Below are 57,671 nucleotides of genomic sequence, written 5' to 3' on the forward strand. Positions count from 1 at the left end.
ATAAGGACCCTATCTGTTAGTTTTTCTATAACCAAATTGTATATATCGGTAATATATTCAATAGTTTTAGCAGTATAAATAAACACATGTGTGGGATCATTTCGGTAATACCAATTAGCAAAGTCTATATCTATGGTATACAAATGTGTCATTACATAGAGCCGTCCTCCTGGCTTCATTATTTTTAAAAGCATTTCAATTTCTTGCTTAGGACTGTAAAAATGTTCGAAAACTTCACAACAAAAAATGTAGTCGTAACTATAATTGACGAAACCTTCGTTTGGATTAAAATATGGGTCATGAAGAATTATCCGATACCCAAAATCAATAAGTTGTTTTGAGATTACGGGGCCTGTTCCGCAGCCATAGTCCAAACCAAGTTCCTCTGGACTTTGGTTCTCTAAAATAGCAGATGTAATTGGCGAAGTAAATTTTTGGTAACCAGGATTATCTATATCGTTATTGTGTTCTTTATAACGCTCCTTCTCTTCTACACTATTTAGGTAATACTTTTTATGCTTAACATAGGCGCCACAACAATTACAAATGAAATAAAATTCATCTATCTTATTGTGAAGTGTTGTATTACAAAGTGTGCATTCCATTTAGCAAATTTTAAAATAAACTAAACCTTGCGAGATTCAATTGATGAATTCGAAATTCAACAATTTACACAATTATTTCAACATACATGGAAGGAAATTAAACACATAGCAATCTAAAACAAACTTAAAACTTAATGTGACCGATAGTTTCAATTAGCTAATAAATATGTCCTAATACCTATTAACTTAATTCAGCCATTTTCATTCCACCGTTGGTTTTTACTCCATCAAATTCTATTAAAAAGATAACTTTGAAATTTATTTAAAAGTTAATTTTATCTAATCTAACTAGTTCCAACAAATTTTACGACACATAAATTCCATTCGAAATTACACTTCCATTTTAATTCTTATACAATTTTTTTGGTTCTCAAAAATTAATATTGTCGGTATAAAATTACTTTCCCAAACAATTTACACTTTATAAATGATGACCTTTTCATAGTTTTTCGATAGTTGATTGTAATGGATAATTATTGAACACCATTTTCAGTATGAACCAATTATTAACCAATAAATTCAATTACTATGAATAATCAAGCCAATTTTCTTTTAATACGTCACATTGCAGGCTCTAAGAAAGGACAAGTAGAAAGCTTCACTATTTCTAAAAATCTAGATGTTAAAATAGGACGAGGATTAGATAACGATGTAAGTTTTGATCCTGTTAAGGAAGATACTATTAGTCGAAATCATTGCCACATATCTCAAGACAGTGAAAATCCTGAACGCTTCTTCATTTCTGATAGTCAGAGTAAGAATGGAACATTTGTAAATGAAGTACTCATTACAAAAAAAACCGAACTATTTGCTGGAGATATTATAAAGCTTGGTAAGGATGGCCCTTCATTCGAATTGGACCTTGATCCTCGTCCAAAGCTACATATAAAAAGCACTCGAGTTCTAGACACAACCGTTGCAAAAGAAACCAAAGTACATACCGCTACTAATTTTTCAAAAACTACTTCAGAAAAGAAACAGCCGAAAAAAGATGGTGTTGGAAAAAATACTATGCAGCATATGATTCGCGAATCTGAAAAGAAAAATAAGACCGGTCTTTTAATTACATTAACTGCTATTATACTATTAGTTTCAACTGGAGGGTATTTATTATATCAAAAACAGAGCGTTAAAGAAATTGTTCATGTTAGAGAACCAAAAACCACCTTCACTCCTACCGAAATTGCTAAGGCAAATAATGAGAAAGTAGTTTATATAGAATTTGCTTGGAAACTTACAAATACTGAATCTAGTGAAGAAATGTATCACGTTTATTATCCTGTTATAAAGGATAAGCAAATTATTGGACACAAAGGTGCATATTTTCAAAATCAACAAGGACAAATCGAACCCTTGTTAGTTACAAAGGGTGACTATTTAAAAGGGTTTGGAAATACGCAAGGCATAGAACTAGACATTATTGCGAGTTCCGGTATGGGCAGTGGCTTCGTGATAGACGAACGCGGTTTCATTGCAACAAATCGACACGTAGCTACTAGCTGGCTTACAAGGTTTCAATTTCAAGAATACGCTTTCCCGGGAGTACTAATGGAGACAGATAAAAACGGACAATTCGCACCTTCTTGGGATAAACAAGTAACAAGAGAAATGGTAGGTAGCTGGGTTCCTGGAAATGATAAAAAATACACTGGGGTAAATACTTATTTGGATGTAACTTTTGCCAATAATTCACAAAGAACACCAGCTCAGATCGTCCGAATCTCCTCTACTCACGACATCGCTATGATTAAAATTGACTTACCTGAATCATTGCCTAAAGTAGAACTTTATGACAATTATAATGAAATTCAACCCGGTGATCCTACAATTGTTATGGGATATCCAGGACTTGCACCTAACCAATTAGTGCTTAAGCGCTCACAAGATTACTTTAATTCCAATCCAAATATTTCAACCGTACCTGTGCCCACTATAAGTACAGGAAATGTAGGACGAATGGTTCGTGGAAGTGAAAGAAATGAAAAAATTGATGATTATCGATCTTCCTTAGGTGACTACTACCAACTTACAATCAACTCTACAGGTGGAGGAAATAGCGGAGGACCTATGTTTGATGATAAAGGACGTGTAGTGGGTGTTTATAGCGCCGGAACAACAGATGGAAGAGGAAATGCTATTAGTTTTTCAGTTCCAATTAAATATGTAATGGAGTTAATGGGTCGTCAACAGGTTATCAAATAATATATTAAAACAACCAATCAGGTAATTACTTTCACTTTTCCACTAATTCTATTCTACTATTGTGTAAGCAATTAACTGGCAATTAACAGAAATAATTATGAGGTTTTTCTTTTCAAGTAATAAAAATAAGGTTGCTAATTCCACTGTAAAAAAGAGTAAAAATAGTGGGAGTTTTTGCAATGTTTATACTCTTTCAGAAACTGGTCCTGTTCGCGACCACAACGAAGACTCTATTGCATATTCTTTTCCAGAAAACAACCATAAAAATCTAATTGCTATAGTGGCAGATGGCATGGGCGGACATAATGCAGGTGAAATAGCTAGTAAGATTGCGTGTGATATTTTGCTCGATTATTGTTTAAAATATTGGGAGAAATATACTCCTGAAAAATTGTTGCAAAAGGCTTTTAAAAATGCACATAATGAAATAGTTGAAACTGGCAAATGGAATCCAGAACAGCATGGAATGGGTACTACTGCTACTTCAGTGATAATACAGCGTAATGTATGTTATATCGGCCATATTGGTGATAGTCGTATTTATCGTTTACGAAATGGAAACTTAACACAAATTAGCAAAGACCATACATTAGTTAACCAGATGTTTGAAGATGGCGATATTACAATGCAAGAACGAGATAACCATCCAATGAAAAATGTGCTATTGCAGGCTTTAGGAACTACAACAAATATACAACCTCAAATTACATCCAATGGCTGGAAAATATTGGAAGGTGACCGGATTTTTATGTGCTCTGATGGCGTAACAGATGTATTTAGTGATGGTGACATAAAAGACTTGCTGTCAATGAGCCAAGCAGAGTTTGTCTTGGAGTGTTTAAGTTGTACTGCCACAACCAGAAATGTATCAGATAATTTTTCAGCAGTGCTCATAGATATCTCTTCTATAAACCGAACACTTCCATCAAAAACTAAAGAACAAAATGTACTATTATGAGCATACTAGGTAGTCAATATGACGTTATTCAAAAACTTGGGGAAGGTGGAATGGGTGTTGTTTATCTCGCAAGAGATACTATGATTCAAAGATTAGTTGCCATTAAGCAGCTTCATCGCGATGGAGGTTCAGAGGAAGAAAGTTTAGGTGAAAGATTTCAAGCCGAAGCGCTCGCGCTAGCAAAACTGAATCACCCTAATATTACGCACCTCTATTCATTTATTCCAAAGGAAGATACCTATTGGATGATTATGGAATATGTTGAGGGAAAGACGCTCGAAGATTGGTTAAAAATTCATCAAAAAATCACACATCAACTCGCAGCTAGTATTGCGGTCCAAATACTTGATGGCTTAGAACACGCACATCGCAAGGGAATTATTCATCGAGATATAAAACCTGCTAATGTGATGATTAATGAAGATGGAGAGGTTAAAATTATGGATTTTGGAATTGCTAGAATGCGTAATGCACAACGAATTACAAGTCACGGTAAGTCTGTAGGAACCTTAGAGTATATGGCTCCAGAACAAATTCAAGGTCATGAGGGAGATGAGCGCATTGACGTCTATGCTGTTGGCAATATTTTGTATGAAATGTTAAGCGGTAGTACACCGTTCCAGAGTGACACCGATTATCGGTTGATGAAAGATAAGTTAGAAAAACGAGCTGAATCCATAATACAATATAATTCTACAGTCCCCGTCTCTTTTGAAAAGATTATTTTTAAAGCACTTCAATGTAATCCTAACAAGAGATACAAATCGGCGATGGAAATGAAAATTGCCATCGAAAAAAATCTTGGTTCCTCTCTTTTAGATCAATCTACACTTACCGATGTGCTACAAGCATCTCAAGTTTTTACTGAACCTCAAAAAGGAAGTGAAATAATATCCGTAAATAAAATTTTTGCTCGTGCAAAATCCATCTCAGGACAGTTTAAAGTACCAAAGGCAACCAAAGTACACAATTCATTATTATTATTAGGAGTCTCTATTTTATTTTGTGCAATTTTATTGATTTGGGGTGGTGGAACAAGTAAAGAAATAGTTCATGAAAAAACTCCTGTGGCGTCTGAAGTTACCTGGACAGAACCGGAGAACAGCCCTCAAGAAGTGGTATTAAACCAAACTTCTAGTGAATTTGAAGAATCACCAAATGAAATGTATAAGCGAATTATTAATAATACAGAAGTCATTCCTGAAGCTAAAGAAGAAATAAAAAAAGATATAAGCCAACCAACGAATAGTAAACCTTCAAATCAACCAAAAAAAAAGAGTGAACCAAAACCGTCAATTATTCCTGAAAAAACAGTGAAGAAAGAAGACAATGTTAAAAAACCAGTTGTTCCAAACACTCCCGTTAAAGTGCCTGCAGGAAAAATTATTAGTATTACCTTAAAAGAAGATTTAAGTTCGGAAGAAAAAGAGCGAGATGGAAAACAGATCCAACTAATTTGCAATGAAGATGTTGTTGCCGAAAATAGAGTAATTATTAAAAAAGGAGCCGAAGTTATCGGAAAGATTGTCGATGTTGTTGAATCGACACATAGTAGAAAAAAAGCTTTAATTGGTTTTGTAATTCAATATGTAATAGCCGTTGATGGTAGTAAAGTTAAATTAAAATCAAAACGCTATCGATTGTATGCCGATACTCAAGGAATTCCTGTAACATATAAAACTGGTGAAACATTTGAAGCTAAGTTAAGAGGTGGCAAAGTTCGATAAGCAACCTTATCCCCAAGCCAATGTAAACAATGAGATACTAAACTTGTATTTTTTACCAGTCTCTTAAACTTATTCTTCGAAAAAAGTTTATTCCAATTACTGCACTACCTCTAAAATAGAATACCCCAAACTCCCCTTCTCCAATTTAATCTGGGTTGTTATCCGCTCTTTTAAAGCACTTACGTGTGAAATCACTCCAACCGACTTATCGCCTTCACTCTGCATTCTCTCAAGTATCGTAATAGCTTGGTCTAGCGTTTCTGGGTCTAAAGTTCCAAATCCTTCGTCTATAAATAAGGATTCAATTTTTACGTTTCTAGCGGCTATATCAGACAAAGCAAAGGCCATTGCTAAACTCACCAAAAAAGTTTCTCCTCCAGATAAAGTGCGAACAGAACGACGAGCGTTCCCCATATACCTATCAAAAACCTTAAGTGTATCACTTTTATCAGCTTCTTCAGGTGTTGGGATATCTAGTAAATAACGATCACTGAAATCTGAAAGACGCTTGTTGGCAAAACCTATTAACTGCTCTAGAGTGAGATCCTGAACAAAATTTGAAAACTTGTTTCCAGTTGCATCCCCAATTAAATCGTTCATAGATTTCCAAAGAGCCAAATCTTTCTTTAAAAGATTTAATTCGTCAATTACTTTTTGCTGACGCTTTTTGTTATTTTCATCATTTTCCAAACTCTGGGTTAATTTCCCAATATTAACAGAAAGTGTATCCCAGTGATTTTTAGACTCTTCAAATAAGGAAGTTAAAGCTTCCAGTGAAAGTTTAGTATCATCTTTGGCAGTCAATTCTTTTATCCTTCTTACCAACTCACTTTCTTTTACAGAAATACTTGTATGGCGTTCTTTAAGCTCATTTTCCCGTTTTCTAATCTTGTTTGCTCGATCTTCTTGTATAATTGATTTTCGCAATGTTTCGAGACTTTCCAAGCCTTCCTTTACAAGTATTTGTTTTAAATCTGCTTCTCTCTTAGATTTCTCTGAAGTAGTATTTTTTATTTTGTCATTAGTTTCCTGAAGCTGTTTAGCAAGTGACGAAATGTTGGAAACAGCTTGTGTGAGTTGGGTTGATAAAGTATTAGATTCTTTATTGATATCCTGCCCTTTATAGCGAGAACTTCGCTCTTTATTTAAATTTAAATATTCATTTAAAGCATTTTCCCACTGATTAAAACTCGTTCCAATATCCTTTAAAACTTCAGCTGCCTGAAAAGCATTTTTCGATACTTCCAATTGCTTAATGGTGTTTGCCAATGCCATTCGATTGCCTTGAAGAGTTTCAAGAGCTTCCTTATAATTCCAATCCAAATCTTCTGCGAGATCTGAAAGCACTTTTATATTGATGGTTTCTTCCTTCTTAAGAACTTCAATATCGTTGGCAATACTTTTGATTTCCTTTAAATGATACTTGTTCTTTTCGTTTAAAGCTATTAATAGATCAGATTTGGATTTAAGTGAATCCTTTTTTTGCTTTAGAAGTTCTTCTTTGGCGTCAAAATATGGCTCCTCAGACGCGTATGGATGGTGGATGGAACCACAAAGTGGACAAGGTTCCTCTGGTTTCAATTGTTGACGGTATTCCTCTAAACTTTGATGTTTGCGCTGTTGTTCTAATTTTTTCTCTAAAATTTCAACATCCTTTTTTAAATCAATAATATCTTTTTCTTGAGATGTTATAGCATTGTTGTCTTGCTCTAGTTTTTCCTTTACTGATTTAAGTTTATCATTCTGAACTTTGATATTAGTTTGAATTTTTAATAACTGTTCCTTTCTAGTGAGGAGTTCTCCCGCTTTCTCATGATTATGCCGAGCAGTTTCTAGGGTGTTATTTAACGCTTCTATACTTCCAACTCCTGAATTAAGAATGCTTTCATTTACAGATTTTTTGAAAGCAATAAACTGTGGCTTAAACTGCTCAGGATTATCTGCGTTGGAAAGTGAAAAATCTAATTGTTTTATCTTGCGAACGTAGTTATTCAACTGACTTTTATAAAGATTGGCTTCTCCAATCTTTTTTTCTTCTTCATTTTGTAAAGCAGCAATTTTTCCTCGGAATGCTTCTAACTTACTATTAGCATTTTCTACATCAACCGCTTCAAAAGTCAATTCTGATATTTTATGCAAGTAAGTTTTCTGTAATGCCTCTACTTCTTCTTTAGATTTCTGTAGTCCTTCTATATATTCTTTAAGCCGATTTTCTTCTTTAACCACTAAATCAAACTCTCTTAAATTAACTGCGTATTTAGATAGTTTCTCGTGGTTCTCTAATTCGACCTTAAAAGGCTTAAAAATTTCAATGTCCTTTTTAAGTTCAGCTTTGTCAACTTCAAGTTGCTTTTGTTCTTTTTGTGTATCTTGAAGTTCTTGCCTAGTTTTTATTTTTTCGGCTGCAATTTGGTAAGCCTTCTCAATTTCGGGCTTAGTTTTACTCAATGATTGTAATTCATTTTTCTTCGCTGTAATAACTTCGGGACTTAATAATTCAATTCCTTCAAGGCCAGCTTTTTTAAGTTCAATCTTCTTTTCTACCGATTTATATCTAAAATACACTGCCTTCCCTATTTCACGATAGGATTTGGCTCCAGTTATATCTTCCAACAACTTGTTTCGCTCATTACGCGGTGCTCGAAGCAATTTACTAAACTCCCCTTGTGATAATACCATGGCTTTCACAAACTGCTCGTAACTTAAGCCTATAATAACATTGTTTTTTTCAGGCGTTTTAGTACCTGATTCCAGAATATGTCCCGTAGCAACCTCTACCAATTCCTGTTTTCGGGCATTTAAATTATTATTTCTATTGCGTTCTATAGACCAATGGCTGCGATAATCCTTTCCATTTACACGATATTCAACTTCGGCATAACAACTCTTCATGTTTCGAGTCATAATCCCACCATCGTCTTCCAAAATTGAATTACTCACATTTTTATCAACTCGAGCAATACGATTATAAAGAGCCAAAGTTATTACATCTAATAAGGTTGATTTTCCAGAACCTGTAGGTCCGGTAATAGCAAAAAGTCCAGCGTCTGCTAATATCCCCTCTCCAAAGTTAATTTCGTGCTCCCCTTTGAGGGAATGAATATTTTCAAATCGTATTTTTAGAATTTTCATAGTCTATAGATTCAATTCTTCTAAAATTTCACGGAAAGCATTCTTTAATTCTTCCGTGTTTTCCAAACCACTCTGTAATTCAAGTTTCTTTTCAAACATCTGCATTGGCGTTACATCAGCCACGTCTGTACCTACTTCAAAAGCATCGCTAGCACCTCTAATTTTATTTCTGAAATTAAGCCGGGACTTTACAACTTCTATATTCGAATTGAACTGAGAATTGATAAGTGCTTCAAAAGCTTGACGCCTTTCTAAGCTTTCAACCTCTTCGTTTACGATAATTTCGGCTAGTGAAGTTAAGGTGGTTTCTTCGGAGTAAATATTTAGTTTTTCTTCAACCTCCTGCAAACTGCCTTCAAAAGTTATAAGGTTTCTGTGTTTAGGAATAGGAATAATATCTACGTTTTCTATCTCATTATTTACTACAGTAATCACGTTAATCTGCTTGCGATCTTCTTTTTCAGAAAAGCTTAGCGGTACGGGTGAACCACAATAATAAATGTTTTGTTCGCGAGAAATTACTTGTGGCTTATGAATATGTCCTAATGCAACATAATCTGGAGTTTCACCAAACATATTTGCTTCAACACCTGCTTGATTCCCTATTTGAATATCGCGTTCACTTTCTGAAAGCTCACTTCCTTGTACATATAAATGGCCCATTACAATAAACAATTCACCAGAATAGTTTTGTTGGTAATAATTATTAATGTTAGTAAAATAACCTCTTAGCCCAGATTTTATCTGTTCGATTTTTGTGGCGTAGCTTTCCCCTGCAGCCGACTTTCGAATATCCCTATCTTTTAAAAACGGTATAGCAGCTACTACAACTGTTTCGTTGTTCTTTTCTACCGTTACAAACATGTCCTCTACCCTTTGTGTAGCACCGCCAACAACGGTAATATCGAATGTCTTTAATAATTCGGCTGGAGCGTTTAAAACTGCCGAAGAATCGTGATTACCTCCTGTAATAATTATTTTACAATCTAGGTTAATTAACTTTTTTAATAAATCATAGTACTGTTTAAACGCAGCTTGTGAAGGATTAGCTTGGTCGAAAACATCACCTGAAACCAATAACACATCGATATCTTCAGATTTTATATAATTTATTAACCATTCAAAAAAAAGGTCTAAATCTGCAGTTAAATCATATTTAAGTAATTGTTTTCCGATATGCCAATCGGAAGTGTGAAGAATTTTCATGTCAATTTCCTATTGTAAATTATCCAAAGATATGATTTTTAAAAAGTAGAATTTAAAGAAATCGATCTCATCTTTAAATGTTAAAAAATCATTCAAAAATAAAAACTAATCCAAGCTAAAATTGCATAAAAGATTTTCCTAAAATTACAATTAAGAACAGTTCAGTATTAACATGGCTGAATGTTTTAATCTGATAATTTATTGGCTATTTTATCGATAAAGTGCTAAATTATCATTAACATTTCTTGTTAAACTACAATTAAAAAGTTTTAATAATTGATTATCTATTATAATTTAAAGGAATACTAACTCAAAAACTATTACTTATGTTACGATGGATTATTATTTTTCTAGTTATTGCAATTATAGCTGCGATCTTTGGATTCGGTGGAATTGCTGAAGGAGCAACTGACATTGCACAAATTATTTTCTATATTTTTCTAGTACTATTGGTATTATCGCTATTATCCAGGTTATTTAAAAAATAATTCGGGAATAAAGTTTTTACTAATAATCTAAAAAAAATTAAAGCTATGAGAATTGAAGCCTACTTAGCCTTTAGAGGCAGTTGCCAAGAAGCATTTAATTTCTATAAAGATATTTTTGGTGGCGAAATTAAGAATACTGAAACCTATGAAGATAAAGAAATCGACATTCCAGGAAATTATCGTTCTAAGTGGCAGCACGCAGAACTTCGTGGGAAAAACTTTACGATCTTAGGATACGATGCAGCACCAGATACTCCACTTACCGATGGTACAAATATTCATCTTGGAGTTGATATGGATTCAGCAGAATCGGCAGAATCGGCATTCGATCAATTATCTAAAGGAGGAAGAGTACATACTTCATTCCAAGAAACTTCTTGGGGTGCTCACTATGGAAGATGTACAGATAAATATGGAATTAGTTGGATGATAAACTATAAAGATTAATCAACTAAATTTTAAATTTAAAAAACCCTAACTGTAATAAGTTAGGGTTTTTTACTTAAAGTAATACTTTAAAGCAAGTGCTATCCTTTTAACGAAGCCATATCGATTACAAAACGATATTTTACATCTGCCTTAACAACACGATCATAAGCTTCATTTATATTTTTTATATCAATCATTTCAATATCTGAAACAATATTATGTTCACCACAAAAATCGAGCATTTCTTGGGTTTCTTTAATTCCCCCAATCAATGATCCTGAAATTCGTTTCCTTCCTCTAATAAGCGCTCCTCCATGGAATGGTTCTAAGGGCTCAATTGCACCAACCAAAACCATAGTAGCATCATTTTTTAATAAGGAAATATATGGATCCATTTTATGTCCAACAGGAATAGTGTTCAGTATAAAGTCAAATGATTGTTTTTGCGCTTTCATTGCTTCAGTATCTTTACTAATTAACACCTCGTGAGCCCCAAGTTTTTTTGCGTCTTCAATTTTAGATGGCGAAGTAGTTATCATCACCACATGAGCACCTAATGCATTGGCAAACTTAACTCCCATATGACCTAGGCCACCCAAACCAATTACTCCTACCTTATCTCCTTTTTTAACATTCCAGTGCTTTAAAGGCGACCAAGTAGTGATTCCAGCACATAAAAGTGGCGCAGCAGCCGCAGGATCTATATTTTCAGGAATATTTAAAACAAATTCTTTGTCCACAACAATCTCATTAGAATATCCCCCAAAAGTTCTTTGACCTTCAATATGTTTATCCTTACTGTTGTATGTGTATGTAGCCCCTTTTTCGCAGAATTGTTCCAAATCATTTTTACATTGATTGCATTCTTGGCAAGAATCTACCATACATCCTACACCAACCAAATCTCCAACTTTAAATTTCTTTACGCCTATCCCAATGGCAGCAACGCGGCCTATTATTTCGTGACCTGGAACTACTGGATATTTTGACCCACCCCATTCATTTCTAGCTGTATGTATGTCACTATGGCAAACCCCACAGTAAATAATATCTATCTTAACATCGTTATCACCTACGGGCCTACGCTGTATTTCAAGAGGTTCTAATGGTTTATTTTCTTCCTTTACACCGAAAGCTTTTGTTATTAATGTCATTATATGTTTAAATTTTAAATGAAGAATAATACGCCAACCGATAGTTAGCAGTAGCAGGTGTAAAAGTACCTACAGAAACTTGAGTTTTGGGTTAAGGGGGTGTTAATAGTATTATCAAAGATGACATTAGGAACAGGAAACCTAAGAACTATTCACACCCATCTACTTCCGTATTTTCAATGTTATAAACAGCGTCAATAATTTTAATTTCGGCAGCTTCTTCAATTTTTTTTAGAATTGTGCTGTTTTTAACCTGTTTACAGTAATCGCTAGCGGTAAGTTCATTGCTAACAATCCCTTCATCATCATTCATAAGAGAATTTATTATTACATCTGGTGTTAGAATATCTTGTTTCGCTTTGTTCATTACGCCCCACCAACTCTAATAAAAATTCTTCAGCTTCTAAATGAGCAACTAATTCGTTTGTTTTTGCTTTTGATTACGACACGTAAATATTATAAAAATAAATACTAATACAGAAATTCAAAATGCAACACTCATAATAATTTAACTTTTGGATTATCTGATTAAAAGAAGAAGCTAAAGAATAGATAAATGTAATTTTTTTGAATAATATTTAAACATGAAGGGATATCGCTATAAAAATAGAGTATTTCATTAACAGAAACCACCAATATTATGAAAATTGGAATTCTACATATAGAAAACACATGGCAAAACGTAGGAGATTTTCACATTTCAATTCAATACACATGTTAGAATTAAAGATTATAGCATTCAGGTGTTTATAAAAAATAATTAAAACATTAAAAAAGATAAGTTCTTAGGATACAAAAACTGAGAAATAAGAAGTTATATTATCAAGAAAAAATGCTGCTAACTAAAGTATTGATTCACCATTTAAATCTGTGGTTAACACATCACTCATATAATCAAAGAATGGACGAAGTAATAAATAGTGATTAAGAAGTTTAACCTTAAAGTCTTTTGCGAAAACTTCTTCATCAGTAAATTTATGTGTAACGAAAAAGCTTTTAAGTCTGATTAAATCTATATTTTCATCATCTTTATTAAAACCTTTTGGAGCAGTTTTAACAGCATTTTCTTGATTGAAACCACCAAATATCTTTTTAAATTCTTTTCTGGATAAGATGTCACGAATTTCCTGAGAATCTAATTCAAATTCCTTTCTAATTCTAAGTAAATCTTCTTTTTCGGGAGAAAAGAATCCTCCAGCCATATAACTATTGCCTGGTTCTAACCTTAAATAATAGCCACCTCTTCTATGAGCTCCTGCTCTACTAAAGCTAACACTGCGATGAACATTATAAGGGGTTTTGTTATTACTAAAACGTACGTCGCGATTTATTCTAAACACTTTTACTTTTGAAATCTCGTCGGTTACATTCAAGTCGTTCTCTACTGCAGAATAAAATTCTTTTAATAGCTTTTCATTTGCTAAATATTCCTTTTTATTTTCCTGCATCCATTCGCGGTTGTTGTTTTCTTTTAGCTTCAAAAGAAAATGAAATGCAGATTTTGGGATAGTTGGATTCATAAGTAGAAAATGTTTAAAATATAAAGGTACTCGTCTAAAATAGAAAATCCACCCCTAGGGGTGGATTATTCATAAATATATAACTAAAATAACACTTAATATTTCTCACCCATAGCTTCGGCTACGGCAGCAGAAAGTCTTTTATAAGTTCCATTCTCCAAACGCTCGCGAATTGAAGAGAAAGCTTCTAAAGTTTCATTAATATCTTCCATTGTATGTGAAGCCGTAGGAATCATTCTTAAAAGAATTAGTCCTTTTGGAATTACAGGATACACAACAATAGAACAGAAAATTCCGTAGTTTTCGCGTAAGTCTTTTACTAAAGCCATCGCTTCTGGAATACTTCCTTTTAGATATACTGGAGTTACACAACTTTGCGTTGTTCCAAGATCAAATCCTCTTTCACGAAGACCACCTTGTAATGCATTAACATTCTCCCATAGTTTTTGTTTTAGCTCTGGCATAGAACGCAGCATATCCAAACGTTTTAAAGCTCCTTCTACAAGAACCATTTGCAATGATTTTGCAAACATCTGCGAACGAAGGTTATACTTTAAGTATTTGATTATTTCTTGATCACCTGCAATAAAAGCACCGGTACTAGCCATAGATTTTGCAAAAGTTGCAAAGTAAACGTCGATACCATCCTGAACTCCTTGCTCCTCACCTGCTCCAGCTCCGGTTTTACCTAAAGTTCCAAAACCATGAGCATCATCTACGAAAAAGCGGAAGTTATATTTTTCTTTAAGTGCAATAATTTCTTTTAATTTACCTTGCTCACCACGCATACCGAATACACCTTCAGAAATAAGAAGAATTCCTCCTCCAGTTTTTTCAGCAACCTTTGTAGCACGCTGTAAATTCTTCTCGATACTTACCATATCGTTGTGCTTGTAGGTAAAACGCTGTCCTAAATGAAGACGAACTCCGTCAATAATACAAGCGTGAGCATCTACGTCGTAAACGATTACGTCGTCCTTAGACACTAATGCGTCAATGGTAGAAACCATTCCTTGGTAACCGAAGTTTAATAGATACGCAGCTTCTTTATTTACAAACTCAGCAAGTTCTTTTTGTAGTTGTTCGTGAAGATCGGTATGACCACTCATCATCCTTGCTCCCATTGGGTAGGCAGAACCCCATTTAGCAGCTGCTTCAGCATCTACTTTTCTCACTTCCGGATGGTTGGCAAGACCTAAGTAATCATTAATACTCCAAGTAATTACATCTTTGCCTTTAAATTTCATTCTATTAGAGATTGGACCTTCTAATTTTGGGAATACGAAATAGCCTTCTGCTTGATCAGCCCATTTTCCCAACGGACCTTTATCTTTATAGATTTTATCGAATAGATCTCTCATCAAAATTTCTGTTAAAATGCGGCACAAAATTAATTAAATTATAATAAGATTCTAAGATTTAGACCGGAGATTTTCAGGATTGAGAATAAAGGATATAAAAAATCCCAAATACATATCGCATTTGGGACTTTTAAAGGTTTATTTATAGAAATTAGGGGAGATTAATTATTATTTCACGTATTCTATTTGTTCTATTAACTCAGATTCTGTATCGAAGAATCCTTGCTGATTCATCCAGTCGTCATTATAAATTTTACTCATATATCTTGAACCATGATCAGGGAAGATAACTACAATATTACTTTCTTCATTAAATTCACCTTCTTCGTCTAATTGCTTTAAGCCTTGCATTGCTGCGCCACTTGTATATCCAACAAATAAGCCTTCAGTGTTAGCTAGTTCACGCGCTGTATGTGCACTGCTTTCATCGGTTACTTTCTCGAATTTATCAATTTTATCAAAATCTGTAGCTGTAGGAATTAAATTTTTACCTAATCCTTCAATACGATATGGATAAATTTCGTTCGAATCAAATTCTCTAGTTTCGTGGTATTTCTGTAAAACTGAGCCATAAGCATCAATACCTATAACTTTAATTTCTGGGTTTTGTTCTTTTAAAAACTTTGCTGTTCCAGAAATTGTTCCACCGGTACCACTACAAGCAACCAAATGAGTGATTTTTCCTGCAGTCTGCTCCCAGATTTCTGGGCCAGTAGTTTTGTAATGTGCCTCAATATTTAACTCATTAAAATATTGATTGATATACACAGAACCTTCAGTTTCGTTATGTAATCTTTTGGCAACTTCGTAATATGATCGCGGGTCGTCTGCACTTACATTTGCTGGGCAAACATATACCATAGCACCCATTGTTTTAAGCATATCAATTTTATCGGCAGATGACTTTGAACTCACAGCCAAGATACACTTGTATCCCTTAATGATGCTCACCATTGCCAAGCTAAACCCTGTGTTACCACTAGTAGTTTCAATAATAGTGTCACCTGGTTTAAGTATACCTTGCCTTTCTGCTTCCTCTATTATATGTAGTGCTATTCTATCTTTGCTAGAATGTCCTGGATTGAACGCTTCAACTTTCGCGAAATAGTTACCCTTCATATTATGGGTAATTTTTTTAAGCTTTATTAATGGTGTGTTACCTATTAAATCTAACACATTATCGTAAGCTTTTATTTCTTCTTTCATAAAAAGGATGTTCGTTATAAAACAACTCAGCTCTAAAAAACCAAGTTTTAAAAACTCTGCAAAGTTAAGGAAATAATTTTACTACTCCTTAATTCCTTCTAAATCTAGTAAAAACGCATAGTCCATAGCCACTTCTTTTAAGGCTTCAAACCTTCCCGAAGCCCCACCATGACCGGCATCCATATTAGTTTGCATCAATAAGATATTGTTGTCTGTTTTCATATCCCTAAGCTTAGCAACCCACTTTGCTGGTTCGTAATACTGAACCTGGCTATCGTGTAATCCAGTTGTAACAAGCATATTTGGATAATTTTTAGCTTCAACATTATCGTAAGGAGAATAACTTTTTATGTAATTGTAATACTCCTCAATATTAGGATTCCCCCATTCATCATACTCCCCTGTCGTCAGAGGAATTGAGTCGTCTAGCATCGTGGTTACAACATCAACAAAAGGTACCGAGGCTATAACCCCATTGTATAAATCTGGGGCCATATTAACGATAGCTCCCATCAATAATCCTCCTGCAGAACCTCCTGAAGCATATAAATGTTCTTTTGAAGTATATCCTTCTTCAATTAGATACTTAGATGCATCAATAAAATCTGTAAATGTATTTTTCTTCTTTAGCAACTTTCCATCTTCATACCATTGTCTTCCCATGTATTCGCCACCTCGAACATGAGCGATTACATATATAAAACCTCTATCTAAAAGACTTAAGCGCACTGTTGAAAAGTACGGGTCTATGGTTGCCCCATAAGAGCCATAGCCATAAATAAGTAATGGGTTTTTACCATCTTTTTTTATACCTTTTCTGTAAATAACAGACATCGGTATTTTGGCTCCATCTGCAGCAGTTGCCCATAGTCGTTCAGTATGATAATTATCCTTATCAAACTTCCCTCCTAAAACTTCAGTTTCTTTTAAAACAGTTTTTTCTTTAGTTTCCATATTGAAATCTATTATGGAAGCTGGAGTGTTTAAAGAATTGTATCCGTAACGTAGAATCTTGGTATCGAATTCGGGGTTTTGAGTCGTAAAGGCAGTGTAAGTTTCACTGCTAAATGGAAGGTAATAATCTACTTCATCTTTCCATTTTTTAATTCTAATTTTTGTCAATCCATCACTACGCTCACTTATTACCAAGAAATCTTTAAAAATATCGATATCCTCAAGTAACACATCATCACGGTGGGAAATCATATCTACCCAGTTCTCTTTGGTAGTTTTGTTTTCCGAAGTCATCATCAATTTAAAGTTAAGCGCTTTATCTTTATTTGTAAGCACATACCAATTATTTCCATAATGGGAAATATTGTACTCTAAGCCTCTTTCTCTAGGTTGAAAAACTTTAAATTCTCCTAGAGGCTTATCTGCTTCTAAAATTCTGTACTCTGAAGTTAATGTGCTATAAGAACCAATTACAATGTACTTTCTAGATTTAGTTTTATATACGTAGGTTCCAAAAGTTTCATCTTCTTCGGTGTAAACAAGTTCATCTTTAATAGGATCATCGCCTAAAGTATGGCGGTAGATTCTATCGGCACGAAGTGTGTTTTCGTCTTTTCTAGTATAAAAAAGTGTTTTATTATCACTTCCCCAAGTAGCACCTCCAGTTGTAAGAGGAATACGCTCGGTAAGAATTTCACCAGTTTCAAGGTTTTTTATAAAGATGTCGTATTTTCTTCTACTTAAGGTATCCACTCCAAAAGACACAAGTTTGTTGTCTTCTGAAACATTTATTCCTGAAAGGTTGTAATATGAATAGCCCTTTGCCATTTCATTTACATCAAAAAGAATTTCTTCCTCGGCATCCAACGAACCTTTTTTACGGGTGTAAATTGGATAATCCTTACCTGTTTCGTATCTGGTTATATAGTAATATCCATTCAATTTATATGGAACAGACTCGTCGTCTTCCTTTATACGCGCTTTCATTTCTTCAAAAAGATCTTCTTTGAACTTTTTGGTATGTGCCGTCATTGCATCGTAATACTCGTTTTCTTTATTAAGATAGTCAATAACTTTTTCGTCTTCTGGATTGTTTAACCAATAGTAGTTATCTATGCGAGTATCGCCGTGAGCTGTTAATTCTTTGGCCATTTTTTCGGCTTTCGGGGCAGTGATTTCCATATTTTTTTCTGAAGTTTCTTGGTTTTTACAAGCAACAGCAAAAGTAAGACAAGCGAATGAAACGATAATAGAATTTTTCATAATTGAAGGTTGTTAAATAAACTTACAATGTAGTAAATTTGCGGGAAACTAAAATACACTAATTATGTTTGGAGATTTAATGGGAATGATGGGTAAATTAAAAGAAACCCAAGCTAAAGTTGAAGAAACTAAAAAGAGATTAGACACTGTACTAATTGATGAAAAAAGCAATGACGGTCTTCTAAAAATCACGCTTACTGCTAATAGGGAAATAAAATCTATTGAAGTAGATGACAGTTTATTAGAAGACAAAGAGCAATTAGAAGATTATCTAATACTAACACTAAATAAGGCGATTGAGAAAGCAACAAACGTTCACGAATCAGAAATAGCTGCAGTTGCTAAGGATGGAATGCCAAATATTCCTGGAATGGATATGTTTAAATAAATAATTTGCTAAACTTTTTATAAAATAGCAATGTAACTTTTAAAATATTCCAATTTTCCCGATATTTAAAGCTTAAACTTTAAACCTTAAACACCTAATTATGTTTGAACTTAAAAAAAGCGGTGATAAATATCACTTTGTTTTAAAAGCTGGTAACGGACAAGTTATACTTTCTAGCCAAATGTATGCTTCTAAAGCCTCTGCTATGAATGGAATTGAGTCTATTCAGAAAAATTGTCAAAACGAAGATAGTTTTGAAATGAAAACGGCTAAAAACGGAAAAATCCACTGGAATATAAAAGCAACTAACGGTCAGATAATTGGCTCTAGCCAAATGTATGCTTCTGAAAGTGGCGCAAAAAACGGAATAGAATCTGTTCGAAAAAATGCTCCTGGAGCAGAAGTTAAGGAAGTAGAATAACTTTATCTTTAGAATAAGATTTAATAACGAAATCACGGATATTTAAATATTAATATCCGTGATTTCGTGTTTTTTGCTTTAGTGAAGTGAAATCATTTTGTTTTTATCCAATTCTAAGTATCACCTCCAATAATTATTCGCTGCGGCGATTGTAGCAAATTCAGTAGCTACTACTTGCCCTACAGAAATTAACATAGCCGCATCTTCAGAATAGATTGGACGTAATTTTTCTCGAATTGCTGAATCAGGTTGGGTGGCTTTAATTACCAATCTTGCCATTTTTACTGCTAGTTGTCTCCCCTCTTCTGGAGTTTTCGTAATAAGTGAGTTTCCTGGCACCATTTCAAATTGTTCTGACATTTTCAATAATTTTAATGAATTAATCTTTTAAGTTTAAGTTTCTTTAAAGCTAATCATTTTTACTCCCAATTTCAATAATTCTTTCTTTTGAATTTTAAAAGTAGCGGCATCTAATGGTTGTGAAGCGTCTTCAATAAAAAAGCACTCAAACCCTTCTTGAATAGCATCTTTAACAGAATAATACACACAAATATCGGCAGCTAAGCCACAGAAAAACAATTGCGTAGCTCCTTTTTCTTTTAAATACCCTGTGAGTCCAGTTGACTTTAAATGACCATTATCGTAGAAAGCACTATAACTATCAATATTTGGGTCTGTACCTTTTCTAAAAATGGTTTCCCAACTATCAGTTTTAAGATCTGGATGAAATTCTGAACCCACGGTGCCTTGAACACAGTGGTCTGGCCATAATGTTTGGCTTTTACCCAAAACTTCAATCGCCTCGAAGGTTTTTTTTCCGTTATGATTTGATGCAAAACTAATATGGTTTTGTGGATGCCAATCTTGTGATGCTACTACCAGATCAAACTTATCTTGAATGCTGTTGATAATCGGTACAATTTTATCGCCATTGGGAACCGACAAACTTCCTCCAGGAATAAAATCGTTTTGAACATCAATAACTATTAATGTTTTCATAATTTAAAACTTATGTGCTGCAATTAATTTATCACGTTGCGATTTAAGCTCCTCACTTAAACCAACCTTATATATATGCGGGTTTTCAAAACGTTTGTACTCTCCTGGTAATAGCTTTAAACGTTCCTTGGTAAATGAAGCTATTTCGGTAATTGTTTTTTTGCCTATTGTACTTTTTCCATTTACCATTACCGGTTTTAATAAAGCTTCGTGTTTAAAATCTTGTAGATCCATGTCTTTATTAAAATCAAATGGATGGTACATTCGTTTAATTTTATCTTCAGAAGCAATTCCAATAGCATCTGCTCCTAAAAACATTTCATTGTCATCGATCATTCTATACACTTGTTTTTTACAAGGTAGAGATACTTTAATAATGTTTTCTGAAACTTTTAATCTTGGGTCACCGTTAAATTCTGAAAGTTTATATACCCCACCTAATGATGCGTCTGGTTTCCCTGTAACGAGATTGGTTCCCACTCCAAATATATCGATTGGAGCATCTTGCTCATTTAAACTTTTAATTACGTATTCATCCAGTTGATTTGAAGCAACTATTTTAACATAATCCAGCCCTGCCTCATCAAGTTGCTTACGAGCTTTTCTAGCTAAATAGGCCAAATCTCCGCTATCTAATCGCACTCCCATCAGCCTATCTCCTCTTTCTTCCATTTCCTTCGCTACGGTAATAGCATTAGGAATTCCACTGCGTAATGTATTATACGTATCAACTAAAAGCACACAATTTTTAGATCGAATTTTTCCAAAATCTCGAAAGGCCTGAAGTTCATCTCCATAACTTTGAATAAAAGAGTGCGCCATTGTCCCAGAAGCTGGAATATTAAAATCTTCTGCAGCTTTTACATTACTAGTACTATTAAAACCACCGATGGCTGCAGCTCGAGTGGCAAAATACCCTCCAGTAGCGTGGGCGCGGCGTAATCCCATATCAAGTAATACCCTATCACCCGCGCTGTAGCGAATTCTACTTGCCTTAGTTGCAATTAATGTTTGGAAATTTAAAATATTAAGCAGTACAGTTTCAATAATCTGAATCTCTATAATATTACCTTCAACTTGAAGAATCGGACTTGTAGGAAAAACTATATCACCTTCAGAAATTGAATTTATATTACCTTGAAACTTATAATTTTTTAGATACGCTAGAAAATCATCTTCGAAATCGTGTTTCTTTAGATATTCAATATCGGCATCTGTAAAGCGTAAATTTTCAAGGATTTCAAGGATGTTTTGAAGTCCCGCAAAAATCGTGTATCCACCTTTAAAAGGGTTGCTTCTAAAATAATAATCAAAAACAGCTGTACTGTCTGGTTTAGTTTTGAAGTAAACCTGAGCCATTGTAAGCTGATATAAGTCGGTATATGATGCTGAAATATTTAGCATAAGTTTTATTTTATTATGAATAATTATTTATCGTTTCTAAAAACTTAGAGTGCATTTGGTTTGTATAATCTAAATGAGTAACGATTCTAAGTTTCCCCTGCCCCATCGCACTTATTTTTATATTTTTCTGAAGTAAATCTGCCATGAATTTTTCTTCTGAAATCGCTTCAGAAAGATAAAAGATAACAATATTTGTTTCAGTAGGCTCCACATTTTTTACAAATGATTGTTTAGAAAGGACTTCCGCAATTTCTGAAGCCTTCTTATGATCTTCGCCTATTCGCTCTAAATGATTGTCTAAAGCATATATCCCGGCGGCAGCCATAAATCCAATTTGCCTCATTCCTCCTCCTAAAACCTTACGAACACGCATTGCTTTTTTCATAATTTCTTTATTCCCGAGTAGCACACTACCTATTGGCGTACCTAGTCCTTTACTGAGGCAAACAGATATTGTATCAAACACGCTCCCGTAAGCTTGGGGATCTTCATTTTTTGCTATTAAAGCATTCCAAATTCGCGCACCGTCCAAATGAAAACCTAGATTATGTTTATCACAAACTTGTCTAATTTTTTCAATTTCTGAAAAGTCATAGCAAGCACCACCACCTTTATTAGTTGTGTTTTCTAAACAAACTAATGTGGTTAAGGGACTGTGATAAAAATCTGGAGGATTTATACTTTCTTCTACTTGATTGGCTGTAATCATGCCTCGGTGTCCATCAATCAATTTACAAGAAACACCGCTATTAAAAGAAGCGCCGCCACCTTCATAATTATATACGTGAGCCCATTTATCTGCAATTAATTGCTCTCCTGGTTGCGTATGCATTTTAATAGCTGCTTGGTTTGCCATGCTTCCTGTAGGAAAAAATAACGCAGCATCCATCCCGAACAATTCTGCTAGTTTTTGTTCCAATTTGTTAACTGTAGGGTCCTCTTTGTAAACATCGTCTCCAACTTCAGCATTCATAATGGCCTGCATCATTTCTATTGTAGGTTTTGTTACGGTGTCACTTCTTAAATCTATTATCATATTATAAATGTGAAATTCTTGGGTTCAATTAGCAATCTTCAGAAAAGTATAAAATTAGCCGAAATATATATTCTACTCACGAAGTTAATGGTATTTTTGTTGAAATTATTAATTATTATATGACTTCAACAGACCAAATCAAAGACCTTAAGACACGGTTAGATGCCTTGAGGCGCTATCTTTGACATTGATGGCAAAAACATAGAAATTACAAACGACGAAGAAAAAACTTTCGACCCCAACTTTTGGAATAACTCTCAGGAAGCAGAAGCTTTCATGAAGGTACTACGAACCAAAAAGAAATGGGTTAATGACTACGAAACAGCAAAATCACTAACTGAAGAAGCTGAAATTCTTTTAGAGTTTTATAAAGAAGGTGAAGGTACCGCTGAAAATGTAGATGCTATTTTTGAAAAAGCCGAAAACGCCATCGAAGACCTTGAATTCCGTAATATGCTAAGCGAAGAAGGCGATGATATGAGTGCTGTACTGCAAATTACCGCAGGAGCAGGTGGAACAGAGAGTTGCGATTGGGCACAAATGCTTATGCGTATGTACTTAATGTGGGCAGAGAAGAATGGATTTAAGGTAAAAGAGCTCAACTTTCAATCTGGTGATGTGGCTGGGGTAAAAACTGTAACCCTAGAAATTGATGGTGAATATGCCTTTGGATGGCTAAAGAGTGAAAATGGTGTACATAGATTGGTTAGAATTTCACCTTTTGATAGTAATGCGAAAAGACATACAAGTTTTGTAAGTGTTTACGTATATCCACTTGTTGACGATAGTATAGAAATTGATATAAACCCAGCTGATATCTCTTGGGATTTCGCACGTAGTGGCGGAGCTGGAGGTCAAAATGTTAACAAGGTTGAAACGAAAGCTATTCTTACTCACCACCCTAGTGGGATTATAATTCACAATAGTGAAACCCGTAGCCAATTAGAAAACCGCGAAAAGGCAATGCAAATGCTTCGATCGCAATTGTATGAAATTGAGCTTCGCAAACAACAAGCGCAACGTGCCGAAATTGAAGATAGTAAGATGGCAATCGAATGGGGGTCACAGATCCGCAATTACGTTCTACACCCCTATAAATTAGTAAAAGACGTTCGTACAGGACATGAAACAGGAAATACAGATGCTATATTAGATGGAGAGATTGACGGTTTCTTAAAAGCCTATCTAATGATGACTGGGCAGGAAGAAAAGTCTGACGAATTATAAAAAACAAAGGGAACAAGATTTGAATCTTTGTTCCCTTTGCAAATCATATTCCTTCTGCTAGCATTACCTATTTCGAAGTTTTACGGGTATAATCTCAGCTGTTAGTTAAAACTTTAAGCACCCCGATATGATGTTTAGTAAAATTACGAATTAAATTTAAAATACAAGCTACATTTTCAAAAGTTTAACATTTTAAATGTATTATAATCCTCTTTTTCGTTTCTTTCCTACAAAATCGAAAACCCATAAAGACATTAAAAGAACTAAAAATATTGCGAAAACAAATTGTGCAGGTTCTATTGGCCCATCTCCAATGCCTATAAATCCTATTACGCCGAACACAATAGATAAAATTATAAATATTGCTTTCCAGTGAAGCATAATAAAAAAGAGAGATTTGATGTTAATATTAAATATGTTCCTTAAAGATAACAAAAAATTAACACAATTCTACAATAATTTAACATTTAATTTATTGAATTACCATAAAATTGTATGTTAGACGGTAGAATTCCCCTTTCATACCATATCCCTCAAGAGAAATTTGATAGGTTCCAGGAATATCTGAGGTAAAAAAACTATCAATAAAGCCATTTTTTAAGTTTTCAATTTGAGAATTCCATATTAGCTGTACTCTATAATCCGGAATTCGAGAAAGTTTATCCGCTCCTGAATGGTATTTCGGTTTATAATATTTCTTCCCTTTTACTTCTGGAATTAAATCGATGACTTTTATGCATTTCTCTGTGGTATTAGGTGTAAAATCACCTTGTACAGTTTCAACAGCTATAATCCCGCTGTAAATCATTGGGCCATATCTATACGGTTTTGTAATCACTCTTACACTTTTAATTTGGCGTGGATTGTAATTAATGAGCTCTTCATTATTTATTATTTCAATTCCATCTAGCAAAACCAAAGGTGGAATATCATTAAATTGTGCAATCCTATTAGGATCGTAAGCATTATGAATAACAAACCTGCTATTTGCTCCATTTCCACGAATTGCTGCAAGTGTAATAACTTCTACAAAGGTTTCTCTTAAAGTAGCAAAACGAGTATAATCGTCTAAATTAAATACCGTTCCTAGGTTGTTATAAAATCTTGAAGTAATTTTATGTGGTTTCACACTATCCCTTTTGGTTTCGAAATAGGCATTTTCAATTTGTATTTGTACACTTCTTTCTTGTAACCAACTCTTCAATTCAGGGTTTAAAACCAAAGCACTTCTTTTAGAATCATTTAAATTCAAATGTTTTTTATCAATATTAATAGTGTAATTTTCTTTCCTGGAATCTTTAGAGCTCAATTGAATTATTCCTTTATTAGAACTGTAACCTTTTGATAATGAAAAGAAAAAACGCCCGTTTGCATCAGTAGATGTACTTTTAAAAATGAAATCTTCTCCAGGTATCGTTAAAGAGACTATTTTATTTTTAGCAGGAACCTTTCCATCATTGTTTAAAATAGTACCAGAAATTAACTCTCCCCGTACCTCGGGTATATGGAAAACATTGGAAGAGTTCCCGTTAACTGATTCAGATGGTTTTCCTGAGATTTCTATTGGATTCAGTTTTCTGACAGATAGCACAAAATTGCCATTTATTTCATTCGAGATTCCTTCTAATTTTAAACTCACCTTTTCACGAGAGCCATAAGTAGCTTTATCTGATACAATTTTAATTTGCTGATTACTTTCATTCGAAGTAGAAACTCTACTGAATTTTGTAGAAAAATTTAAGCGAATAGAGTCTGAAACATTCTTCACTTTATCCATTTTCATAAATGTATTTATAACGTAAATCGTTTTTAAAGCATAAGCATCTAACTTGTTGTTTTTAGAGAAATTTGTATAGGAAATAAGTTTATAAATTCCAGATTTCAAAGTTGCAGGAATAAAGAAATCTCCACTAGCGCTACCGTTATTAAGTTTTAATTTATGATGAAAAACAACGGAATCGTTTTCATTTCGCATAGAAACATACACTACTTTGCTCAGTTTACTTTTCTTACCTGCTTCATTTAAATTTAAAGTGCTGTATTGCAATAATTCCCCAGCTAATAGTATGTTAGAATTAATTGTAAGCGCTAATTTTTCTTTAGGAAAAACATTAGACTCTACCGACAAATCTTGGTTCGGGATTTGTGAAAAAGTGACGTTTCCTAAAAGAATGAGTAATATTATAAATATGCTTTTTTTCATAATTAATCTATCCAAAAATCAGGTCTTACATTAGATGAAAAATAAGTGCAAACACTACATTCAGGTTGTACAACTTGATATATTAAAGAAGTATTCACTGAAAGGACTTGATAGTCATTATAAGTAATAAGTTGATATAGTGTTTCGCGTTCATTTGGGTCGTCATCCAAGACAGTAGCATCGTTATAATCTAATGTTAAAACCTCACAATCCACAAAATATGGTGGCTTTTCAAGGCCAACATCTTCGTAGTTAAAATAAATCCTTTTAGATGTCATTGATGAGGCTTCAAAGAAACCTATTACTTTAGTGTTTGGATTATTTTCAGAAGTTATATTACCTGCCACATAACCAGGTTGACTCTGTGAAAGCAAACTCTCAATGCTACCTAGCTCTTTAATTACTTTATAAAACGTAAAAGCATCAACGCTTTGTACGTACTGCTTTACCAAAATACTATACCGAGTTTGCATTTTAGCATCATTTTTAGAAAGGTATTTCACTGGAAATCTATTAACGCTATTATCGTTAAGTTCGGTAGTGGAAGTTTGTATGATTCCTGTTGAATACTCGGTAGTATAACATATTTCTTCAGGTTCTCTAGGCGTAAGGATAACTTCATAAGTACCAAGAGTAAAATCGTAATTCACAATTTCGGCATAATACGGGGATGGATTTGGTGCAACAATTTTATAGGTTTCCTCGTATTCATATCTAAAGTACTTTGCGCTTCCTGTAGGATCTTCTGTGTTCACTAGAACATGAGCTCCATCTTTATGTTCTGCTGTATTAACTACGCGTTCTGTATACACTTCAGTCATTTCAACTGATGGTGGAAGAACAACTTCAGAAGAAGAATATCGTTTCCCGTCTTGGGTGATTATACTTAATGTATATGTAACATTAGGTTCCGCTCTAAATGGTATTTCCGAAATATAATGTTTTTTAATATCGTCCCATATAAAATCAAAGGTGCTCCCAGTGCTTGTATTCACTACAACAGTTGCATTGTTTTCATATAATATTTCAGGATTTTCTAAAGTTGTTGTTTTGCTCAGTTTTACGGTTTGAAGTTTAAATTCATCAGTAATTGTACTTTCCACAACTAAAACACTTTCAAAATCTACTGTTTCAATTTCATACGGCTCAGTACAAGCCCATAGACTTAAAAATATGGCGAAAAGAATGGTATATAATTGGTACGCTTTCATAATTCCTAAAACTTAAAATTATACGTTATTGTAGGAACTGGTATCGAAAAAATAGAAGTTTTATACGCTTTAATTTCTCCCGCTTCATTTACAAAAAATACTGAATACGGATTATTTCTACCCAATACATTATAAACTGATATATTAATAAAGCTATGTGCTAGTTTATCTAGTTTATGATTCCCTTCTATGTTTACTCCTAAATCTAATCTGTAATAATCTGGAATCCGAAATTGATTTCGGTCGCTGTATAAAACTTGTTCTTCTCCTGCAAAAACATAACGCCCTATCGGATATGTAATAGGTCGGCCAGTTTGGTATGTAAAGTTTGCAGAAAAACTAAAACGCTTAGTTAGTTTATAATTGGCAACAAGTGAAAAGTCGTGAGGTTTGTCATAATTAGCTGAAAAAAACTCGCCATTATTTACACGCTCTTGTTCAAGTTGGCTATCTAATTTCACTTTTGAACGAGAGTAACTATAACCAACATATCCATTAAACCTTCCACTATTCTTTTTTATTAAAAATTCAATTCCATACGCTTTCCCTTCACCTTGCAGTAACTCGGTTTCCAACTCATCATTCATTATTAATTGTGCGCCAATTTTATAATCTAATATATCGTCCATTGTTTTGTAATATCCCTCTAAACTAAACTCAATGTCTTTTTCTGATAGGTTTTTGAAGAAACCTAAGCTGTATTGATTTGCACGTTGAGGCTCGATATTTAAATCTGAAAGCTTCCAAATATCTGTAGGCGATTGTGTGGTATTAGTAGATAGTAAGTGTAGATATTGAATGGTTCTATTAAACCCAGCTTTCACCGAAAAATCGGTTCCTAGTAAATATCTTGCTGAAAATCTATATTCTAAGCCTCCGTAGGTTTTGATAGATTCATTATTGCCGAATTCTTTAACCTCTTCTATTGAGCTATCACTTTTAGGAACCCCAGAAGTATAAATATTTTGAGTTGCAGGGCCTAAGGCTGAATAAAATGAATAGCGTAACCCTAAATCTAGAAGAAACTTTTTATTCACTTCAAACAAATCGGCTAGATAAATTGCAGACTCTAACCCTTTCTCTCTGTCTATACTTTTAGCCAGTACATCGGAGTTTTCACCAATAGGATTAATATTACCAGGATCTATAACATACAATTTACTGCTTAAACCGTAACTCAATCTATGTTTATTATTAAGCTTATAATTGAAGTTTAATTTCGCTTCATACTCGTTTAACTGATAATCAAATTCAAAATTTTGATTGGCGTCAGCCTCATAATTTACTTCGTATTGATACTGACTATTTACTAAAATAAGTTCAGCTTTACTCTTATCACTAATGGCGTGATTGTATTTCAATGAAATCAATCTGTTAGAATAATCAAAAATTGAATCGGAAGTTATGCTGAATCGATCTTTACTGAAATAAACTGTCCCTTGAATTGAATTATCATTATCTATATTGTGTTTGTATTTTACAATTCCATCGTAAAAAGAAGCTTCGCTATTTTTTAATTTATCTTCATCTAGACTTCGTAAAATCCAATCGGAATACGTAGCCCGAAACCCGGCTATTAATGAAGCTTTTTCTTTTACCACAGGTATTTCAAGCGCTAGGTTGGCGGTTATAGGCCCAATAGACCCTTCACCCACAAACTTTTCCATATTACCCGATTTGGTTTCTATATCAAAAACCGAAGAAAGTCGCCCCCCGTATTCAGCTGGAATACTAGCCTTGTAAATCTCCATGCTTCCCGTTGTAAAAGGGTTTACTGCCGAAAAGAATCCTAAAAAGTGAGAAGGATTATATAAAACGGCATCATCTAGTAAAATTAGATTTTGATCTGAACGCCCACCACGCACATTAAACCCACTAGACCCTTCCCCAGCGGTTTTTATTCCTGGCATGGTGGTAGCAACTTTTAAAACATCACGCTCTCCTAATACCAAGGGAATTGTTTTAATCGACTCAATGTTTATATTAGTAACTCCTACAACAGCATCGCGAACGTTGGCATCTTTATTAGACTTTACCACCACTTCTTCTAATGATTCAGAGTTTTCGAGCAATTCAATATCAAGCGATCCATCTCCATACATAATTACATCTTGACGTATTTTTTCGAACCCTAATAAGTTTGTTTCTAGCTTATTTAAACCATAAGGAAGCCGAATACTATATTTTCCTTCAGAATCAGTAATAGCATATTTACTTCTATCTACTGTAGAAATTGAAAGATTTGCAAGAGGTTCCCCTGTATTAAAATTTTTAAATACTCCTGTGAGTACATATGTGTTATTAGAAGTATTTGGACGTTGTTTCCCTATAGTTACTATTTTCTTTTTGTAAACCGTATGGCTATTGGTATATTCTTCTTGAAAAATTGGAGCGTTGCTCTTGCTTTCTATCGAATTTTCTTTCTGTGTCACTTCATTGAAAAAATCCGTAGGCAATTCAGTATAGACATAGGTGTTTTTAAGAAGAATAACTTTGTTATCCTTAAGTACGTAATTGATGTTTGTGTTACTAAAAAGTCCTTCTAAAACCGCTCTTAAAGGTTCATTTTTAAAAGATGTTGTGACATAATATCCTTTCAACCAAGTTTCTTCAAAATAGAATTCTTTATTAGAAATTGATTCCACTTTAAGAATGGCTTCTTTTAATGGTGAATTGTTAAACGCTGCTGTAATATTCTGTTCAGTTTGTCCGAATAAACCTACAGTGGAAAGTAATAGGATAAGAATTGCAAGGAAATTATTTTGCATAAAGCGCGGCTTCAATATTTAAAATTTTGAAGGTTTTGAAAGTCCTTCTAAATGTTTCAAAAGTTTAATCAGAAAATTATCGGGGTCAGACTTATATAATTTTTTATAACTTTTATAATATTTTCGGATATCATCCTCTCTTTCAGGCAAAGCTCTTCGTAAGTCTTTAATTGAATTTATTACCGCGTAGTGTCCATCTACCTGCAACAAGTAATAATTGTTTATAGAAAACCGATACTGAACACCACTATTTAATGCCTTATCTTTTTTTCTTTTATTGTGTTTAATGTAAAGCTTGAACTGATTTCCGAGATATGCCTCTTCAAAAAAACCATTTCCAGGTAAGGGTAAGTTTATATCTACTAATTTCACAAAATCCCGATTGTAAATAGAAAAGGAAGTAACAAAATCTGGGATAAGTTTTACATTGAAAACACTTAGTTTACCCTCAGAATGAGTAATTAGGTTATCCTCTAACAAATCATATTTCAACAATACATTGCTGTAAAACTCGCCATTATAGTATACCGCCCCTCTTACATAATCATAACCTTTAAAATATCTATAAGTTCCATTGGTATTTAAAAAGAGGTCGGTAAATTCTGTCCCGTTAAATAATCCGGTGTTTTCTACACCAATAATATTATCATAAGTTTCATAAACTTTACTTTCTGCAACCGTTTGAGCAAGTATAAAAGGAGTTGTAAATAAGAGAATGGAAGTAATTGTAATTGAGATTTTCAAAATCGGATATATGACTTATAAATTCACTTTAAAATTAACAAAAAAACTATACTCTCGCTCAAATTTTAAGATAATCGTAAAACCCAATAAAGACTAACGAGAATATCCCTATAAACTCTTGGCCACTAATAAAATATCAGCTACGATAAATATAATTAATCTGGAATTATTGTAACCTAAAAGTTTTAATGGCATCAAACTAATACTAACAATTAAAGATTAAACCTAAAAATCATACGTTATGAAAACACCACCGATTATTAAGACACTTGCTATAATCGTATTTACCTTTACTACTTCTATATGCATTTGTGCCCAAGAAACTCCACAATTAAGTGATGCCGAAATTGCAAATGTTGCGGTTGTAGCTAACCAAATCGACATCGATTATGCAAAACTCGCTATTGCCAAATCTAATGATGCAGCCGTGCGTGAATTTGCAAATACCATGATTAACGACCACCAAGCAATTATAGATCTTGCTGTAGAACTTGTTACTAAACTTGGCATTAATCCTAAAGACAATCCTGTGAGTAAGTCCCTGTTAAACCAAGCCGATGAGACCACTAAAAAATTAAAGTCGATTAATGGAAAAGCTTTTGACCAAGCATACATAAATAATGAAGTTGCATATCACAAAACAGTAATTGATGCTTTAAATACAATATTGATTCCTCAATCTCAAAATACAGATCTAGAGGCATTACTTAAAACTGCTGTTCCTATTTTGGAAACACATTATCATCATGCAAAAATGGCCCAAAGTAAAATTCTTAAAAAATGAAAGCTTTTAAAATCTTTTTCATAAGAAAAACTGTATTAGTTATAGGAATAACGATGATTTTTCTGTTGTTTTCTAGCTTAAATACTACTGAATCAATTTTAAACACACCTACGAAGCATGTAGTTAATATTTATCAGATGAAATTTGTCCCGGAAATAATACAAGTTAGAAAAGGTGACATAATAGAATGGGTTAACAAAGACATCGTTCCTCACGACGTAACAGAAATCAATAAGAAATGGACTTCTAAAACATTGAATAAAGAAGATTCTTTTTCAAAAAAGATTACCACAAATTTTGATTATTTCTGCAGTATACATATTGTAATGAAAGGTTCGGTACATATTAAGGAATAGCACTCCTTAGTCAACAGAAGCTCATTGTTGTAATTGTTTCCTTATTCCGCAATGAGTTTCTTTAATTTTAAAAATGGTTGAAATCTAAAGGAGTTTTAATTTCTCCAAATCCGATGTACCTTTACTGCAAACTTTATTATGAAAGCAGCCAGCCTAAAGGAAATTAAAACTGAACTTAATAATCGTTCTACTCAAGAACTACTAGAACTTTGCCTTAGGCTTTCTAAGTTTAAAAAAGAAAATAAAGAGCTAATCACCTATTTATTATTTGAATCTGCTAATGAAGAAGCCTTTATAAGAAGTATAAAAACCAAAATAGATGAAGATTTTGAAAATATAAATACTAAAACCTACTATTTTATTAAAAAAAGCATTCGGAAAATACTAAGAGAGATTAAAAAGTTTATTCGCTATTCTCAGAACAAAGAAACTGAGGTTGAATTATTGCTATATTTTTGTCATAAACTAAAAGATTTTAAACCTTCTATTAAACGAAATACAACGCTCACCAATCTTTATAATAGACAAATTGAATATATACAGAAAAAAGTTTCTACTCTTCACGAAGACTTGCAATATGATTATGAAATGGAAATGGAAGAGCTACTAAACAAATAACTTTAATTCACCTTGCGTTTTTATTTCTATTATTTTTACAAAACATTAAAATATTAAATCTAAAAGAAAAAATGACTACTCTATATCACAACCCACGATGCAGTAAATCGAGACAAGCACTGCAACTTCTTGAAGAAAATGGGGAAACCATTAATGTTGTAAAATATCTTGAAGACATTCCTTCAAAACAGGAGTTAAAACAAATTATAGAATTGCTGAGTATTAAACCAATTGAACTTGTGCGCACTCAAGAAAAGGAATGGAAAGAAAATTTTAAAGACAAAGACCTTTCAGACGAGCAGATTATTGATGCTATGATTAAAAACCCTAAACTAATTGAAAGACCTATAGCTATAAAGGGTACAAAAGCAGTAATCGGCAGACCACCAGAAAATATCCTAGAGTTACTTTAATCTAGGACCTCTATAGTTTAACATTAACGGGCTTTTCAGCGGGTATTATTAACAGAAAATTAGCAGAATTCAATTCTAACAATACTATTTTCGTGAGTTAATTTTTTAATCCTACTCATGAAATACTTATTGCCTTTTATTCTATTACTTTTCAGCTATAATGTTGTAGCTCAAACCTCTGAAAAAAAACAAGTTACAATTAAAGGAACTATTCTTGAAGAAGGTACAAATTACCCACTAGAATATTCTACCGTTTCATTCATAAACAGAGATGGTAAAACCGTTACAGGTGGCATAACCGATTTAGATGGAAACTATAAAATTGACGTGCCTGTTGGAGTTTATACAGTGAGGTTTGAATTTATTTCTTATAAAACTAAAGAATTAAAAAATCAAAATTTTATTAAAAACACTACCCTGCCAACGATTAAACTTGATTTAGACGCGGCAAGTTTAGACGAAGTGGTTGTACGTGCTGAAACTACAGAGGTACAGATAAGACTAGACAAAAAAATATACAATATAGGAAAAGACCTTACGGCTGGAGGTGCTTCGGTGAGTGATGCATTAAATAATGTGCCTTCTGTAACAGTAGATGTTGATGGGGCAATTGCATTAAGAGGTAACGAAAATGTTCGTATTCTTATTAATGGGAAGCCTTCTGCTATTGCTGGTTTTGGTTCTACTGATGCTTTACGCCAACTACCTGCTGAAGCTATTGAAAGAGTTGAAGTTATTACTTCTCCTTCGGCTCGTTATGACGCAGAAGGAACTGCAGGTATTCTAAACATCATTCTTAAAAAAGAAAAAACCCTTGGTGTAAATGGTTCTATAAGTACAACCATAGGGGTACCTACAAATAGTAATGCCTCTGGAAACATAAATATTAGAACTAACAAATTCAATATTTTTAATACTACAGGCGTTTATTACAGAAAAGCTCCAGGAAAAGCACATTTCGATAATAATTATTTTTCACGAAATTTTATAGATAGTGATGGAAATCCCGTAACTGTTGAGCCAACTTTCGATCAAGTTATTGAACGTAGAGATTACGACAGAATGGGTAAAGGCTTTAACACCAACCTAGGTATAGAATACTTTATTAACGACAAATCTTCAATCACCGCAAGTGGATTCTACAGAAAGGGAACTGGAGATGATGTTACAACCAACAACACTTTTAACAGAAACAATAACGAAACTGAAGAGAGCATAAGAAGAATTGAATACGAAGGAGAAGACGATTCTAACTATCAATTCTCTTTGAATTATGTAAATAACTTTAATGACAACGGACATAAACTAACTGCCGATTTTCAGTATGATTACGGAAAGGACGATGAAAATTCATTAATTACCGAAAATCGTTTATTCCCAGAATTCATTACACTTCCTTCTGAGAATATTCTTCAAAAAAGGACAGATAGAGAATATTTAGCACAAGCTGATTACGTATTACCTATAGGTGAAAATGCACAATTTGAAGCCGGTTACCGTGGAAGTTTTGAAGAAACAATCACAGATTACACCTTATTACAAGAAGACGGTATTTCTGGTGTTTATCAAAGGAATGATAGCCTTTCTAATATTTTCAACTACGAAGAAAATGTACACGCTTTCTACACCCAGTACGGAAATAAGTTTGGTAAGTTCTCTTTCCTATTAGGTTTACGTCTTGAAAACACGCAACTAAAAGGTAGCGTAGATGCTGAAAATGTTGATACAAACTCACCTATTAACCTAAACTTCGACAAGGACTACACAGGGCTATTCCCTACAGTAAACTTGACTTACGAGTTAGGTGACCGCGAAAACATTACACTTGGTTATAACAGACGTATTAACCGCCCAAGACACTGGTTTATCAACCCTTTCCCTTCTCGTTCAAGTGAAGCAAACGTATTTCAAGGAAATCCTAACCTAGACCCTGCCTACTCTAGTGCATTCGATTTAGGATATTTAAAGAGTTGGAAAAAGCTAACATTATCGAGTTCTATTTACTACCAACACGAAACAGATTCTTTTGAAAGAGTTCAAGAAGAAACTGGAGAAACTACAAGTAATGGAATTCCAATTATCCGTACCCTTCCTATTAACCTTTCTACAAACAAAAGATATGGTTTTGAAGCAGGTTTATTATACAACCCTAATAAGTGGCTAACACTTAACGGAAGTTTTAATTACTTTATGTTTAAGTCTGAAGGATTTTTCAACGGTGTAGATTACGGAACAGAAGATGTTAGTTACTTTGGAAGATTTAGCAGTAAGGTAAAATTACCTGCAAAAATTGAATGGCAAACAAATGCTTTCTACCGTGGTCCTAGAAATAACTCTCAAACAGAGAGCGACGGGATCCTATCTGTAGATATGGCAATTAGCAAAGACATCATAAATGACAATGGAACTTTATCTTTAAATGTTAGTGATTTACTTAATACACGTAAAAGAAACAGTTTAACTACTACAAGCTCATTTACTAGTGAAAGTGAATTTCAGTGGAGAGCTAGACAAGTTAATTTAACCTTCACCTATCGCTTCAACCAGAAGAAACAACGTCAACGTCCTAACGGGGGCAGTGGTGGTGGATATGACGAAGGTGGGTTTGAAGGATAACATCCTAGGTCGAAGGCTAATACATTTAAAAAGGGAACCAAATTGGTTCCCTTTTTAAATGGAGTAAATTCTAATTAGATTATAATACATGTATTCTACTATCCAATTAATGCTTATCTAATTCACCCTTAATAGGTGGAAATAAAAAAGGGAGCTTTCTTAAAGCTCCCTTTTAATTATATTCTATAGAAAAACTACTTATTTAATTGTTTGTTTTTCTTTTCTTCACGTTTATTTTTAAAATTCTCTTGAAGTGCACCACCAATCCAGTAAGGGAGTATTCCCATCAAAAAAATCATCAACCAAAATCCGATGGTAACTACAGTCATAACAGCGATGAATCCTAAAAATTGCTCAAAAGTAAACATGGTATATTATTTTTAATTGAAAGTCCAAAGATAGTACGTTTTTTTTTAAAACAACAACAAAACTTTTAGTTTTATTCTCAGGAAATAAACAGCTGTGCGGGTTGACCAACTTTTTGCTTTTCGTTATCTTTGCAGCAGTTTTAATCCCTTATTCATTCGGGTTAAAATAAATTCAAAATCAAGTACTTAAGGAGTTCTTCGTAACTCTGCTATTTTAAATAATAATTAATTCATTATAAACATTATTACAATGCAGTATAGAATAGAGAAAGACACCATGGGCGAGGTAAAAGTACCAGCCGATAAACTTTGGGGCGCACAAACAGAGCGTTCATTCGAAAATTTTAAAATTGGCCCACGTGCTTCAATGCCTCTAGAGATAATCTATGGCTTTGCATATCTTAAAAAGGCAGCAGCTTACACTAACTGCGAACTTGGAGTTCTTCCTGAAGAAAAAAGAGACCTTATTGCAACAGTTTGTGATGAGATTTTAGCAGGAAAACACGACGATCAATTTCCTTTAGTAATTTGGCAAACAGGAAGTGGTACGCAAAGCAATATGAACGTAAATGAAGTAATTGCAAACCGTGCACACCAATTAGCTGGAAAAAAAATTGGAGAAGGTGAAAAAACACTTCAGCCAAATGACGATGTAAACAAATCGCAATCCTCAAACGATACTTTCCCAACGGGAATGCACATTGCAGCTTATAAAAAGTTAATCGAAACAACAATTCCAGGTGTTGAGCAACTTCAAAAGACACTTGCCAAAAAAGCAGAAGACTTTAAAGAGGTTGTAAAAATTGGTCGTACTCACTTTATGGATGCTACCCCTCTTACGTTGGGACAAGAGTTTGGTGGTTATGCAGCACAATTAGCATACGGAATTAAAGCTTTAAAAAATACGCTTCCACATTTAGCTGAACTCGCTTTAGGAGGGACTGCTGTTGGAACTGGATTAAACACACCAAAAGGATACGACGTTAAAGTTGCAAAATATATTGCTGACTTTACAGGTTTACCTTTTGTTACTGCTCAAAATAAATTTGAAGCTTTAGCGGCTCACGACGCATTTGTAGAAAGTCACGGTGCATTAAAGCAATTGGCGGTTTCATTAAACAAAATAGCTAATGACGTTAGAATGCTTGCTAGTGGACCTCGTAGTGGAATTGGAGAAATCAACATTCCTGCAAACGAACCAGGTTCTTCTATTATGCCAGGAAAAGTAAACCCTACACAATGTGAAGCTTTAACAATGGTTTGCTCTCAAGTAATAGGTAACGATATGGCAATTGCCGTTGGCGGTATGCAAGGTCAATTTGAACTTAACGTGTTCAAACCAGTAATGGCTGCAAACTTTTTAGAATCTGCTCAACTTCTTGGAGATGCTTGTGTGTCATTCGATGTAAATTGTGCACAAGGTATCGAACCTAACCACGAGGTTATTAAAAGGCAATTAAACAACAGTTTAATGCTTGTTACAGCGTTAAACACAAAAATTGGATACTACAAAGCAGCAGAAATCGCTAATACAGCTCACAAAAACGGAACAACTCTTAAAGAAGAAGCAGTAAACTTAGGTTATACTACTGCTGAAGAGTTCGACCAATGGGTAAGACCAGAAGATATGGTGTAGTAGTCACTACAAACCCAAAGTTTTAAACAACATACCCCGCATTAATTGCGGGGTTTTTTTTAGGCTTCAACCATTTATGAAGTAGTATTGTTTTATTTAGCTAACCTATCTTTAACAAATTCAATTTGTGTTTTTCCGTGTGGTGTTGGCACCCCGTTTTCGTCTAAACTCACCATTATAATTTTTTCAATACTAATAATTACTTCGTGATTCATTTTGTTTCGAACCTCGCAGGCAAGCGTTAATGACGTTCTTCCAAAAGATTTCGGCTCTAGCCCTATTTCTACGATATCACCTTTTTTAGCAGAACTCACAAAATTTATTTCGCTCATAAACTTCGTTACTGTTCTCGGGTTTTCTAATTGTATAATTGCATATAAAGCCGCTTCTTCATCAATCCATTCTAGTAAACGGCCGCCAAACAAGGTCCCGTTGGGATTTAAATCTTCTGGCTTAATCCATTTTCGTGTGTGAAAATTCATTCTTTAATATAATTTAGGTTGGTTATTTAAATAAACCTACAAATCAAATCCAGTAGGTTCTTACTTTTTAATATATACGGTTTTTCTATTTACGAATTCTTTTATTCCATCGGCACTTAGTTCTCGTCCGTAACCACTTTCTTTAATTCCGCCAAAAGGTAATCGCGGATCACTTTTTACTAATTCATTTATAAAAACAGCACCTTCATCAAATTTATGGATAATCTTCTCTGCTGCTTCTATATTCTCTGTAAATAGCGAAACTCCTAATCCAAATCGAGAATTATTAGAGAGATCAATCGCTTCCTCAATAGTTTTAAATGTAGTAACAGACAAAGCAGGCCCAAATGTTTCTTCCTTAAATACCGCCATATTTTCGGTAACATTTGTCAAAACAGTTGGTTCAAAATAAGCTCCGTGTCGCTTACCTCCTACTATAAGCTTTGCTCCTGCCTTAATTGAATCATTGACTTGCTTTTCAATATCTTTCGCCAAGTCCTCTCTGGCTAAAGTTCCTATATAAGTTTCTTGGTCTAAAGGATCTCCACTTCTTAATTCTCTAACCTTAACAACTAGTTTTTCAACAAATTCTTCAGCAATAGATTCATCTACAATCAACCTTTTTCCGGCTATACAACTCTGCCCGGTATTTTGAAAACGCGCTTGCACACAAGTTTCCAAAGTCTTTTCAATATCACAATCTTTCATTACAACTAATGCGTTACTACCTCCTAATTCTAGTACTGTTTTTTTAATGTTCTTACCTGCTAGGGATGCAACCGAAGACCCAGCTGGCCCACTTCCAGTAAGGGTAACAGCTTTTACTTTTTTATTTTCAATTATTTCTTCTACGGCATCACTTCCTATTAATAATGTAGTAAAACAGTTGTCTGGAAAACCAGCTCGTTTAAATATCTTTTCAATATTCAAGGCACTTCCAAATACGTTAGAAGCGTGCTTTAAAACACAAATATTTCCAGCCATAAGAGCAGGAGCAGCAAATCGGAAAACTTGCCAAAACGGATAATTCCACGGCATTACAGCAAGAATTACTCCTAAGGGTTCATAACTCACATAACTTTTATGGGCATCGGTTTTAATTACTCTATTTTCAAGTTGATTTTCGGCATGCTCAGCGTAATATTCGCATACCCATGCACATTTTTCAACCTCTGCTATTGCTTGAGAAATAGGTTTTCCCATTTCTAAAGTCAGCATTTTAGCATATTCGTGTTTATTAGACCTCATTTCTGCAGCCGCTGCAAGCATTAGTTTTTGTCGTTCATTAAATGGAACACCTCGCCAGCTATAAAAGCGTTTATCCGCTTTATCTATAATTTCAGAAACTTCTTTTTTGCTGTGATTTTTATAGGAATTTAGTTCATCTCCATTATATGGATTTTTGGAAACAGTAACGGCCATTGTTTTTATTTTAAAAGTATTCAAAACATAGAGAATGAGTAAGCGATTAAGACTATTTTAACGAGAAAAATATTGAAAATAAAGCATTCAAACTTTCATTACCTTTGCGCCTATTATAATACATTTGTGAAAAATGAATTATTTAAAATAATATTAAAAAATTTATCACTATCTCTATCTCAAGTAATGCCTTAGGATAAAGAAATAAAAACATTTTTAAAATGAAAAACACTGCACTTACACACATACACGAACAACTAGGCGCTAAGATGGTGCCATTTGCAGGTTATAATATGCCTGTTTCATACGAAGGAGTAAAAGCTGAGCACGAAACTGTGCGAAATGGCGTGGGTGTATTTGATGTTTCGCATATGGGCGAATTTTTGATTACAGGTCCAAAAGCTTTGGATTTAATTCAAAAAATAAGCAGTAACGATGCCACCAAACTTAAAGATGGAAAAGCTCAATACTGCTATTTTCCTAATGAAGAAGGAGGTATAGTTGACGATTTAATTATTTATAAAATTAAAGACGAAGAATATTTACTTGTAGTAAACGCATCTAATATAGACAAAGATTGGGCTTGGATAGAAAAACAAAACACTATGGGTGCCGAAATGAGAAATATCTCTGATGAATATTCACTTTTAGCTATTCAAGGACCGAAAGCAATTGAAGCCATGCAATCGTTAACTTCAGAAGATTTGAGCGCTATTAAATTTTATAACTTCAAAGTTTCTGATTTTGCTGGAATTGAGCACGTGATTATTAGTGCTACTGGTTATACTGGAAGTGGTGGATTCGAAATTTACTGTAAAAACAGTGAGGTTGAACAGATTTGGAATAAAGTTTTTGAAGCTGGAAAAGAGTACGGTATCAAACCAATTGGTTTAGCTGCTCGTGATACACTTAGATTAGAAATGGGCTTCTGCTTGTACGGAAATGATATAGATGAAACAACTTCTCCATTAGAAGCTGGATTGGGATGGATTACAAAATTCACCAAAGACTTTATCAATTCTGATAATTTGAAAAAAGAAAAAGAGGAAGGAATAAAAAACAAACTTATTGGTTTTGAATTAATAGACCGTGGAGTTCCTAGACAAGGGTATGAAATTGCCGATAAGGATGGAAACATCATCGGGAGAGTTACTAGTGGAACCATGGCACCCTCACTAAATAAATCGATTGGATTGGGATATGTAACTGTAGAAAACAGTGCGCCAGAATCTGAAATATTCATTCAAATAAGAAATAAACCCGTTGCAGCAAAAGTTGTTAAAACACCGTTTTACAAAGGCTAATGTTGGACTATCAAGCAATTTTAGAAGAAATATATTCATCACTTAAAAAAACTGAAGATACTGGTGAAGTAGCTAGCTATATCCCAGAATTGGCTAAGATTCCAAAAGACAAGCTAGGAATTCACCTTCAGTTAATAACGGGTGAAGACTATGCTGTTGGCGATGCTTTGGAAAAATTTTCAATTCAAAGTATTTCTAAAGTATTCTCTTTATCAAAAGCGTTTCAGCTAGTTGGAAATAAACTTCTTACTCGTGTTGATGTAGAACCTTCGGGGAATCCATTCAATCATCTTTCTCTTTTGGAACTTGAAAATGGAATTCCTCGAAATCCTTTAATCAATTCGGGGGCGATTGTAGTAGCAGACATTTTGCTTTCAAATTTAAAAAACCCAAAAGAAGATTTTTTAAACTTTGTACGCGAATTAGCGCACGACGATTCAATTAACTTTAATGTAAAAGTTGCAGAGTCTGAAAGAGAAACAGGTTTCAATAATTATGCAGCTGCCAATCTTTTAAAGTCCTTTGGAAACCTTCAAAATGATGTTGATGATGTGTTAGACTTCTATTTTCATCAATGTTCAATAATGATGAATTGCAAACAACTTACAAACGCTTTTTTCGTTTATGCCAATAAAGGTAAGTGTTTAAAAAACGTATTGCACTTAACACCAAGTCAGGTAAAACGAATTAATGCAATTATGTTAACCTGCGGTTTTTATGATGAAGCAGGCGAATTTGCGTTTGAAGTTGGATTACCTGGAAAAAGTGGCGTTGGTGGCGGAATAGTGGCACTTCTACCCCATTGTTTTACAATCGCAACCTGGGCGCCAGCCTTAAACCCACAAGGAAATTCATATTTAGGAATGCAGGCATTAGAGCAGTTTACCACTAAAACAAAACTATCTATATTTTAAAAAGAAGTTGAAGCGGAATTTAATGAGGAAAAAAGAAGGAAAAGAACGTATTTTAATCCTTGGAGGTAGCGGTTTTATAGGTTATGAAATTTATAAAGAACTTCTATCCTATTACGAAGTGTATTGCACTTACTGTAAGCAAGAGGGCGCTTTTTCTGAAAATCAAGTGTTCTTTAAATACTGCGTGGAAGAAGACTCCTTGTTTTTATTGCTGAATGAAATAAAGCCTACTGTAATAATTTCGGCAATTTCTGGAGATTATAAGAGACTGTTTGATGCTTATCAACAAATGGTTAACTACACCTTGCTTCACGAGGATTGTTCAGTTTTATATATTTCTTCAGCAGAAGTTTTCGATGGAAAATTTACACATCCATCATATGAAAATGATTTGACGCTCTCCGAAACTCCTTCAGGGAAATTCAAAATTGCAATTGAGAAGTTGTTACTAGAAACTATTCCGCAGCAAACCGCAATTTTAAGACTGCCAATGGTGTTAGGGGTTAATTCACCGGAAATAGTTCATTTACGGCAATGTATCCGACATAAGGCTACGTATGAAGTTTTCCCGAATCTTATAATTACTACAACTACTATAGACAAGATTTGCCAGCAAATTCACTATATCGTTAATCACTCATTGGTTGGAATATTCCATTTATCGAGTTATGACATGGTACATCACGAAGATCTCATCAGAGAGATAACGTTTAAAATTAGTGATAAAACGCCTATATTTAAAAGTGTATTTAGTAGTAATGAAGACCGCTATAACGCAATTCTTCCAAAGGTGAATCAATTACCTGAATCCTATCAAATAGCTGTGGCAGAAGTAGTTGAAGAATCTGGTTTAAACGAAGAGATTATGTCTATACGGTAAAATTTTGTACATTGATTTTAAACTAAAATTACAACTATGAAAGCATTAACTGAAAATGAAATATTAGAAAAGCTTAAAGATTTTGAAGGCTGGGAATATATTGAAGGAGCCCTTCACGCAATTTTCGAATTTGAAAATTTTAAAGAGGCGTTTACTTCAATGACAAGAATAGCTTTTGAAGCTGAAAAATTAAATCATCACCCTGAGTGGAGTAATGTTTACAATTCATTAGAAATCTATTTATCTACTCACGATGCAGAGGGTGTAACAGAAAAAGATTTTGAGCTTGCTCGAATTATTGATGAACTTGTTGGTTAGAAACTTTTAATCTACAGCATCAATTTCCAAATAAAAATTCATTAAATAAATATCAAAACTCAAAGTCGAGACCTTTTGCTAATTGAATTTTCTAAGTTAGAATTTATTTATTATTTGAGTTTTTGAAATTTGGAATTTTTTATATTTGATGTACCTAAACTTTGATTAATTCCTGAAGTGAATTAATTAAATTATAATTTAAAACAATTAACAAAAATGGGAAGAGCTTTCGAATTTAGAAAAGCAAGAAAAATGAAGCGTTGGTCTGCAATGTCCAAAGCTTTTACGCGTATTGGAAAGGATATTGTAATGGCTGTAAAAGAAGGAGGTCCTGATCCAGATACCAATGCTAGACTTCGTGCAGTAATACAGAATGCCAAGTCTGTAAATATGCCTAAAGACAATGTAGAGCGCGCTATTAAAAGAGCGAGTGACAAAAGCTTAGGCGATTATAAGGAAGTTCTTTTTGAAGGCTATGCTCCACACGGAATTGCAATTTTAATTGAAACAGCTACCGATAACAACACTAGAACTGTTGCAAATATTCGCAGTTACTTTAATAAATGTGACGGTAGTTTAGGAACTTCTGGTTCTGTTTCGTTTATGTTTGATCACACTTGTAACTTCCGTATAAATCCCGAAGGAATGGATATTGAAGAACTTGAGCTAGAATTAATAGATCACGGCCTTGAAGAAATTTTTGAAGATGAAGATGGTATTTTAATTTACGCGCCTTTCGAAAGTTTCGGTGCAATACAATCGTATTTAGAGGATAAAAATATAGAAATTCTTTCTTCTGGGTTTGAACGTATTCCACAAGTAACCAAAAAACTAAATGCCGAAGAAGTAGCCGATGTAGAAAAACTTCTTGAAAAGATAGAAGAAGATGATGACGTTCAAAATGTTTATCACACCATGGAAGAATCTACAGAAGAATAATTTTTTTCTAACGAATAAAATATTAAAAAAGTCGAGAACGCTTTCAACCATAGTGCTCTCGACTTTTTTTTTAACAAATTGATTAAACTAAAATATCAAATGAGATGTTGTATTTAAGACAACTCAGGCTCCTTCCCTACCACGCCGTCAAAGTATTTTCTAAGTTGAACCATATCTGCATTTAAATCTCCTGTCGGGTAAAAAGGTTCATTAATAGTTACTATTTTCTTACCCCAATCAAAAGGAACACATATTATAGGTACATTTGCTTTCATAGCGATATAATAAAATCCCGTTTTCCATTCTTCAACTTTTTTACGAGTGCCTTCAGGTGCTAACGACAAACGAAATTCATCCTTCTTTTCGAAAATTTCTGCTATCGCTTCAACTTTATTTTGCCCAGGAGTTCGGTCTAATGCAGCTCCACCAGTCCATTTAAAATACCAACCAAATGGCCATTTAAATAGCTCTTTCTTGGCTATATAATTAATCTGAACCTTGGTTATTCTTCTTATAAATAATCCAATATAGAAATCGTGCCAACTAGTATGTGGTACAACAATAATAACGGCTTTTTTAACTTTTGGGTCAAAGGCACCATCAATCCTCCATCCCATTATTTTATAAAAAACAAATTTTGCAATTCCCATATACAGGTGCTAAAGTAAGGTTACATTTTTAAGTATAATTCTTTCAATTTTTCTGGAGTGACAATAGATTGCCATTCTTCGCCAAAAGCATTTTCCCAAAGTGGCACCATGCCCATAGCCACGTTAATCATTATTTCCATTTGTTCATCAGTGAGGTTGGCACATACACCTTGAGGAATTTCTATTCCGTGTTTTTCAACCATTTTCTTGAAAAGAACAACATCTTCACCGTAATATTCTTCCAACTGATTAAATACTATACAATTTCCGATGCCGTGTTTAGTTCCCAACACATAACCTAGCCCATAACTCATTGCGTGAGCTACACCCACCTGAGAGTAAGCTATACTCATACCACCGTGCCATGAAGCCATCATAAGCTTAGCACGAGATTCTGCATCAGAAAGCGAATCTTCTTTTAAGAAAATTTCCATACAAAGGTCGTAAGCCTTTTCGCCATAACTCTGACTAAACGCATTTAAAAAAGTTCCATTCAATGATTCTACACAGTGTATAAAGCAGTCCATACCTGTATAAAACCACTGATTTTTAGGAACCCCTTGAGTGAGTTCGGGATCGAGTATTACTTGATCAAAAGGAGTAAAGTCGCTGTTAATTCCGAGTTTACGAACAGGCCCTGTAAGCACTGTTGTACGCGAAACTTCGGCTCCTGTTCCAGAAATAGTTGGAATTCCTACGTGGTAAACAGCCTTTTTCTTAACCAAATCCCATCCTTGATAATCGGCTGCACTACCTTTATTAGTAAGCATAATTGAAACAGCTTTCGCTAAATCCAACAAAGTTCCTCCTCCTATTCCGATAATCCCTGAAGGCAAATTGGTAAACTCACTTCTAATGTCTTTCACCAGTTCATCAACTTGAGAAGTTTTAGGTTCTTCAGCTGCAGAAACGAAAATTAATTTATCATTGAATCGAAGATTAATTTTATCTATAAACTCGGTATTTGTTTCAAAAACATCATCTATTAAGTATATAAAAGGAGCTTTGTCTTTTTTATGAGAAGAGAGAATAGTAGTTAACTGATCGAAGCATCCTTCTCCAAAAACTACTTTCGGCACCATTGGGAAGTTTTTGAACTTATTATTTACGCTAACTTGCTTATTTTCCAGTAACAGTTTATTGGCTCTAGCTAAATCTTCTGGAGTATCTATTTCAACTCCTGACGTATTTGAGACAGCCATTTTTATATTTTTCCCATATTCTAAGTATCGGATGCATTCAATTTTTTCTGCGGCTTCCAATGAGCGCATTGGCAATCGGTAAAAATCGAGTATAGCTTGTTTTCTAAAGGCGTAAATCCCCTTATGTTTATAATATTGTAGGGCTACATTTTTATCTCTAGGATATGGAATAGGAGAACGTGAAAAGTAAAGTGCAAAATTGTCTTTATCTACAATAACCTTCACCGTATTAGGATCGTTTATTTCTTTCCAATCGTGAATTTCAGTCATTATTGAAGCTAAGTCTATCTTCTCGGCATCCGGCCCATCAAAAACGGCTAGAACTTTTTCTAAAACCTCCCTATTTGTAAATGGTTCATCACCTTGAACATTTACAACAATATCGATATCCATATTTTCTACTGCTTCCGCAATTCTATCACTACCACAGTCGTGTTCTTTAATACTCATTATGGCTTTTCCACCATAACTTTCAATTTCCTGAAATATAATATCACTATCGGTTACTACATATACTTCATCGAAAAGGTTTGTAGCCTTTGTCGCCTCATAAGTTCTTACAATTACAGGTTTTCCGCCTAAATCTTGCATTAATTTACCAGGAAATCGGGACGCACCATATCGTGCGGGAATCATCGCTATTACTTTCAAATTGGAAGTTTTTTAAAATGAAATCAAAAATAAGAAGTTTATGTTCGTGGCAGATGTTTTTTACGAAGCTTTTTATAAAATCTGAAGATTATAAAAAACAAAAATACCACTAACACAAATGCTAAAATAGGTAAGAATATGGAAACCACCGCCATAACAACAGAAGTTCCTGTTTCCACCGTAGTTAAAACTGGGTTTGCTATTCCGCCTGTTGTTGTACTTGAAGTGAGCCTTACCGCAGAAGTATTTCCTTTTATGGCAGCTGCAGTTCCTCCCCCTGCAATAATTGCTAAAGCCCAAGTAATAACCGGGCTCAAATCTGTAACTGTAGCAACCATTACCGCAGTACCAGCTAACGTTGCAAGTGGTAAAGCTATTGTATCTAATAAATTGTCTATCCAAGGAATATAGTATCCGAAAATTTCGAATAAGGTGGCAACCCCCATTGTTATAACTGCTGTAAGGCTTCCTGCCCATTCCCAACTCTCATTTAGGGTAATTATGTTAAAGTATCCGGCTAAACTTAACACTAATAACGGCAAGAAAACCCGAAACCCAACAGCTGCTGCAAGGCCAACTCCTAGAAAAGCACTTAATATAATTTCAAAAGTTTCCATTTTTAATAATATCTAAAGTTCTTAGCAACAAATCTCGAACACCAAATTACAAACATTAAAAACTTAATTTCTAATTCTTGAATTAATAATTTAAAACGTTTCCTCTTCAAAAAACTCATCCTTAAAGCCTATCAAATACAATTTATCCTGAGCTCTTGTAACTGCAGTGTATAGCCATCGCAAATACTCTTTATCAACACCATTAGGCAAATATGGCTGTTCTACAAAAACCGTTTTCCACTGTCCCCCTTGCGATTTATGACATGTAATAGCATAACTAAACTTCACTTGTAAGGCGTTAAAATACTTGTTTTTCTTTACAGCTAAAAATTTCTTGTATTTAGAGCTTTCATTTGCATAATCCTTCATCACTTCCTGATAGAGTTTATTAGACTCATCATAGGTCAAGGAAGGAGACTCAGATGTAAGCGTGTCTAACAATAACACTGTTTCAATAGGTTTCATATTTGGATAATCAACCATTCGCACTTTAACTTCAGCAAAACGGAAACCGTATAATTCTTTAAAAGCGAAAATTTCTAAAACTTCAACAATGTCTCCATTAGCTATAAATCCAGCTTCACTAGTATTATCTACCCAAAAATAATTATTCTTCACCACCATTAGGTAGTCTCCTGCTGACAATTCGGAATCTTGAAATAAAATTCGTTCGCGAATACTTTGATTATAAAGATTTGCACGTTTATTTGAACGTACAATTATTACTGTATCTTCATTTCCTAAGGCTGAATAACTATCATTAATAGCATCCATAATTTCCTGCCCGTCTATTGGTCGAATTACATCTGGGAAACTCTCACCTGAAAATTTAAATGCTTCGTAAAGTTCATCGTCTAGTCGTTCTCGAATCTTTGTTGCATTTTCTAAAATACCACTATCCTTTTGTTGTCTTACAACTTCGTTTAGTTCTATCGAAATTACTTCCCTATCGTATTGCATCTCTAACACACGTGCATCCAAAGCTGGGCTTATAGAGAGATGTACGGGAGGCAATTGTGCCGAATCACCAATTAACAATAGTTTACAGTTAGCTCCACTATAAACGTATTGCATTAAATCGTCTAGAAGAGAACCGTTTTCAAAGAGTTTAGAATCCTGATTAATATCGGGAATCATGGAGGCTTCATCTACTATAAATATCGTATCGCGATGCTTGTTGGGTTGTAATGTAAAAGAAACAGAGCCTTTATTACTTTTAGGGAAGTATATTTTTTTATGGATTGTAAATGCTTGTTTCTTGGAGTAATTACTTATAACCTTAGCTGCTCTTCCCGTTGGTGCTAGAAGTACAGCTCGCTTTTTAACTTTTGAAAGATTTTTTACTAACGCTCCTACTATGGTAGTTTTCCCTGTTCCTGCATATCCTTTAAGTAAAAATGTTTCATTTTTATTCGTACTTAGCACGAATTTTGCCAACAATTGCAGCGCAATATCTTGTTTTGGAGTTGTATTGTGTGGAAAATCGTTCTTTAAAAAATTGTAATATTCTGATACATTCATTGTTCACTACTATCATTGAGAGTTTCAAAGATAGGTATGATTTTTTGGCAATATACTTTTACGAACAAAAAAAAATTGTAGATTTGCGATAGACCTTTAAATAAATCAACATTTAATATTATCAATAATGAAATCAGTAATTCAGATTGTTCTTTGGATTGTAATCGTGTTCCTTGGTTGGAAATTATGGAGCTCTATTATGGGGCCTGTAGAATTTAATAAAATTAAACAAGAGCGTTATGCCAAAGTAATTAAAAACTTGAAAGATATTCAGGCTGCCGAGCTTGCACACAAAGAAATTACTGGGAAATTTACAGGAGATTGGGACAGTTTGGTTAGTTTTATTGATACTGCAAAATTTGCAATTACTCAACGTCGTGACACCAGTTATGCCGATGTTGCTAAAAACAAAGCTTTTGGTATTGAGTCAGGTTATTTCATCGAGAAATCATTGATTGACACTTTAGGATTTAAACCTGTTAAAGATTCACTTTTTAAAAACTCTGATAGATACAAAACTATGATGAACGTGCCTGTAGAAGGTGTAAACGCAAAATTTGATCTTAAATCTGGAACTATCGAAAAAAATGACGCATCTTACTCTGTGTTTGAAGCCAAAGTTTCTAAAGATGTGATTTTAGGCGACTTAGATAAAGATCTTTTAATTCAGGAAAAACAAACACAATCTGTAGATGGTGTAAATGGTCCTGATATTAAAGTAGGATCATTAGAAGATGTTAATACTTCTGGAAACTGGCCGAAAATTTACGATGCTGGAACAAACAGATAACATACAAGACAATTTACAATATAGACTGTCCGTTCAAGTTTCTTTGAACGGGCTTTCTTTTTTGGTTACAAATCCCAATAGTGAGGAAACTGTTTTCTTTATCGAAAAAACGTTAGACTACAGTACAACTCCAGAAGAATTGTTAATGGATATTGAATTGATTATATCACAACATAACATTTTAAATTCTTCATTTTCAGAAGTTACAGTGGTTTACTCCACGCCTATATACAGTCTAGTTCCTGCGCCAATTTTTGATGAAACAAAAGCTAGTGAATACCTGAAATTTAATTCAAAGATTCTAGCGAACGATTATATGGCTCACGATGTAATTGAAAAATATGACATTGTGGTGGTGTATGTTCCGTTTATGAACATCAACAATTATTTTTTTGAAAAGTACGGGAGCTTCAATTACTACCACGCTACTTCAATTATGTTAAAGGCAATTTTAGAAAAGGAAAAGTATTCCCTTCCAAAAATGTTTCTACATTTTCAAAAAAACAATTTCGACTGTATTGTTTTAAAAGATGGTCAGCTTCAACTTTGCAACAGTTATAATTATAGAACTCCAGAAGACTTTATTTACTACACGCTTTTCTGTATGGAGCAATTAAAGCTAAATCCTGATACCATACCAGTAACCCTTTTAGGTGAAATTGATGAAGAGGATGACAATTATAAAATTGCTTATACCTACATTCGACACATCGAGTTTGCCAAACCGGAAGTTTCAAAAATTAAATTAGATTCAGAGATAAATACACACCGTCATTTTATCTTACAAAACACCTTATAATGCGCATAATTTCAGGTACTCATAAAGGAAGAAGATTAACCGCTCCCAAGAACCTTCCCGTTCGTCCTACAACGGATTTTGCTAAAGAAGCACTTTTTAATATTCTTAGAGTTCGTTATTATTTTGATGAACTAACCGTGCTAGATTTATTTGCAGGAACTGGTAATATTAGTTTTGAGTTTGCATCACGCGCTGTGCCTAATATTACCTCTGTAGATTCACATCAAGGTTGTATTCAATATATAGATAAAGTATCTGAAGAATTCGAGTTTCCCATAAATACTATTAAATCTGATGTTTCTAAATATTTAGAATCGGCATCAGGAAAGTTCGATGTGATTTTTGCAGACCCACCTTACGACTTTGAGGTTTCAGATTTAGAAAATATAGTGAAAGCTGTTTTCGAAAAGAATCTTTTAACTGACGAAGGGATTTTAATTATTGAACATTCAAAAATGAATGATCTTTCAAAAGAAAATAACTTTACTGAAGCTAGAAAATACGGTGGAAATGTGTTTAGCTTTTTCAGCTAATAGATTTCAAAGTTTTTCGATAATCAATCGGCTACTGACCTCTAAAGAAAATCACAGTACTCAAAGTTTTTACAAGTGTTGCGATATCTAGAAACAAGCCTTTGTGTTTAATATAATAAAGGTCGTATTGAAGTTTTTCTAATGCATCTTTATCAGAAGAACCATACCTTGCATTAACTTGTGCCCATCCAGTAATTCCCGGTTTTACAACGTGTCTAACTTCATAAAAAGGAATACACTCTTGAAGTTTTTCTACAAAAAAAGGACGTTCCGGTCGGGGACCTATAATTGCCATGTCGCCTTTAATTACATTTATAAACTGTGGAATTTCATCTAAACGCGTACGGCGTAAAAATCTTCCAAATTGAGTAACACGACTATCTTTAGTTTTTGCAAACTGCGCCCCCTCACTTTCGGCATTAATCACCATACTTCTAAATTTATAAATCTTGAAGTATTCCCCATTCTTACCTACTCTAGTTTGAGTGTAGAATAACGGTCCTCGATTAGCTAGAAGATTTCCTATTAATATAAAAGGCAATATTACAAGAGAGCAAAGCAATCCTAAAACTGAAAACAGCAATTCTAAAATCCTACTGAAAAAGAGATACAATTTATTTTGACTACTTCGACTAAATGGAAAATATCTGTAAAAATCCCTATCTACATATTGTACTGGAATTCTTTTAGTAAGCTCTTCGTAAACCTGATTATAATCTCTAATCGGTACATTATTTTTTAATAAAGAAATAAGTTGATTGTTTAGTGCAACTGAAATTCCATAAGACAACGGAGTAGCTACAACTATTTCTGAATAATTCTTGTTTAGTTCTGAAGGTTTTAAATCTTCGAGTTTATAGGCATCAATCTGCAAGTGATCTAAATTAATTTTATTCGATTCGCCTGAGTCGTAATATCCTATTACTCTATAATTTGGATCAGATTTGTGAAGCGATTGAACAATCGCATCAACATCCTTGGCATGTGCAATTAGGATTACATTTTTATTAAATCTAGGAGAGGTTATTAGTGCTATATACGCATATCTCCAAAGAAGTAATGCTATATTAATCGCCAAAAAGAAGTACACTATTTGCAAGCGATTATTTGGAAGCATTGGAGTGTAAAAAGGCGTAAGCAAATAAAACAATACGGTAACCGAAGTTGTCAATAAAACATTTTTAACAACAACATCTAATTTACTTGCCTTTTGTAAATTATAGAGTTCGAAAATGGTTGCAAAGACTGTTAAATAAACAGCTAATACCATCGACCAAATATAATTGTCACTTGAAACTTTAAAGTAATCGAATTCAAAAATAAAACCTACTAAATACAATCCAGATATTACAAATACTATATCAAGGATGCGCAGTAGTATTTTTCTTTCAGATATTACAAAATGAATATTATTCTTAGACATTAATGATTGGTATTGTAGGTAAAGTGAATCCTTTTAAGAACTTCCAAACAGAGTGCAAACATGTCATTTTACGCATTCCATCATTTTTGACAATTATAGGGAATAAAATTTAATTATAACTGTCAAAACTATAGCATTTCGTACTTATTTTAAGTGTTTTTAATAAAAAACATTGGAACTCATTGTCTTAAAATATCATCCCATTTATGTTTAATAACCTGCCAATCAAGCGCTTCAACCTTTGTGCGAGCATTGTTGGTTAAAGTATTTACTAAGGATGAATTATCTATTAGTTTATTTATAGCATTTACAAAAGCAGCTGGGTTGTTGGGGGGAACTAAAATACCGTCATTTTCGTGATCAATTAAAAAAGGTAGCCCACCAACATTGGTAGCAATAACCGGTAGCCCTAGAGCCATAGCTTCCATTACGCTAACTGGCATATTATCAAAATTGGTTGTATTGATAAAAATGTTGTACGCTTTGGAAAGTGCCATCCACTCCTTCTTTGTTAGCATTCCTGTAAACGTTATTGGCAAGTTTAGCTCTGCCGCTACTTTTTTACAACGTGCCAAAGAACCGTCTTTATCAGGGCCCACCATACACAGTGATACTTCTACACCTTGTTTAAGCAATAATTCTACAACCTCCAATGCCAGTAAAGGATTATATATCTCAGAAAACGAACGTACCCAAAGAAGTTTTGCCGTTACATTATTTCGCTGTAGAAATTGATAGTTTTCAATTTCAAGAGTATTTGGAATGTGGGTAAGGTTATGGATTCCATAAGTTTTAAATTGCTGGGCTAAATACTGCGATGGTACTACATTGGTAAGTGCGTTATTAAAAAGCTGTTTACTTAATCTTTTACTGATTTGTAGTCTATTTGGTAAATTTCCTCCGTGTAAAATCGGGATATACGGAATTTTAAAAAACCTACATAAGGCTCCAATAATTACAGCATAATAAAAGTTTTGAGTGCTATAGGTGTCGATTAATGCTAAATCTATAGTTTTTCGATGGCGAATAGTGTTAGAAATCATATCCAACAATCTCGAAACCTTATTTAGTTTTGAAGAAGATGCGTAAACCTCATAACCTTCCTCTTGAAATTTTACAGCCAATAGATCAATCGCAGTTGGGGGCTTACCATGAACTGCTAATTTATTTCCTATGTAGAGCAGGTTTCTTTTTGGAATCATAATCAATATTCAATAAAGATAAAGCGTAAATAAATGCTGGTGCAGCAATGCGCATGGAGGAGTGAGCTATTGTAAGCCCCCAAAAAATAAGAAAAGGATAAAAGTAAATGTTCTTCCTACCATTTAATTTTGTGACTAAGGGTGCAAATATCAATACTAATAATGCAAAGATCCCTAAAACACCATGTTCTGATAGCATCCGAGAAATTTCATTATGTGTAGGCAATGAAACACCTAATTCTTCTTTAAAATGAGTTTTCACTCTACCTACCCCCACTCCTAAGAAAGGATTATCTTTAAAAGCTTCAATTTCGGTAACTAATAAATCAGCTCTTCCTGTAGTTATATCCGATTTCTCCCGTCCTAAGGCATCTTCATTCGCATATCGGTTTTCAATTAGTCCGCCGGTTTGAAAAATAGCAAAAGCCCATACCGTTAGGGCAGCGGCTATTAAAAACAACATTTTTAAACTTATTTTTGCCTTATATTTTAAGTTTGTAGAAAAATATAAAATTGCAACAAAAGCGATAGACATAACTACAGCTACTACAACCCCACCTCTGGAAAAAGTTAATAAGGCTCTATACCCCATCAAAACCAAAAATAACATCATAAAGCCTTGTACTAATGTGTTTTTATAAGGGATTAAAAGTCGAGTAAGTAAAATAAATACTCCTAAACCTAAAATAGTTGCAACTTGATTAGGTCCATAACCACCAGATACAGCAGAATTTGAAGCAGTATTAGTTATAACTTCTCGTATATCAGGGGAATATAGAATGATATAAGTAGTCATACTAATTATCGGATATATCATATAGTCTAACACTTTCAACAACTGAATAAATTTTATAGTTCTTCCAAAAATGAAAACGGAAGCGATAGCTAAACAAATTGGTCCGCTAAGATTAAATAAAACTGATTTTCTGAAGTCCATATCATATGATATAATATCATATGAAACTAGAACACCAGGTATTAAAAGTAGAAGATAGATAAGGTAAGGGTAAGAATTTCTTTTAAAGCCTAATAAAAACATTCCTAAAAGAGAAAACCATATTACAGAATATTTCCCTATTTCATAGAAAACATATGACTTTGTCATTCTTAAATAAACCTCAGCACCTGTAAAATAAGCACATGCTAATAACACATTAAACGCTTTATCTTTTTTCTGAATAATTTGGTAAGTAAAATACCCAAAAATTAAAACCAAATATATAAGCATAGCATTTCGATTAATCGATGCAATAACTCCTATACCTACATGAAGGAGTATAGCGCTTAAAGGTTTAATATTTTCAAATAGTCTAATCTTGATGATAAAAGTATTTTAGGGGGCTGACTGTTTTAAAATTTCTGTTTTAATTCTATGGCGATAGTTCTCAAAGGTAAAATCTTTAGCAACTTTATAAGCTTTTGAAGCTTTTACTTTCAATACATTTTCTTCTATTTTTAAAATATCCAAGACTAATTCTCTTAATGCTTCAGCTGAACAAGGATTAACTACAAATCCGTTTGATGAACTAACATATTGCGTAATACTTGATACCGAAGATACAATTGGCAAACATCCAAAATTCATTGCTTCTGCTATAACCTTAGGGAAACCTTCTGAAGCAGTACTTGGAAGCATTAAAAAGTGAGCTTTCTTATAAATTTCAAAAACTTGAGCCCGGTCTAAAAATCCGTGAAACACAGCAGGAAGTTGTCGCTGTTCGCATTGCTTTCTATACACATTCAATTTTTCACCATTTCCAATAAAATGAATCGTGTTTACATTCTCTTTATTTTCCAAACTACTAAATGCATCAATAATACGTTGCACCCCCTTTGCATCTTCCAATCTGCCTACAAAACAAAATGTGAACGGAGGTTTAAACTCTTTTGCATTGGTAATTTGCAATCCAATCACGCGTTCTTTTTCTGTCAGACAAGGGTTCTCAAAAGTTATACAGTGGCTTTCTTGCTGGGGCCATCTTCCGTTGATAGTAACTTTTCTATGTTGTTTTTTCAACATCCACCGTTGTAATGCATAACCAATGGGTGGATTTTCCTGATTCCAGTTTCCAGCATATTTATACCAACCCTTTTTATTACTAAAAAGTGATAAATACGGTATCAAAAACACACCTATTCCTGTAGGAGTACGTAACTGAAATACATCAACTAGTTGTAACACCTTATTTACAGAATTTATTACTGATGGAACATTAGCAATAATTTTAAGCTTCTCTCCTATTCCTTTTCCACCAACAGGCTTCATGGGGATAAATTTAATTTTAGGAGAAGTATAAGGCAAAGAACTTGGAGGTGGCATTTCGGGATGCAAAAAAGCTAAATGATAAATTTCATCAAAATCCTGAGCTAAATGATTAATTTCACTAATCGTTGGCCCCCATCCCACAATAGTTCCATCTGGATGTTTATAATGTTCAGTATGCGAGATTATAGCGAGTTTCAATAGTTCTTCTTCTTAGCTCTTAGTTTTTGTTTCTTCTTTCTTGTATCTTATTTCTTGCTTCTAGTCTCTAGTCTCTAGTTTCTAAAATGGTCCTAAACCTTATAATTCTTTCAAAATTTTAAGATATTGTTTAATTACTTTATCCCATGTATAGTTTTGAGACCAACTTTTCGCGCCTTTTGAATATAAGTCATAGTTATTTAAAATTTCTTCTAGAGCATCAGCTAGCTGATTTATATTCTTATTATTAATTAGTTTCCCTGAAATTTCATTATTTATAGCGTCTTCTATACCACAACCTAAGGAACCAATGGCTGGAACTCCAAGGGCGTTAGCCTCAAGGATTGCTATACCAAAGCCTTCAGCATCGCCTGTTTTGGTGGTTTCGCTTAACATTAAAAAGACATCTGCCTCTTGCAATAATTCAATTTTTTCCATCTCAGTAACTTTTCCAAAGAAAACCACTGAATCTTCAACTTTTAAGTTCAGCGCTAGTTTTTCTAGTTTTCGCTTTTCTGTCGGAATCCCAACAATATGGTATTTTAAATCGGGGTATTTTTTTAAAAGTAGAGGCATTGCATTAATAACATTGTGCTGCCCTTTCCGTTTGGTAACATTACCTACTGTAATTAACACAGGTACGGGTTTGGTATTGGAGTGTAGGATTGTAGGTAATTTTAGTTCAAATCCGTTAGGGATAACCACAATATTGTCTAGTTTGAGGTGGGCAATTAAGGACTTTGTATAATTACTTACTGCTACTATTTTTTCAAATCTTTTTAAAGATAGTTCTGTAAGTTTTCGTAGAAAAATATTAGGAAGTTTAAGTTCACTTCCGTGAATAACCGCTACAAATTTTCTATTAAAAAATAAAGAAAGGAAGGCTCCTAACCATAGAGAAAACTTACCTGAACATATAATCAATTCACTATTTTTAGCTAGTGTAACTGCTGCTTTCACACGAGCTATATAACTAAGGAAAGCTAAGTCTTTTCTTGGAATACGAGTAACTTTAAAAGGAAGGTTTTTATCGTATTCATTTTCATATATTGTGTTTTTAGAGCGATAATCACAGAGCAAGTTTACCTCATAGCCATTTCCTTGTAATCCCTTAGCTAAATTTAAAGCGTGATTACCAATCCCCCCAGGTTGAGGCGGAAATTCGGAAGTTAATATGAGGGTTTTTGTCATTAATTTTAAAAATAGTTTTTCTTAATCAAATTTCAAGCACAAAACTATAAAAGTAGCATTGTCAAATACATTTGCAATATTCAAATTCTATATTAAGGACTTAAGACCATACTACATCTAGAGTCTAGATTCTCAAGCCTCAAGTCTAACATCTCAACTCTAAAACTTCAATCATCTCCCCCTGTTTAAGTTTCTTCGCTGCCAATCGCCATGATATCGTTACTTGAATTACTATAAATGGCAATAGGATTACAGAAATTAAGGCACCTAAAATGAGCATCTTTTTGTTTTTCTTAAATCGGTATGGAATAATTGATAGCGGTACACTTTTAAAAAGTGCCAACACAGCACGTTTGCGACCAAAGTATTTTCTGAAAAAATATAATACACTGGGGATAGGACGTGGAGCAAATATTTTTTTAGGTCGAAAAGCATCCCAACTACCCATTTGTCTTAATCCTCCAGTAGCAGCTTTTACATCAACACAAGAAGCATATGGATTAGAAATACTTTTAAAGCCGTTTAGATAAGCTCTTAATCCAAATTCACCATCGCCCATACGTTGCTTTTCGAATTGCCGATCAAACAATCCAATTTTTTTAAAAACAGATTTATATAGTACTGCATTCCCCGTAGCAAATTGTGAGGCTACAGAAAAAAATGAACGTTCTTTGGGAACAGAACTTCCTTCTGGGTAAAAAACTCCCGCAGATATATCAGCTTTAAAGAAATCCAAACATCGCAAGTGATTTTCAAGCCAATCAGGCTCTATCCTAACATCATCTTCTGAAAGGGCGATAATTGTCCCATTGCTTTTCTTAATTGCTGAATTTCTAGCCAACCATAGGGCGGGTTCAGATTGTTGTATATGACGTATTTTTAAGTTAAAGTCTTTGCAAAAATCCTTTTGAAACGGTATTGACTGATCTATAATTAATATTTCAAAATGCTTATAAGTCTGTTGTTCAAAGC

At 33.8% G+C, this 57,671-nt stretch carries 53 protein-coding genes and 1 pseudogene (2 of these 54 running past the window's edge); 22 read left to right on the plus strand and 32 right to left on the minus strand.

From position 1 onward, the window contains the following. On the minus strand, window positions 1-605 hold the 5' portion of the coding sequence (locus K8344_RS04780; RefSeq protein WP_237607115.1) for a class I SAM-dependent methyltransferase. It extends 16 nt beyond the left edge of the window; the window shows 605 of its 621 coding nt (coding positions 1-605); its start codon is at window positions 603-605; its stop codon lies beyond the left edge, outside the window. Between the two features lie 528 nt (window positions 606-1,133). Between K8344_RS04780 and K8344_RS04785 the strand changes: the two genes are divergently transcribed. The 3 genes from K8344_RS04785 to K8344_RS04795 all read left to right on the plus strand — a co-directional run bounded on the left by K8344_RS04785 (window position 1,134) and on the right by K8344_RS04795 (window position 5,492). Then, window positions 1,134-2,807: a trypsin-like peptidase domain-containing protein gene (locus tag K8344_RS04785; protein WP_237607116.1), complete on the plus strand. Its 1,674-nt coding sequence runs from the start codon at window positions 1,134-1,136 to the stop codon at window positions 2,805-2,807. A gap of 97 nt (window positions 2,808-2,904) precedes the next feature. Beyond that, on the plus strand, window positions 2,905-3,765 hold the full coding sequence (locus K8344_RS04790) for a PP2C family protein-serine/threonine phosphatase (RefSeq protein WP_237607117.1): 861 nt from the start codon (window positions 2,905-2,907) through the stop codon (window positions 3,763-3,765). Beyond that, window positions 3,762-5,492, plus strand: coding sequence for a serine/threonine-protein kinase (locus K8344_RS04795; protein ID WP_237607118.1), 1,731 nt, complete (start codon window positions 3,762-3,764; stop codon window positions 5,490-5,492). Before K8344_RS04790 ends, K8344_RS04795 begins: the two co-directional genes overlap by 4 nt. Window positions 5,493-5,588: 96 nt before the next feature. On the opposite strand, the gene K8344_RS04800 is transcribed toward K8344_RS04795, so the two are convergent. Continuing rightward, on the minus strand, window positions 5,589-8,624 hold the full coding sequence (locus K8344_RS04800; RefSeq protein WP_237607119.1) for an AAA family ATPase: 3,036 nt from the start codon (window positions 8,622-8,624) through the stop codon (window positions 5,589-5,591). Window positions 8,625-8,627: 3 nt separating this feature from the next. After that, the gene (locus K8344_RS04805; RefSeq protein WP_237607120.1) at window positions 8,628-9,830 is read right to left on the minus strand and encodes an exonuclease SbcCD subunit D; all 1,203 of its coding nucleotides are present in this window, start codon (window positions 9,828-9,830) and stop codon (window positions 8,628-8,630) included. Between the two features lie 326 nt (window positions 9,831-10,156). On the opposite strand from K8344_RS04805, the gene K8344_RS04810 reads away from it, so the two are divergent. Both K8344_RS04810 and K8344_RS04815 read left to right on the plus strand, forming a co-directional pair. After that, window positions 10,157-10,318 carry a DUF1328 family protein gene (locus tag K8344_RS04810; protein WP_139854751.1) on the plus strand — a complete coding sequence of 54 codons (162 nt, stop codon included), beginning with the start codon at window positions 10,157-10,159 and terminating at the stop codon, window positions 10,316-10,318. Window positions 10,319-10,363: 45 nt separating this feature from the next. Continuing rightward, on the plus strand, window positions 10,364-10,765 hold the full coding sequence (locus K8344_RS04815) for a VOC family protein (RefSeq protein ID WP_237607121.1): 402 nt from the start codon (window positions 10,364-10,366) through the stop codon (window positions 10,763-10,765). Window positions 10,766-10,845: 80 nt separating this feature from the next. Here K8344_RS04815 and K8344_RS04820 read toward each other — a convergent pair whose 3' ends face one another. The 6 genes from K8344_RS04820 to K8344_RS04845 all read right to left on the minus strand — a co-directional run bounded on the left by K8344_RS04820 (window position 10,846) and on the right by K8344_RS04845 (window position 18,205). After that, entirely contained in the window at window positions 10,846-11,901 is a 1,056-nt protein-coding gene (locus K8344_RS04820) for an NAD(P)-dependent alcohol dehydrogenase (RefSeq protein ID WP_237607122.1), read from the minus strand. 148 nt (window positions 11,902-12,049) lie between these two features. Next, a complete protein-coding gene (locus K8344_RS04825) occupies window positions 12,050-12,268 on the minus strand; it encodes a hypothetical protein (RefSeq protein WP_237607123.1) in 219 nt (72 codons plus the stop codon). Window positions 12,269-12,743: 475 nt separating this feature from the next. After that, a complete protein-coding gene (locus K8344_RS04830) occupies window positions 12,744-13,421 on the minus strand; it encodes a DUF2461 domain-containing protein (RefSeq protein WP_237607124.1) in 678 nt (225 codons plus the stop codon). A gap of 95 nt (window positions 13,422-13,516) precedes the next feature. Then, window positions 13,517-14,782: a cysteate-C-fatty acyltransferase gene (capB, locus tag K8344_RS04835; RefSeq protein ID WP_237607125.1), complete on the minus strand. Its 1,266-nt coding sequence runs from the start codon at window positions 14,780-14,782 to the stop codon at window positions 13,517-13,519. 168 nt (window positions 14,783-14,950) lie between these two features. After that, complete coding sequence (gene capA, locus K8344_RS04840) at window positions 14,951-15,988, minus strand: cysteate synthase (RefSeq protein ID WP_237607126.1); 1,038 nt, start codon at window positions 15,986-15,988, stop codon at window positions 14,951-14,953. Window positions 15,989-16,069: 81 nt separating this feature from the next. Beyond that, entirely contained in the window at window positions 16,070-18,205 is a 2,136-nt protein-coding gene (locus K8344_RS04845) for a S9 family peptidase (protein WP_237607127.1), read from the minus strand. Window positions 18,206-18,269: 64 nt separating this feature from the next. Here K8344_RS04845 and K8344_RS04850 point away from each other — a divergent pair, with 64 nt between their 5' ends. Together K8344_RS04850 and K8344_RS04855 are read left to right on the plus strand one after the other, a co-directional pair. Then, complete coding sequence (locus K8344_RS04850) at window positions 18,270-18,593, plus strand: YbaB/EbfC family nucleoid-associated protein (protein ID WP_237607128.1); 324 nt, start codon at window positions 18,270-18,272, stop codon at window positions 18,591-18,593. Window positions 18,594-18,693: 100 nt separating this feature from the next. Then, window positions 18,694-19,014 carry a YegP family protein gene (locus K8344_RS04855; RefSeq protein ID WP_165148025.1) on the plus strand — a complete coding sequence of 107 codons (321 nt, stop codon included), beginning with the start codon at window positions 18,694-18,696 and terminating at the stop codon, window positions 19,012-19,014. Between the two features lie 120 nt (window positions 19,015-19,134). Here K8344_RS04855 and K8344_RS04860 read toward each other — a convergent pair whose 3' ends face one another. Genes K8344_RS04860 through K8344_RS04875 form a run of 4 tightly spaced genes read right to left on the minus strand, consistent with a single transcriptional unit; the run spans window position 19,135 to window position 22,453 of the window. Next, entirely contained in the window at window positions 19,135-19,374 is a 240-nt protein-coding gene (locus tag K8344_RS04860) for a hexameric tyrosine-coordinated heme protein (protein ID WP_139854761.1), read from the minus strand. 33 nt (window positions 19,375-19,407) lie between these two features. Next, window positions 19,408-20,013, minus strand: a complete 606-nt coding sequence (gene pncA, locus K8344_RS04865; protein WP_237607130.1) for a bifunctional nicotinamidase/pyrazinamidase — start codon at window positions 20,011-20,013, stop codon at window positions 19,408-19,410. A gap of 3 nt (window positions 20,014-20,016) precedes the next feature. Then, window positions 20,017-21,417, minus strand: coding sequence for a nicotinate phosphoribosyltransferase (locus K8344_RS04870; RefSeq protein WP_237607132.1), 1,401 nt, complete (start codon window positions 21,415-21,417; stop codon window positions 20,017-20,019). A gap of 13 nt (window positions 21,418-21,430) precedes the next feature. Then, window positions 21,431-22,453 carry a threonine aldolase family protein gene (locus tag K8344_RS04875; RefSeq protein WP_237607141.1) on the minus strand — a complete coding sequence of 341 codons (1,023 nt, stop codon included), beginning with the start codon at window positions 22,451-22,453 and terminating at the stop codon, window positions 21,431-21,433. Window positions 22,454-22,572: 119 nt separating this feature from the next. Between K8344_RS04875 and prfB the strand changes: the two genes are divergently transcribed. Then, a protein-coding gene (prfB, locus tag K8344_RS04880) for a peptide chain release factor 2 (RefSeq protein WP_237607143.1) occupies window positions 22,573-23,680 on the plus strand; the annotation gives its coding sequence in 2 pieces (ribosomal slippage) (window positions 22,573-22,635 and window positions 22,637-23,680; 1,107 coding nt in all). A 201-nt stretch (window positions 23,681-23,881) separates the two neighbouring features. On the opposite strand, the gene K8344_RS04885 is transcribed toward prfB, so the two are convergent. The 5 genes from K8344_RS04885 to K8344_RS04905 form a co-directional block, all read right to left on the minus strand. Next, window positions 23,882-24,061: a DUF1328 family protein gene (locus K8344_RS04885; protein ID WP_237607145.1), complete on the minus strand. Its 180-nt coding sequence runs from the start codon at window positions 24,059-24,061 to the stop codon at window positions 23,882-23,884. A gap of 91 nt (window positions 24,062-24,152) precedes the next feature. After that, the gene (locus K8344_RS04890; protein ID WP_237607147.1) at window positions 24,153-25,883 is read right to left on the minus strand and encodes a hypothetical protein; all 1,731 of its coding nucleotides are present in this window, start codon (window positions 25,881-25,883) and stop codon (window positions 24,153-24,155) included. A 2-nt stretch (window positions 25,884-25,885) separates the two neighbouring features. After that, window positions 25,886-27,094: a DUF4249 domain-containing protein gene (locus tag K8344_RS04895; protein ID WP_237607155.1), complete on the minus strand. Its 1,209-nt coding sequence runs from the start codon at window positions 27,092-27,094 to the stop codon at window positions 25,886-25,888. A gap of 5 nt (window positions 27,095-27,099) precedes the next feature. Beyond that, window positions 27,100-29,862, minus strand: a complete 2,763-nt coding sequence (locus K8344_RS04900; protein WP_237607170.1) for a carboxypeptidase-like regulatory domain-containing protein — start codon at window positions 29,860-29,862, stop codon at window positions 27,100-27,102. Between the two features lie 18 nt (window positions 29,863-29,880). After that, window positions 29,881-30,606, minus strand: a complete 726-nt coding sequence (locus K8344_RS04905; RefSeq protein ID WP_237607171.1) for a hypothetical protein — start codon at window positions 30,604-30,606, stop codon at window positions 29,881-29,883. A gap of 241 nt (window positions 30,607-30,847) precedes the next feature. Between K8344_RS04905 and K8344_RS04910 the strand changes: the two genes are divergently transcribed. From K8344_RS04910 to K8344_RS04930, 5 genes are all read left to right on the plus strand, one after another. Then, window positions 30,848-31,390, plus strand: coding sequence for a DUF4142 domain-containing protein (locus K8344_RS04910; protein ID WP_237607172.1), 543 nt, complete (start codon window positions 30,848-30,850; stop codon window positions 31,388-31,390). A gap of 53 nt (window positions 31,391-31,443) precedes the next feature. Further along, on the plus strand, window positions 31,444-31,746 hold the full coding sequence (locus K8344_RS04915) for a plastocyanin/azurin family copper-binding protein (protein ID WP_262913396.1): 303 nt from the start codon (window positions 31,444-31,446) through the stop codon (window positions 31,744-31,746). Window positions 31,747-31,884: 138 nt separating this feature from the next. Beyond that, window positions 31,885-32,364, plus strand: a complete 480-nt coding sequence (locus K8344_RS04920; RefSeq protein ID WP_237607176.1) for a hypothetical protein — start codon at window positions 31,885-31,887, stop codon at window positions 32,362-32,364. Window positions 32,365-32,435: 71 nt separating this feature from the next. Then, the gene (arsC, locus tag K8344_RS04925) at window positions 32,436-32,777 is read left to right on the plus strand and encodes an arsenate reductase (glutaredoxin) (protein ID WP_237607184.1); all 342 of its coding nucleotides are present in this window, start codon (window positions 32,436-32,438) and stop codon (window positions 32,775-32,777) included. Between the two features lie 117 nt (window positions 32,778-32,894). Next, window positions 32,895-35,393 (plus strand): TonB-dependent receptor, encoded by a 2,499-nt coding sequence (locus K8344_RS04930; protein ID WP_237607186.1) that lies wholly within the window; start codon window positions 32,895-32,897, stop codon window positions 35,391-35,393. Between the two features lie 194 nt (window positions 35,394-35,587). Here the strand turns inward: K8344_RS04930 and K8344_RS04935 are convergent, their stop codons facing one another. Next, a complete protein-coding gene (locus K8344_RS04935) occupies window positions 35,588-35,761 on the minus strand; it encodes a hypothetical protein (protein ID WP_165148063.1) in 174 nt (57 codons plus the stop codon). 250 nt (window positions 35,762-36,011) lie between these two features. On the opposite strand from K8344_RS04935, the gene fumC reads away from it, so the two are divergent. Beyond that, entirely contained in the window at window positions 36,012-37,397 is a 1,386-nt protein-coding gene (gene fumC / locus K8344_RS04940; RefSeq protein ID WP_237607195.1) for a class II fumarate hydratase, read from the plus strand. Window positions 37,398-37,489: 92 nt separating this feature from the next. On the opposite strand, the gene K8344_RS04945 is transcribed toward fumC, so the two are convergent. Both K8344_RS04945 and K8344_RS04950 read right to left on the minus strand, forming a co-directional pair. Next, window positions 37,490-37,879 (minus strand): acyl-CoA thioesterase, encoded by a 390-nt coding sequence (locus K8344_RS04945; protein WP_237607196.1) that lies wholly within the window; start codon window positions 37,877-37,879, stop codon window positions 37,490-37,492. A 60-nt stretch (window positions 37,880-37,939) separates the two neighbouring features. Next, a complete protein-coding gene (locus tag K8344_RS04950; RefSeq protein ID WP_237607198.1) occupies window positions 37,940-39,301 on the minus strand; it encodes an NAD-dependent succinate-semialdehyde dehydrogenase in 1,362 nt (453 codons plus the stop codon). 221 nt (window positions 39,302-39,522) lie between these two features. Here K8344_RS04950 and gcvT point away from each other — a divergent pair, with 221 nt between their 5' ends. From gcvT to K8344_RS04975, 5 genes are all read left to right on the plus strand, one after another. Further along, a complete protein-coding gene (gene gcvT / locus K8344_RS04955; RefSeq protein WP_237607200.1) occupies window positions 39,523-40,605 on the plus strand; it encodes a glycine cleavage system aminomethyltransferase GcvT in 1,083 nt (360 codons plus the stop codon). Continuing rightward, the gene (locus tag K8344_RS04960; protein WP_237607202.1) at window positions 40,605-41,519 is read left to right on the plus strand and encodes a glutaminase; all 915 of its coding nucleotides are present in this window, start codon (window positions 40,605-40,607) and stop codon (window positions 41,517-41,519) included. The genes gcvT and K8344_RS04960 overlap by 1 nt, the downstream gene beginning before the upstream one ends. 22 nt (window positions 41,520-41,541) lie before the next feature. Then, a complete protein-coding gene (locus tag K8344_RS04965; protein WP_237607210.1) occupies window positions 41,542-42,399 on the plus strand; it encodes a sugar nucleotide-binding protein in 858 nt (285 codons plus the stop codon). Window positions 42,400-42,435: 36 nt separating this feature from the next. Beyond that, window positions 42,436-42,717, plus strand: coding sequence for a 4a-hydroxytetrahydrobiopterin dehydratase (locus K8344_RS04970; protein ID WP_237607212.1), 282 nt, complete (start codon window positions 42,436-42,438; stop codon window positions 42,715-42,717). Window positions 42,718-42,933: 216 nt separating this feature from the next. Continuing rightward, window positions 42,934-43,656, plus strand: coding sequence for a YebC/PmpR family DNA-binding transcriptional regulator (locus K8344_RS04975; protein ID WP_237607214.1), 723 nt, complete (start codon window positions 42,934-42,936; stop codon window positions 43,654-43,656). Between the two features lie 113 nt (window positions 43,657-43,769). On the opposite strand, the gene K8344_RS04980 is transcribed toward K8344_RS04975, so the two are convergent. From K8344_RS04980 to K8344_RS05000, 5 genes and pseudogenes are all read right to left on the minus strand, one after another. Then, entirely contained in the window at window positions 43,770-44,306 is a 537-nt protein-coding gene (locus K8344_RS04980; protein WP_237607223.1) for a 1-acyl-sn-glycerol-3-phosphate acyltransferase, read from the minus strand. A 20-nt stretch (window positions 44,307-44,326) separates the two neighbouring features. After that, on the minus strand, window positions 44,327-45,388 hold the full coding sequence (locus K8344_RS04985) for an iron-containing alcohol dehydrogenase family protein (RefSeq protein ID WP_237607629.1): 1,062 nt from the start codon (window positions 45,386-45,388) through the stop codon (window positions 44,327-44,329). Window positions 45,389-45,436: 48 nt separating this feature from the next. Further along, a pseudogene (gene kdsB / locus K8344_RS04990) lies at window positions 45,437-46,144 on the minus strand (3-deoxy-manno-octulosonate cytidylyltransferase); the annotation flags it as partial. Window positions 46,145-46,197: 53 nt separating this feature from the next. Then, window positions 46,198-46,776: a DUF4126 domain-containing protein gene (locus tag K8344_RS04995; RefSeq protein WP_237607225.1), complete on the minus strand. Its 579-nt coding sequence runs from the start codon at window positions 46,774-46,776 to the stop codon at window positions 46,198-46,200. 90 nt (window positions 46,777-46,866) lie between these two features. Then, the gene (locus K8344_RS05000; RefSeq protein ID WP_237607227.1) at window positions 46,867-48,297 is read right to left on the minus strand and encodes an ATP-dependent DNA helicase; all 1,431 of its coding nucleotides are present in this window, start codon (window positions 48,295-48,297) and stop codon (window positions 46,867-46,869) included. A gap of 127 nt (window positions 48,298-48,424) precedes the next feature. On the opposite strand from K8344_RS05000, the gene K8344_RS05005 reads away from it, so the two are divergent. From K8344_RS05005 to K8344_RS05015, 3 genes are read left to right on the plus strand one after another with little or no spacing between them, the layout of a single operon-like run. After that, complete coding sequence (locus K8344_RS05005; RefSeq protein ID WP_237607236.1) at window positions 48,425-49,087, plus strand: hypothetical protein; 663 nt, start codon at window positions 48,425-48,427, stop codon at window positions 49,085-49,087. After that, window positions 49,068-49,886 carry a DUF3822 family protein gene (locus K8344_RS05010; RefSeq protein WP_237607238.1) on the plus strand — a complete coding sequence of 273 codons (819 nt, stop codon included), beginning with the start codon at window positions 49,068-49,070 and terminating at the stop codon, window positions 49,884-49,886. Before K8344_RS05005 ends, K8344_RS05010 begins: the two co-directional genes overlap by 20 nt. Then, a complete protein-coding gene (locus K8344_RS05015) occupies window positions 49,886-50,419 on the plus strand; it encodes an RsmD family RNA methyltransferase (protein ID WP_237607240.1) in 534 nt (177 codons plus the stop codon). Before K8344_RS05010 ends, K8344_RS05015 begins: the two co-directional genes overlap by 1 nt. A 31-nt stretch (window positions 50,420-50,450) precedes the next feature. Here K8344_RS05015 and K8344_RS05020 read toward each other — a convergent pair whose 3' ends face one another. The 6 genes from K8344_RS05020 to K8344_RS05045 all read right to left on the minus strand — a co-directional run. After that, complete coding sequence (locus tag K8344_RS05020; RefSeq protein ID WP_237607249.1) at window positions 50,451-51,842, minus strand: sugar transferase; 1,392 nt, start codon at window positions 51,840-51,842, stop codon at window positions 50,451-50,453. A gap of 179 nt (window positions 51,843-52,021) precedes the next feature. Beyond that, window positions 52,022-53,044, minus strand: coding sequence for a glycosyltransferase family 4 protein (locus K8344_RS05025; protein ID WP_237607251.1), 1,023 nt, complete (start codon window positions 53,042-53,044; stop codon window positions 52,022-52,024). Further along, window positions 53,007-54,272 carry an O-antigen ligase family protein gene (locus K8344_RS05030; RefSeq protein ID WP_237607260.1) on the minus strand — a complete coding sequence of 422 codons (1,266 nt, stop codon included), beginning with the start codon at window positions 54,270-54,272 and terminating at the stop codon, window positions 53,007-53,009. The genes K8344_RS05025 and K8344_RS05030 overlap by 38 nt, the downstream gene beginning before the upstream one ends. Window positions 54,273-54,377: 105 nt before the next feature. Beyond that, window positions 54,378-55,508 carry a glycosyltransferase gene (locus K8344_RS05035; protein ID WP_237607262.1) on the minus strand — a complete coding sequence of 377 codons (1,131 nt, stop codon included), beginning with the start codon at window positions 55,506-55,508 and terminating at the stop codon, window positions 54,378-54,380. Between the two features lie 99 nt (window positions 55,509-55,607). Beyond that, window positions 55,608-56,699, minus strand: a complete 1,092-nt coding sequence (locus tag K8344_RS05040; RefSeq protein ID WP_237607264.1) for a glycosyltransferase family 4 protein — start codon at window positions 56,697-56,699, stop codon at window positions 55,608-55,610. Window positions 56,700-56,844: 145 nt separating this feature from the next. Further along, window positions 56,845-57,671 carry the 3' portion of a glycosyltransferase family 2 protein gene (locus K8344_RS05045; protein ID WP_237607272.1) on the minus strand. The gene runs 514 nt beyond the window's last position, so only the last 827 of its 1,341 coding nucleotides appear in the window; its start codon lies beyond the right edge, outside the window; it ends in the stop codon at window positions 56,845-56,847.

This window comes from Aequorivita xiaoshiensis (genome assembly GCF_022008395.1).
Taxonomy (GTDB): Bacteria; Bacteroidota; Bacteroidia; order Flavobacteriales; family Flavobacteriaceae; genus Aequorivita; species Aequorivita xiaoshiensis.

Coding starts and splice junctions, on each gene's coding strand:
- K8344_RS05010 (WP_237607238.1), top strand. CDS start 49,068: ATGCTGGAACAAACAGATAACATACAAGACAATTTACAATATAGACTG.
- K8344_RS04815 (WP_237607121.1), top strand. CDS start 10,364: ATGAGAATTGAAGCCTACTTAGCCTTTAGAGGCAGTTGCCAAGAAGCA.
- K8344_RS04950 (WP_237607198.1), bottom strand. CDS start 39,301: ATGGCCGTTACTGTTTCCAAAAATCCATATAATGGAGATGAACTAAAT.
- K8344_RS04935 (WP_165148063.1), bottom strand. CDS start 35,761: ATGTTTACTTTTGAGCAATTTTTAGGATTCATCGCTGTTATGACTGTA.
- K8344_RS04825 (WP_237607123.1), bottom strand. CDS start 12,268: ATGAACAAAGCGAAACAAGATATTCTAACACCAGATGTAATAATAAAT.
- K8344_RS05005 (WP_237607236.1), top strand. CDS start 48,425: ATGAAATCAGTAATTCAGATTGTTCTTTGGATTGTAATCGTGTTCCTT.
- K8344_RS04810 (WP_139854751.1), top strand. CDS start 10,157: ATGTTACGATGGATTATTATTTTTCTAGTTATTGCAATTATAGCTGCG.
- K8344_RS04960 (WP_237607202.1), top strand. CDS start 40,605: ATGTTGGACTATCAAGCAATTTTAGAAGAAATATATTCATCACTTAAA.
- K8344_RS04910 (WP_237607172.1), top strand. CDS start 30,848: ATGAAAACACCACCGATTATTAAGACACTTGCTATAATCGTATTTACC.
- K8344_RS04795 (WP_237607118.1), top strand. CDS start 3,762: ATGAGCATACTAGGTAGTCAATATGACGTTATTCAAAAACTTGGGGAA.
- K8344_RS04995 (WP_237607225.1), bottom strand. CDS start 46,776: ATGGAAACTTTTGAAATTATATTAAGTGCTTTTCTAGGAGTTGGCCTT.
- fumC (WP_237607195.1), top strand. CDS start 36,012: ATGCAGTATAGAATAGAGAAAGACACCATGGGCGAGGTAAAAGTACCA.
- K8344_RS04895 (WP_237607155.1), bottom strand. CDS start 27,094: ATGAAAGCGTACCAATTATATACCATTCTTTTCGCCATATTTTTAAGT.
- arsC (WP_237607184.1), top strand. CDS start 32,436: ATGACTACTCTATATCACAACCCACGATGCAGTAAATCGAGACAAGCA.
- K8344_RS05040 (WP_237607264.1), bottom strand. CDS start 56,699: ATGACAAAAACCCTCATATTAACTTCCGAATTTCCGCCTCAACCTGGG.
- K8344_RS05015 (WP_237607240.1), top strand. CDS start 49,886: ATGCGCATAATTTCAGGTACTCATAAAGGAAGAAGATTAACCGCTCCC.
- gcvT (WP_237607200.1), top strand. CDS start 39,523: ATGAAAAACACTGCACTTACACACATACACGAACAACTAGGCGCTAAG.
- K8344_RS05020 (WP_237607249.1), bottom strand. CDS start 51,842: ATGTCTAAGAATAATATTCATTTTGTAATATCTGAAAGAAAAATACTA.
- K8344_RS04920 (WP_237607176.1), top strand. CDS start 31,885: ATGAAAGCAGCCAGCCTAAAGGAAATTAAAACTGAACTTAATAATCGT.
- K8344_RS04885 (WP_237607145.1), bottom strand. CDS start 24,061: ATGCTTCACTGGAAAGCAATATTTATAATTTTATCTATTGTGTTCGGC.
- K8344_RS04820 (WP_237607122.1), bottom strand. CDS start 11,901: ATGACATTAATAACAAAAGCTTTCGGTGTAAAGGAAGAAAATAAACCA.
- K8344_RS05025 (WP_237607251.1), bottom strand. CDS start 53,044: ATGATTCCAAAAAGAAACCTGCTCTACATAGGAAATAAATTAGCAGTT.
- K8344_RS04870 (WP_237607132.1), bottom strand. CDS start 21,417: ATGCTAAATATTTCAGCATCATATACCGACTTATATCAGCTTACAATG.
- K8344_RS04930 (WP_237607186.1), top strand. CDS start 32,895: ATGAAATACTTATTGCCTTTTATTCTATTACTTTTCAGCTATAATGTT.
- K8344_RS04915 (WP_262913396.1), top strand. CDS start 31,444: ATGATTTTTCTGTTGTTTTCTAGCTTAAATACTACTGAATCAATTTTA.
- capB (WP_237607125.1), bottom strand. CDS start 14,782: ATGAGAGATCTATTCGATAAAATCTATAAAGATAAAGGTCCGTTGGGA.
- pncA (WP_237607130.1), bottom strand. CDS start 20,013: ATGAAAACATTAATAGTTATTGATGTTCAAAACGATTTTATTCCTGGA.
- K8344_RS04855 (WP_165148025.1), top strand. CDS start 18,694: ATGTTTGAACTTAAAAAAAGCGGTGATAAATATCACTTTGTTTTAAAA.
- K8344_RS04850 (WP_237607128.1), top strand. CDS start 18,270: ATGTTTGGAGATTTAATGGGAATGATGGGTAAATTAAAAGAAACCCAA.
- K8344_RS04945 (WP_237607196.1), bottom strand. CDS start 37,879: ATGAATTTTCACACACGAAAATGGATTAAGCCAGAAGATTTAAATCCC.
- K8344_RS04790 (WP_237607117.1), top strand. CDS start 2,905: ATGAGGTTTTTCTTTTCAAGTAATAAAAATAAGGTTGCTAATTCCACT.
- capA (WP_237607126.1), bottom strand. CDS start 15,988: ATGAAAGAAGAAATAAAAGCTTACGATAATGTGTTAGATTTAATAGGT.
- K8344_RS05000 (WP_237607227.1), bottom strand. CDS start 48,297: ATGAATGTATCAGAATATTACAATTTTTTAAAGAACGATTTTCCACAC.
- K8344_RS04875 (WP_237607141.1), bottom strand. CDS start 22,453: ATGATAATAGATTTAAGAAGTGACACCGTAACAAAACCTACAATAGAA.
- K8344_RS04980 (WP_237607223.1), bottom strand. CDS start 44,306: ATGGGAATTGCAAAATTTGTTTTTTATAAAATAATGGGATGGAGGATT.
- K8344_RS04860 (WP_139854761.1), bottom strand. CDS start 19,374: ATGTCAGAACAATTTGAAATGGTGCCAGGAAACTCACTTATTACGAAA.
- K8344_RS04800 (WP_237607119.1), bottom strand. CDS start 8,624: ATGAAAATTCTAAAAATACGATTTGAAAATATTCATTCCCTCAAAGGG.
- K8344_RS04900 (WP_237607170.1), bottom strand. CDS start 29,862: ATGCAAAATAATTTCCTTGCAATTCTTATCCTATTACTTTCCACTGTA.
- K8344_RS04970 (WP_237607212.1), top strand. CDS start 42,436: ATGAAAGCATTAACTGAAAATGAAATATTAGAAAAGCTTAAAGATTTT.
- K8344_RS04805 (WP_237607120.1), bottom strand. CDS start 9,830: ATGAAAATTCTTCACACTTCCGATTGGCATATCGGAAAACAATTACTT.
- K8344_RS04985 (WP_237607629.1), bottom strand. CDS start 45,388: ATGGTGCCGAAAGTAGTTTTTGGAGAAGGATGCTTCGATCAGTTAACT.
- K8344_RS04965 (WP_237607210.1), top strand. CDS start 41,542: ATGAGGAAAAAAGAAGGAAAAGAACGTATTTTAATCCTTGGAGGTAGC.
- K8344_RS04845 (WP_237607127.1), bottom strand. CDS start 18,205: ATGAAAAATTCTATTATCGTTTCATTCGCTTGTCTTACTTTTGCTGTT.
- K8344_RS04890 (WP_237607147.1), bottom strand. CDS start 25,883: ATGAAAAAAAGCATATTTATAATATTACTCATTCTTTTAGGAAACGTC.
- K8344_RS04830 (WP_237607124.1), bottom strand. CDS start 13,421: ATGAATCCAACTATCCCAAAATCTGCATTTCATTTTCTTTTGAAGCTA.
- K8344_RS04785 (WP_237607116.1), top strand. CDS start 1,134: ATGAATAATCAAGCCAATTTTCTTTTAATACGTCACATTGCAGGCTCT.
- K8344_RS05030 (WP_237607260.1), bottom strand. CDS start 54,272: ATGCTTATATATTTGGTTTTAATTTTTGGGTATTTTACTTACCAAATT.
- K8344_RS04975 (WP_237607214.1), top strand. CDS start 42,934: ATGGGAAGAGCTTTCGAATTTAGAAAAGCAAGAAAAATGAAGCGTTGG.